General features: G+C 64.6%; 37 protein-coding genes and 1 pseudogene (1 of these 38 running past the window's edge). 14 read left to right on the top strand and 24 right to left on the bottom strand.

Features of this window, described 5'->3' with window-relative positions:
- Positions 1–206 precede the first annotated feature (206 nt).
- Positions 207–308, bottom strand: a pseudogene (locus ABIB42_RS10185) (type VI secretion system tube protein Hcp); the annotation flags it as partial.
- A gap of 136 nt (positions 309–444) precedes the next feature.
- Here ABIB42_RS10185 and ABIB42_RS10190 point away from each other — a divergent pair.
- Both ABIB42_RS10190 and ABIB42_RS10195 read left to right on the top strand, forming a co-directional pair.
- Positions 445–972 (top strand): lysozyme, encoded by a 528-nt coding sequence (locus tag ABIB42_RS10190; protein WP_229409853.1) that lies wholly within the window; start codon positions 445–447, stop codon positions 970–972.
- A 7-nt stretch (positions 973–979) separates the two neighbouring features.
- On the top strand, positions 980–1,459 hold the full coding sequence (locus ABIB42_RS10195) for a hypothetical protein (RefSeq protein WP_184235120.1): 480 nt from the start codon (positions 980–982) through the stop codon (positions 1,457–1,459).
- A 72-nt stretch (positions 1,460–1,531) separates the two neighbouring features.
- On the opposite strand, the gene tldD is transcribed toward ABIB42_RS10195, so the two are convergent.
- The 6 genes from tldD to ABIB42_RS10225 form a co-directional block, all read right to left on the bottom strand.
- Positions 1,532–2,992: a metalloprotease TldD gene (gene tldD / locus ABIB42_RS10200; protein WP_005668528.1), complete on the bottom strand. Its 1,461-nt coding sequence runs from the start codon at positions 2,990–2,992 to the stop codon at positions 1,532–1,534.
- Between the two features lie 131 nt (positions 2,993–3,123).
- A complete protein-coding gene (locus ABIB42_RS10205) occupies positions 3,124–3,684 on the bottom strand; it encodes a GNAT family N-acetyltransferase (RefSeq protein WP_005668527.1) in 561 nt (186 codons plus the stop codon).
- Positions 3,681–4,682 carry a hypothetical protein gene (locus tag ABIB42_RS10210; RefSeq protein WP_429248284.1) on the bottom strand — a complete coding sequence of 334 codons (1,002 nt, stop codon included), beginning with the start codon at positions 4,680–4,682 and terminating at the stop codon, positions 3,681–3,683. Before ABIB42_RS10210 ends, ABIB42_RS10205 begins: the two co-directional genes overlap by 4 nt.
- On the bottom strand, positions 4,679–5,377 hold the full coding sequence (locus ABIB42_RS10215) for a WbqC family protein (protein ID WP_040777003.1): 699 nt from the start codon (positions 5,375–5,377) through the stop codon (positions 4,679–4,681). Before ABIB42_RS10215 ends, ABIB42_RS10210 begins: the two co-directional genes overlap by 4 nt.
- A gap of 244 nt (positions 5,378–5,621) precedes the next feature.
- Positions 5,622–6,419: a carbon-nitrogen hydrolase family protein gene (locus tag ABIB42_RS10220; RefSeq protein WP_005668522.1), complete on the bottom strand. Its 798-nt coding sequence runs from the start codon at positions 6,417–6,419 to the stop codon at positions 5,622–5,624.
- 1 nt (position 6,420) lies between these two features.
- Positions 6,421–10,620 carry a YhdP family protein gene (locus ABIB42_RS10225; protein ID WP_429248285.1) on the bottom strand — a complete coding sequence of 1,400 codons (4,200 nt, stop codon included), beginning with the start codon at positions 10,618–10,620 and terminating at the stop codon, positions 6,421–6,423.
- Between the two features lie 212 nt (positions 10,621–10,832).
- On the opposite strand from ABIB42_RS10225, the gene glnE reads away from it, so the two are divergent.
- From glnE to map (ABIB42_RS10245), 4 genes are all read left to right on the top strand, one after another.
- Positions 10,833–13,550 (top strand): bifunctional [glutamate--ammonia ligase]-adenylyl-L-tyrosine phosphorylase/[glutamate--ammonia-ligase] adenylyltransferase, encoded by a 2,718-nt coding sequence (gene glnE, locus ABIB42_RS10230; protein ID WP_005668518.1) that lies wholly within the window; start codon positions 10,833–10,835, stop codon positions 13,548–13,550.
- 346 nt (positions 13,551–13,896) lie between these two features.
- Entirely contained in the window at positions 13,897–16,770 is a 2,874-nt protein-coding gene (locus ABIB42_RS10235; RefSeq protein ID WP_273035215.1) for a TonB-dependent receptor plug domain-containing protein, read from the top strand.
- 330 nt (positions 16,771–17,100) lie between these two features.
- Positions 17,101–20,004 (top strand): TonB-dependent receptor domain-containing protein, encoded by a 2,904-nt coding sequence (locus ABIB42_RS10240; protein ID WP_184235140.1) that lies wholly within the window; start codon positions 17,101–17,103, stop codon positions 20,002–20,004.
- 153 nt (positions 20,005–20,157) lie between these two features.
- Positions 20,158–20,925, top strand: coding sequence for a type I methionyl aminopeptidase (map, locus tag ABIB42_RS10245; protein WP_184235143.1), 768 nt, complete (start codon positions 20,158–20,160; stop codon positions 20,923–20,925).
- Positions 20,926–20,993: 68 nt separating this feature from the next.
- Here map (ABIB42_RS10245) and ABIB42_RS10250 read toward each other — a convergent pair whose 3' ends face one another.
- Positions 20,994–23,861 (bottom strand): TonB-dependent receptor domain-containing protein, encoded by a 2,868-nt coding sequence (locus ABIB42_RS10250; protein WP_429248286.1) that lies wholly within the window; start codon positions 23,859–23,861, stop codon positions 20,994–20,996.
- Between the two features lie 192 nt (positions 23,862–24,053).
- Here ABIB42_RS10250 and map (ABIB42_RS10255) point away from each other — a divergent pair, with 192 nt between their 5' ends.
- On the top strand, positions 24,054–24,929 hold the full coding sequence (gene map, locus ABIB42_RS10255) for a type I methionyl aminopeptidase (protein ID WP_429248287.1): 876 nt from the start codon (positions 24,054–24,056) through the stop codon (positions 24,927–24,929).
- 66 nt (positions 24,930–24,995) lie between these two features.
- On the opposite strand, the gene ABIB42_RS10260 is transcribed toward map (ABIB42_RS10255), so the two are convergent.
- The 4 genes from ABIB42_RS10260 to tkt form a co-directional block, all read right to left on the bottom strand.
- A complete protein-coding gene (locus ABIB42_RS10260) occupies positions 24,996–25,190 on the bottom strand; it encodes a hypothetical protein (protein ID WP_005668510.1) in 195 nt (64 codons plus the stop codon).
- A gap of 98 nt (positions 25,191–25,288) precedes the next feature.
- Positions 25,289–25,687: a glutaredoxin family protein gene (locus ABIB42_RS10265; RefSeq protein WP_273163850.1), complete on the bottom strand. Its 399-nt coding sequence runs from the start codon at positions 25,685–25,687 to the stop codon at positions 25,289–25,291.
- Positions 25,688–25,860: 173 nt separating this feature from the next.
- Entirely contained in the window at positions 25,861–26,874 is a 1,014-nt protein-coding gene (gap, locus tag ABIB42_RS10270) for a type I glyceraldehyde-3-phosphate dehydrogenase (protein ID WP_005668506.1), read from the bottom strand.
- Positions 26,875–26,962: 88 nt separating this feature from the next.
- Positions 26,963–28,960: a transketolase gene (tkt, locus tag ABIB42_RS10275; protein ID WP_005668504.1), complete on the bottom strand. Its 1,998-nt coding sequence runs from the start codon at positions 28,958–28,960 to the stop codon at positions 26,963–26,965.
- 122 nt (positions 28,961–29,082) lie between these two features.
- On the opposite strand from tkt, the gene ABIB42_RS10280 reads away from it, so the two are divergent.
- On the top strand, positions 29,083–29,808 hold the full coding sequence (locus ABIB42_RS10280; protein WP_429248288.1) for a 16S rRNA (uracil(1498)-N(3))-methyltransferase: 726 nt from the start codon (positions 29,083–29,085) through the stop codon (positions 29,806–29,808).
- A gap of 148 nt (positions 29,809–29,956) precedes the next feature.
- On the opposite strand, the gene ABIB42_RS10285 is transcribed toward ABIB42_RS10280, so the two are convergent.
- From ABIB42_RS10285 to ABIB42_RS10295, 3 genes are all read right to left on the bottom strand, one after another.
- Entirely contained in the window at positions 29,957–32,851 is a 2,895-nt protein-coding gene (locus ABIB42_RS10285) for a TonB-dependent receptor (RefSeq protein ID WP_005668502.1), read from the bottom strand.
- Positions 32,852–33,522: 671 nt separating this feature from the next.
- Entirely contained in the window at positions 33,523–36,561 is a 3,039-nt protein-coding gene (locus ABIB42_RS10290; RefSeq protein ID WP_005668501.1) for a TonB-dependent receptor, read from the bottom strand.
- Between the two features lie 737 nt (positions 36,562–37,298).
- Entirely contained in the window at positions 37,299–40,361 is a 3,063-nt protein-coding gene (locus ABIB42_RS10295; RefSeq protein WP_273163863.1) for a TonB-dependent receptor, read from the bottom strand.
- Positions 40,362–41,031: 670 nt separating this feature from the next.
- Here ABIB42_RS10295 and ABIB42_RS10300 point away from each other — a divergent pair.
- Together ABIB42_RS10300 and ABIB42_RS10305 are read left to right on the top strand one after the other, a co-directional pair.
- Positions 41,032–42,651, top strand: coding sequence for an NAD(P)/FAD-dependent oxidoreductase (locus ABIB42_RS10300; protein WP_429248289.1), 1,620 nt, complete (start codon positions 41,032–41,034; stop codon positions 42,649–42,651).
- Positions 42,648–43,526 (top strand): EamA family transporter, encoded by an 879-nt coding sequence (locus ABIB42_RS10305; protein WP_005668498.1) that lies wholly within the window; start codon positions 42,648–42,650, stop codon positions 43,524–43,526. Before ABIB42_RS10300 ends, ABIB42_RS10305 begins: the two co-directional genes overlap by 4 nt.
- On the opposite strand, the gene corA is transcribed toward ABIB42_RS10305, so the two are convergent.
- The 5 genes from corA to glnA all read right to left on the bottom strand — a co-directional run bounded on the left by corA (position 43,527) and on the right by glnA (position 49,367).
- Positions 43,527–44,495, bottom strand: a complete 969-nt coding sequence (gene corA / locus ABIB42_RS10310) for a magnesium/cobalt transporter CorA (protein ID WP_005668497.1) — start codon at positions 44,493–44,495, stop codon at positions 43,527–43,529. It abuts the gene before it with no gap.
- Between the two features lie 102 nt (positions 44,496–44,597).
- A complete protein-coding gene (gene ntrC / locus ABIB42_RS10315; protein ID WP_005668495.1) occupies positions 44,598–46,100 on the bottom strand; it encodes a nitrogen regulation protein NR(I) in 1,503 nt (500 codons plus the stop codon).
- 64 nt (positions 46,101–46,164) lie between these two features.
- Positions 46,165–47,268, bottom strand: a complete 1,104-nt coding sequence (gene glnL, locus ABIB42_RS10320; protein ID WP_273163870.1) for a nitrogen regulation protein NR(II) — start codon at positions 47,266–47,268, stop codon at positions 46,165–46,167.
- Positions 47,265–47,789: a DUF4124 domain-containing protein gene (locus tag ABIB42_RS10325; protein ID WP_184235156.1), complete on the bottom strand. Its 525-nt coding sequence runs from the start codon at positions 47,787–47,789 to the stop codon at positions 47,265–47,267. The genes glnL and ABIB42_RS10325 overlap by 4 nt, the downstream gene beginning before the upstream one ends.
- A 162-nt stretch (positions 47,790–47,951) precedes the next feature.
- Positions 47,952–49,367, bottom strand: coding sequence for a type I glutamate--ammonia ligase (gene glnA / locus ABIB42_RS10330; RefSeq protein ID WP_005668489.1), 1,416 nt, complete (start codon positions 49,365–49,367; stop codon positions 47,952–47,954).
- A gap of 317 nt (positions 49,368–49,684) precedes the next feature.
- Here glnA and ABIB42_RS10335 point away from each other — a divergent pair, with 317 nt between their 5' ends.
- Positions 49,685–50,140 (top strand): rhodanese-like domain-containing protein, encoded by a 456-nt coding sequence (locus tag ABIB42_RS10335; protein ID WP_273027856.1) that lies wholly within the window; start codon positions 49,685–49,687, stop codon positions 50,138–50,140.
- On the top strand, positions 50,137–50,877 hold the full coding sequence (locus ABIB42_RS10340) for a hypothetical protein (protein WP_273163875.1): 741 nt from the start codon (positions 50,137–50,139) through the stop codon (positions 50,875–50,877). Before ABIB42_RS10335 ends, ABIB42_RS10340 begins: the two co-directional genes overlap by 4 nt.
- Here ABIB42_RS10340 and ABIB42_RS10345 read toward each other — a convergent pair.
- Positions 50,870–52,819, bottom strand: a complete 1,950-nt coding sequence (locus ABIB42_RS10345) for a CocE/NonD family hydrolase (RefSeq protein ID WP_312486825.1) — start codon at positions 52,817–52,819, stop codon at positions 50,870–50,872. The two genes, ABIB42_RS10340 and ABIB42_RS10345, sit on opposite strands and share 8 nt — an antisense overlap.
- 307 nt (positions 52,820–53,126) lie before the next feature.
- Between ABIB42_RS10345 and ABIB42_RS10350 the strand changes: the two genes are divergently transcribed.
- The gene (locus ABIB42_RS10350; RefSeq protein ID WP_005668480.1) at positions 53,127–53,768 is read left to right on the top strand and encodes an IS607 family transposase; all 642 of its coding nucleotides are present in this window, start codon (positions 53,127–53,129) and stop codon (positions 53,766–53,768) included.
- A complete protein-coding gene (locus tag ABIB42_RS10355) occupies positions 53,740–55,074 on the top strand; it encodes an RNA-guided endonuclease InsQ/TnpB family protein (RefSeq protein WP_429248290.1) in 1,335 nt (444 codons plus the stop codon). Before ABIB42_RS10350 ends, ABIB42_RS10355 begins: the two co-directional genes overlap by 29 nt.
- On the opposite strand, the gene ABIB42_RS10360 is transcribed toward ABIB42_RS10355, so the two are convergent.
- The 3 genes in view from ABIB42_RS10360 to ABIB42_RS10370 are tightly spaced (at most 25 nt apart) and all read right to left on the bottom strand, a layout consistent with a single transcriptional unit that may run on beyond the window.
- The gene (locus ABIB42_RS10360; protein WP_005668476.1) at positions 55,071–55,340 is read right to left on the bottom strand and encodes a hypothetical protein; all 270 of its coding nucleotides are present in this window, start codon (positions 55,338–55,340) and stop codon (positions 55,071–55,073) included. The genes ABIB42_RS10355 and ABIB42_RS10360 overlap by 4 nt on opposite strands.
- A gap of 25 nt (positions 55,341–55,365) precedes the next feature.
- Positions 55,366–56,820, bottom strand: a complete 1,455-nt coding sequence (locus tag ABIB42_RS10365; RefSeq protein WP_005668473.1) for a TAXI family TRAP transporter solute-binding subunit — start codon at positions 56,818–56,820, stop codon at positions 55,366–55,368.
- Positions 56,817–57,671 carry the final stretch of a transglycosylase domain-containing protein gene (locus ABIB42_RS10370; RefSeq protein ID WP_005668471.1) on the bottom strand. 2,478 nt of this gene lie beyond the right edge of the window, so 855 of the gene's 3,333 nt are visible here — the last part of the coding sequence; its start codon lies off the right edge, out of view; the stop codon is at positions 56,817–56,819. Before ABIB42_RS10370 ends, ABIB42_RS10365 begins: the two co-directional genes overlap by 4 nt.

Here is a 57,671-nt window from a genome sequence, read left to right on the forward strand (position 1 = left end):
GCGCCATGACGGCAGGGACGCGGCGATCCTGAACCACCGCAAGCAGATCTACGAGGCTGCGAAGCAACGCCATCCGGAGCGCTGGAGTGGGGCTACTCGGGACTGGGAATTGAACGATGAAGTCTGGCTGAATCCGGAACGGAAACCGCCAGAGCAATTAAGAAAAGCCGCATGACTTGACGCGACATCTTTGTTGACAACTACCGTATGCCCCAATGCACGGTCTCGCACTCGATCCAGTCCTTGTGCCTCTCGTCCTGCGACTCTCCTTTGATACCGTCCATTTGCAGATATACGTCGATTGCCATGTGGTTCCCCTGATTACGACCTGATGGTCGGCCTGTGGATTATGTGCATTCGTCGGTGGACTGGCTTAGCCGAGCGCAAAGTCGCGCCGTGTCATCGCGACTAGAGTGCGTATTCAAAGCAAGCAAGAGGACATTTATGCCAGCAACAGTTGAGAAAACACTGCCTCAGCGACCGACTGTCAATATGCGGATAAGCCCCGAGGCGCGCAAGCGGCTGCGCGATACGGAAACCGTTCAATACCGGTATTACAACGACATGGGCAAGAACCGTGGGCACTGCACATGGGGGATTAGCGTGCTCGCTCACCGTGGCGTTTGTACCGAAGAAGAGCTTGGGAGGGCTGTCAGCCCTGCTCAGGTCGAGGCTGAGTTCTCTCGTAAAGTCGCAGAGGCCGAAGGAGGGGTGCATCGCAACGTCCATGCAGAGTTAAACCAGGCCCAATTCGATGCCCTGGTTTCGTTCACGTATAACACGGGGATCGGTGGTGCCGGGAATACCTATAAGCTCATCAACGCCGGTGATTTCAGCGGAGCTGCTGCCAATATGCAGCAGTTTGTACGGGTGCGAATAAGAACTAAAAACGGCGTGAAAAAAGTCGTTGCAGGTGGTCTGGTAAAGCGCCGCGCAGAGGAAGCCGCACCGTTTCTGGAAACAGAAAGATAGGAGAACCATGTCACATCCATTCGCCAGAACCGTCACTCAGCGATGGGACATTCAAGCCTATATCGCAGTCGCGGTAGTCGCACTAGCGATGTGGGCATCAACACCTGCGAATGCCCAGAGCCAGGACAAATCGGTGATCGGACAATGGAGATTGACCGCTGTGCTGGACTCATCGCAGATCAGCGCGCTTGACGACGCCCAGGCCAATGGAATGATCGGTCAAGTACTCAGTATTGGAGCGAACCGCGTGCGACTGGGCAAACGCATCTGCGATGCACCCACGTTCGAGGCGACGCGCGCAGAGACCGAGGAATATCTGTATCGGCACGCAAATGCCAGCGCAGAGAACCTGGGGCTACCGAATCCGGTGACGGTGGTGAATCTGGATTGCATGGATGTATACCAGAAACCGCCAGACAAGCTGGTTGTGCACTGGCAAGGTGTATTTTTTGACGCTGTGCGTGAAAGACCCCGACGCCAGAAATGACGCGGCCACAAACGCACCAAAAGCTACAATGCCCGGCAAAACCGGGCATTGAGAGTGAGGACAAGTGACGGATCAGGCCGTCCCGCCCACCGTCACCCCATCGATGCGCAGGGTCGGCTGGCCGACGCCCACCGGCACGCTCTGGCCTTCCTTGCCGCACACGCCGACGCCCGAATCCAGGCGCATGTCGTTGCCGATCATCGAGATGCGGTTCATCACGTCCGGGCCGTTGCCGATCAGGGTCGCGCCTTTCACCGGATAGGTGATCTTGCCGTCCTCGATCATATACGCCTCGCTGGCCGAGAACACGAACTTGCCGTTGGTGATGTCGACCTGGCCGCCGCCGAAATTCACTGCGTACAGGCCGTTCTTGACCGAGGCCAGGATCTCTTGCGGGTCCTTGTCGCCGGCGCGCATATAGGTGTTGGTCATGCGCGGCATCGGCAGGTGGGCGAACGATTCGCGGCGCGCATTGCCGGTGACCGGCATCTTCATCAGGCGCGCATTCATCGTGTCCTGGATATAGCCCTTCAGGATGCCGTCCTCGATCAGCGTGGTGCACTGGGTCGGGTTGCCTTCGTCGTCGATGTTCAGCGAACCGCGGCGGTCTTGCAGGGTGCCGTCGTCGACCACGGTCACGCCCTTGGCCGCCACCCGCTGTCCGATCATGCCGGCATACGAGGACGAGCCCTTGCGGTTGAAGTCGCCCTCCAGGCCGTGGCCGACCGCCTCATGCAAGAGCACGCCGGGCCAGCCCGGTCCCAGCACGATGGTCATCGGACCGGCCGGGGCCGGACGCGCCTCCAGGTTGACGCAGGCCGACTTGACGGCCTCGGTCGCATAGCGGTCGAGCACCTCGTCGTCGAAGTAGCCGTAGTCGAAACGGCCGCCGCCGCCGGAGGAGCCGACTTCACGCCGGCCGTTCTGCTCGGCGATCACGGTCACCGACACGCGCACCAGCGGACGGATGTCGGCCGCCAGCACGCCGTCGCTGCGCACCACCAGCACCACGTCGTATTCGCCGGCCAGGCCCGCCATCACCTGCACCACGCGCGGATCCTTGGCGCGCGCCATCTTTTCCACGCGCTCGAGCAGCTTCACTTTCGCGGTCGCATCGAGCGAAGCCAACGGATCGTTGGGCAAATACAGCGAACGGCCGCCGGTCGGCAGCGCGCTGCCGGCCACCTTGATGCGGCCGGCGCCGGCGCGCGCGATGGTGCGCGTGGCGGTGGCGGCGTCCAGCAGCGCGCGCTCGGAAATCTCGTCGGAATACGAAAACGCGGTCTTGTCGCCCGAGATGGCGCGCACGCCGACGCCCTGGTCGATCGAGAAGCTGCCGGTCTTGACGATGCCCTCTTCCAGGCTCCAGCCTTCGCTCTTGGTGAACTGGAAGTACAGGTCGGCGTAATCGACCTTGTGCGTGAACATCGTCCCCAGCGCGCGCAGCAGCTTGCCCTCGTCGAGGCCGAATGGCGTCAACAGCACGTCGCGCGCGACGGCGATGGAGGAAAGATTCGGTTCAAATGGAGTCATGTTGGCATCAAGCATTCGGTTGGAAAGGGCATTGTGCCATATCCATGCCGTTCGCACCGGAAGGTAGCCCAGGCAATGTGCTGTCGGTCATCGGGCATGCGTTTCGTGGCGCCAGGCGCCGCCTGACCCACTCAATCCCAGTAGCGGTTGGCGCGCACCAGTTCCAGGTAGTCGTCCCGCGTGACGCCGACAACGATTTTGTCGTGGTGTTGGCCGTCGCGAAAAAACCAGTTGCGGCGCACCCCTTCCTGCTTCCACCCACACTTGTCAAGATAAAAGCGGATCGAACGTTGATTGTAGGCAATCATGTCGCCGTCCAGGCGCTGTAAGCCCAGTTCCATGAAGGCATAGCGCATGATCGCCATCACCGTGTCGAGGGCGTAGCCGCGGCCGCGCAGGTTTTTTTCCCCGATCATCATGCCGTGGAAAGCGTTGCCGTTTTTCCAGTCGATGTCCACCAGGTTGGCGGTGCCGATCATGCCGTCGTCCGGCGTGTCGATGCAAAAGACATGGCTGGTCGGATTGCCGTCCTTGCGCGAACGGACCCAGTCTTCGGTCGAGCGGCTCGAGAACGGAAAATGCCAGCCGCCAAGCATATTCCATACTTCCGGATCGTTGCTCCAGCGATGCAGGCGCGGCACGTCATCGAGTTCCGGAGCCCTGAGGGTGACGGTCTTCCCTTGGATATTCATGGTGTATCTCCAGTATGGTGTATGTGTGCCGACAAGTAGGCCGCGCAGGCATCCGCCACCCTCGCCATATCGTCTTCGTCATAGCGCTGGTCGCAAGGCAAGGGCACGAGCTCGCGGACCAGGGCGGCTGCAGCGCTGGCGCCCGGCGCTCGCTGCAGGACGTCGGACCAGTAGGTTGCGACGTAGATTCGCTGTGCGATAAGCGCCTCGCGCAGGCCTTGCGCGCCCGTCAGCAAGGGATAGCACAGGGGACCATCGATGCTTCCGGGATCGAGGTCGCAGCCGTTGAAGCGCGCCAGCCGCCGGTGCAGATAGTCGAAGTTGCGCTTGCGCCGTTCCCGAGCCGCCTCGAGGTCGACGCTGCCCAGGATGCGCTCGGATAGCGCCGACATGTGGCGCGGCGCCAGTGCCGCCAGCGCCTGTTCGCTGCGCTGGTAGGCGGCGTACCCGATCTCCGGCGCGCCCGCCAACCGCATCAGGAGGTGGCCGGCATGTTCCAGCACCGGCGTATCGTCCTGTTGCGGGGCAGGCACCGGCAAGTCCGTGACCAGGAAGCCGCCATCGGCAACACCAAAGAACTTGCGCGGCGAATAGATGGACGCCAGGCAGGCCGGAGCCGGCACGTAGAACGCCTGGCAATGGTCGAGCACGACACGCGCGGGATCCATCCGCGCCAGCAAGGCATCGATTTCACGGGTACGGACACCGAAATAGTTGACGGCATAGAACCAGTCATCCGCCTGCAGATCGACCTGCCCCGACACCTCGAAACGGGCATCGACCTCGTATGGCATGACGGTCACGCCAGCCGCGTGCAGAGGCGCCAGCATGGAATCGCACAGGTAATCGGGCATCCATACCCGGCCCGGCCGACCAGCTTGCAACAACGCGAAAAACGCCGCGCGCGCCGACTGGAAACGCAATGCGCCGGGAAACGCTGACGACCGCTGCGGCGGCAGCTCGAGTTCGAAATAGCCACCGATCGCTGGCGCGCTCATGCGACCTCCCCCGCCGCGATCAGCTCACGCGTGGCGCGGGCGTCGTTGAACATCAGCACATCCAGGATCGACAGTCCGGGCTGGAACGGCTGCGCCAGCTGGGGATAGGGTTCCAGGCGCGGTGCGATGAACTCCAGGGCGATGCCATGCCAGGCGAAGGTCGACTTGTCGTACAGGTCGGTGCCACCGGGCGCGTTGAGGTAGCGGCTGGCGCGCTCGCGCAGGCAAATGTCGATGATGCGCGTCTCCCCCGCCAGGTGCCCATTGTCGTACGTGCGGGATGAATCGACGAGCCCCGTGTCCAGCCCGACGTGTTCGCACACCATGCGTACACTGGCGCGCGACAAGGCGCCGATCGACGCATGATTTCCGTGAATGACACTGGCGAGCATCTCGTACGCCAGCGCGAAGTATGGCGCCCTGGCGTAGGCGTGGCGGACACTCTCCAGCAGCTTCTTTTTCCAGTGCTCGCCCGGCTCCGGCCTCACCGTATCAATCTTCATGAAGGAACTCGCGCCGGCCAGCGGCACCGTCATGTAGCGTACCGCCCCCGCCAGGAACAGGCGGTTGCGGTTGACCCATCCATTCTTGATGTAATTGACGTCGTCATAGAACACGAATCGATCGACCGACGCAAGCAGCTGGAAGTACCCGATGTACGGAAACAGATAAGGCTGCATGATGGCAAGCTTCACCGTTGCGCCCCCGGCGCGACGACCGCGCAAGCCACGCTCGCCGACGACGCCTCGCGCAGCGCGCGTGCCTGTCGAGAGACCTGGATCGAGTGGTGTTTGCTCATGATTGCAGTGCCATTCACTATGCGCGGTATGGGCCGCCCTGCTGCCGGCTGAGGGAAAACCGCATGATGACAAAAATCTTTCCCCAAAACAAGCTTCGTGATACGCATGCACGGCGGGCCCCGAAACCCTCGAGGAACGCCTACATTTTGCGATGGCGCAATACCGGCAGGCTTTCGCGCACCCCGGCCAGGTAGGCCGCATCCAGTTCGCCCGCGACCACGCCCTCGCCTTCCGGCAGCACCGCCTTGACCTCGCCCCAGGGATCGACCAGCATGCTGTGTCCGTAGGTGCGGCGGCCGTTGACGTGCATCCCGCCCTGGGCCGCGGCCAGCACATAGCACTGGTTCTCGATGGCGCGGGCGCGCAGCAGCACTTCCCAGTGCGCGCGGCCGGTGGTGTGGGTGAAGGCGGCCGGCACGATGATGAGAGCGCATTCGCCCATCGCGCGGTACAGCTCGGGGAAACGCAGGTCGTAGCACACCGACAGGCCGACCCGGCCGAACGACGCGTCGAACACGCCCACCGTCTCGCCCGGCACGATGGTGCGCGCCTCGTCATACGATTCGGCGCCCTTGTTGAAGCCGAACAGGTGGATCTTGTCGTAGCGGCTCATCATTTGCCCCTGCGGGTCGTACACCAGGGTGGTGTTGAGCACCTTGCCCGCCTCGGGCGAGACCATCGGCAAGGTGCCGCCGACCAGCCAGATCCCGTGCTCGCGCGCCAGCGCGGCCATGCAATTCTGGATCGGGCCGCTGCCGGGCTGCTCCGCGTGCGCCACCTTGTCGGCGTCGCTCATGCCCATGATCGGCCAGTATTCCGGCAGGGCCACCAGGGTGGCGCCCCGGCCGGCGGCCTCGGCCACCAGGCGGCGCACGGTGGCCAGGTTCTCGCCGACCTCGGGGGTGGAAACCATCTGGATCGCGGCTACGGTCGTCATATCACTCCTTCTTGGCTGGCTCAGTGGCTGGTGCAGTGGCGGCGGCCGCCGCCGGGTTGTCGATTTTCGTGATGACCGGCGCCTTCCACGGCCCCGTCACCTGCATTTCATAGGTCAGCGCCTTCATCACCGGCGCGCGCAGGAACAGCTGGGCCAGGAAGCCCCCCAGGCCGATCACCGGGTTCACCGCCAGGCCATACACCAGCGGCCCGGTGCCCAGGTTGAATTCGGGGATCACCACCACGCGCAGGTTCGTCGATTCGTTGGCGATGTCGGCGCTGCCGTTCATCAGGACGGTGGCCGCCACCCCATGCATTCTAAGGTTGTCGGTGCGCAGCACCCCGCGCTGGATCATGGCGTTGGCGCTGATGCCGTCGAACGCCAGGCCTTCCGAGAACACGTCGTGGAAGTCGAGCTTGAGCAGGCGCGGCAGCGCTTGCAGGCTGAGCACGCCCAGCAGCTTGGCGGCGCCCGGATCCTGCTTCAGGAACTGGCCCGATTCGACGTTCATCTCGATCTGGCCCGACAGGCTCGGGATATCCATCGCATACGGCAGGCCGGCCCAGGAAATGTCGCCGCTCAGGGTGCCGTTGCCGCGCCCGATCGTGCCTGGGAAGCCCAGGCGGTCCAGCAGCTTGCCGGCGTCGTCCATGTGGAGCGCGAAATTCAGGCTGGTATTGCTCTTGCCATCCTTGGTCAGCCAGCGGCCGTTGGCCTTCAGCTGGCCGTCCGGATTGGCGAGCAGCACGCGGTCGATGCGCCATTCGCGGCCCGCCAGCGCGCGCACATTGCTGGCGCGCAGTTCCAGCCGGCCGAGGCGCTTGTCGAACAGTTCGAACTGCTCGGCCACGATGTCGAGCGAAGGGATGGTGGCGCTGGCGCCCCGGCTCGACTCCAGCAAGTCCTTGACCTCGGCCTCGGCCGATTCGGGAATCGTGAGCGAAGCCAGGCGCGCCGTGACCTTGCCCAGGCCGCTGGGGGTCTCGCTCCAGGTGAGATAGCCGCTGGCCTGGCGCGAATGCAGGTTCGCCTGCCAGGTGTCGCGGGTGTGGGTGGCGCCGAGCACCACGTCGGCCACGCGCCGTTCGCCGATGGTCAGTTCGCTGATGCGTCCGGCCAGCACGGTCGGCAGGATGTACTGCGTGAAGTCGGCGCCGCTGGCGGAGCTGGCCGCCGGTCCGGCCATCGCGCCCGGCGCCGGCAAGGCGGCGCCGGTATCCGCATCCGCGCCGGCGATGGCGCGCCCGGCCGCCAGCCAGTGATCGATATTGAGCACCTTCGAATCGACGTGGACCATCATGCCTTCGTCGGGCAGCGGCGCCGGCACGTTCACGCCGATGCCGCCCTGGGTCACCCGCCACGGGCCCTTGCCCTGCTTCTCGCGCAGGTAGCGCGCCGCCAGGTTGGGGCCGACGCCGACGCGGATCTCGTCGCGGCCCAGGCCGGCCATGGTCGGCGCGCCTTCCAGCACGAAGCTGAGCGGCAGGCTGGCGTCCGCCGCCTTGTTCAGCGGGTGCGGCAATTCGACGCCCAGGCCCGACAGGCTGGAGTCGATGGCGATCGTGCGCCGGCCTTCGCGCACCACGATCGAGCCGGTGTAGTGGGTGCTCCCCGACAGGCGTTCGGCCAGGCGTTGCATTGCCGGCGCCGGCGCCGTGCGGCGCATGCCCTCGGCCGACAGCACGCCGTCGAGCAGCACCCGGGTGCTGCCGTCGCGCTGGGTGCCGCCGGCCACCGTGACCGGCTCGCCCAGGAAGTCCGCGCGAATCGCCTCCAGGCCGAAGCCATGGTCATGGAAATCGATCCGGCCCTGGGCGCTTTGCAAGGTCGGCAGTTCGGGGAACAGGCTGACGTCGTTGTTCTGCAATTGCAGGCTGCCCTGCACCTTGGTGTCATGCATGTGCGACAGCGGCATGCGCAATTTCAGGCCCAGCTTCGCGTTGCCGCTGCCGCGCGTGTCCTCGGTGAAGTGGCCGATCCAGTCCAGCACCGGCGTCACCGACACATAGCGCAGGAATTCCTGCAGCGGCCCGGCGCCCTGGCCGTCGATTTCCAGCATCATGTTCTCGTGGGCGCCAAGGTCGGGGATCACCGCCTTGACGTTCGACAGCGCCACGCCCAGGGTGCGCAGGGTCTTGCCGTGGATTTCCATGCGCGCCCGGTCGAACTCGATGCTGCCGTCGATCGCCTCGGCCAGCGGCCACAGCGGCGTGCCGTCCGGATGCCGGTGGCCGGGCGCGTATTCGAGGCGCGCCCCTGCCAGCCGTCCGCTCACGTTGAATTCGCCGCGCGCGCGTTCGGCCGCGTTATTGGCGTGGAACGGGAAGTGGGCCAGGTCGCCGCGCAGGCGCAGGCTGGCGTCGTTCAGGCGTCCGCCCTGCAAGGCCCCGACCAGCCAGTCGTGCAGGCCGTGCGGGGTGGCGAGCGGCAGGTAGCGGCCGATCTGGTCGATCGGGAAGCCGTCCAGGCTGCCGCTGAAGTCGGCGCTGCCGGGCCCGTGGCCGGGCCCGAGCGGCAACACGTGGCGGCCCGACACCTCGCCCGTGAAATCGCCCTGGCGGAACGTCAGGTCGTCGACCTCCACCTGCAATTGCTGCCCCGGCTCGAGCTTCCAGTTCGCTTTCAGCGCCAGCTGGTCGAACGGCATGCGCGGCTCGGCGAACCAGGCCGGCATGAACAGCGCCAGGCCCTTCGAGTCCAGCGCCACGCTGCCGCCGCGCTCGTTCGCATCGATGCGGCCGCTCAGGCGCTCGAAACCGGGCGTGGCGGGCCGCGCCGGCAGCGCCGGAACGCCGCCCTGGGCGTTTCTCGCCGGACGGGCGGCGACGGCATTCAGGGCCAGGTCGGCGACCTCGCCGCGGATGCGCCAGCCGCTCACGTTCGGGTAGCGCCCATCCCATTCGGCGCTGACGTCCTGCAGCATGCCGCGCGGCGCATAGTCGGCCAGCAGCTGGCGCTGCACCGGCGTGACCGGCAGGTACTGGGCCAGCGCCGCCAGCGCGCCGATGTCGAGCCGGCGCGCGCGCAGGGCGCCGCGCTCTGGCTGGCCATCCTTCGCGGGACGCCAGGTTTGTTCCAGCGTGGCCGGCGGCAGCGCGCGGCCATCGCGCGCCACCACGGCAAAGTGTTCGAGGCGGATCGTGTGGCCGTGGGCGCCGAAGGTCGGCTTGCCGTCGGCCCCGTTCGGCAGCAATTCCTCGCGCGCCGACAGGCGGCCGCTGACGCGCGCCAGCTGCAGGGGCGCGATGTCCTTGCCGAGGCGCGCATTGACGCCGGCCAGGGCCAGGTCGGCGGTGAAGCCGGCCAGGCGCGCCTGGTCGAAGCCGAGCCAGGCGCGCAGCGAACCGCGGCCGCGCTCGAGCTGGATCGGATAGTCGACGAAGCGTTTCCAGGCGCCGAGGTCGACGTCGCGCAGGTCGGCGTACAGCTCGCCCTTCCAGCGCAGCACGTCCGACGGCCGTTCGCCGAAGCGGTGGCGGAACTGGGCGCGCACGTCGATCGGGCTGCCCAGCGCGCGCGGCGGCGTGGCCTGCAGCGCGAAGTGGTGGGCGCCCCAGCGATTGAGCAGCGCCAGGGTCACGCCTTCCAGCGCCAGCGGCGGCGTGCCGCGCAATTCGTCGGTCCAGTCGACCCGGCCGTCGCGGATCACGATCTCGCGCTGGCGCAGCAGCCAGTCGCCGCCGCCGCCGCCGGCCTTGTTGGGGTCGAGCCGCACACCGGCGACCTCGATCACGCCGTCCAGCCCGCGCCGCACCGCCAGGCGCGGCCCCTTGATCTCGAGCGAGGCGAAGCGCGGCTCGAAGGCGGCCACGCTCCACCAGCCCAGGGTCGCCTCGACCTGCGGCAGCGCCAGCACCTGGCGCCCGTCGCGGTCGTGCAGGCGCACTTCGCTAAGCGACAGGGCCGGCCGCAAGCCGTGCCAGGACGCGGCCAGGCGCGCGATCGTGACCCGGCTGCCGAGGGCATTGCCGGCCATGCGCTCGATGTCGCTTTTATACAGGTCGATGTTGGGGAGGATGGCGTAGCGCAGCACCAGGAACAGCACGGCAAGCGCGAAATACACCAGCAGCACGAGCTTGATGGTAAAGCCAAGCACGTGGTGCGAGGCCAGGTTGGCCATGCGGTAGGCCGAACGCAGCCGCCGCCAGCGCACGGCGAGCGGCGATGCCGCAGTGGGCGCCTGCGGATCCGGGTTGTGCATCAAGGTGCTAATAACAAAGGCTCGCCGTAAATTTAACTCTTTAATAAAACAGGTCGCTTGCAACAGTTGCGGCGTCTACCTTACCATCGGTGCTGACCCAGGCAGCGTATCGTGTCCGATGAGCAGGCCATTCTACCGCATCGCCTCTGAGCCAGACCTTAAAAACCCTCCCCGCCGGGCGGCACCGACCCGCGCATCTAACAGGATCGACGATGACCACAGCTTCCCCCGCCTGCGCCTCACGCTTCGTCCAGCGCTGGCTCGATGCCGCTCCCGAGCGCGCCGCCCAACTGGCCGCATTGTCATCATTATCGCTGGGCGGCGCCGATTTCCGCGCGCTGTTGGAACGCGAACTGGCCCAGGGCCTGCCGCTGGAACGGGCCATGCGCCGCGTGCGCAACCTGCTGGTCTCGACCATCGTGGCGCGCGACCTGGGCGGTCAGGCCGACCTCGACGAGGTGGTCACGGCCATGACGGCCTTCGCCGACTTCGCGATCCAGACCCACGTCTTCGCCCTCACCGACGAGCTGGTGGCCAGCCACGGCATGCCGATGGGCGAGGAATCCGGCCGCCCCCAGCACCTGATGGTGCTGGCCATGGGCAAGCAGGGCGGCGGCGAGCTCAATGTCTCGTCGGACATCGACCTGATCTTCGTCTATCCGGAAGACGGCGAGACCGCGGCCGGCCCCGGCCAGCGCCAGTTGTCGAACCACGAGTTCTTCGTGCGCCTCGGACGGCGCCTGAACGCGGCCCTGTCCGAGGTGATCGAGGACGGCTTCACGTTCCGGGTCGACATGGCGCTGCGCCCCAACGGCAAGTCCGGCCCGCTGGCGGCCAGCCTGGGCATGGTCGAGGAATACCTGATCGTCCAGGGCCGCGAATGGGAGCGCTATGCCTGGGTCAAGGCGCGCGCCGTCACCGGCGCGCCCGACGACATCGCGGCGCTCGACGCCATCGTGCGGCCCTTCGTGTTCCGGCGCTACCTCGACTTCGGCGTGATCGACGCGATCCGCAATATGCACGCCCAGATCCGCGCCGAGGTGAAGCGCCAGGAGCGCCTGCATCCCGAGCGCAGCCACAACGTCAAGCTGGGGCGCGGCGGCATCCGCGAGATCGAGTTCCTGGCCCAGGTGTTCCAGCTGATCCGCGGCGGACGCGATCCGGCCTTGCGCGAGCGCTCCACCCGCAAGACCCTGCTGCTGCTGGCCGAGCGCGAGCTGCTGCCGCAAGAGACGGTGGAGCGCCTGCTGCAGGCCTATACGTTCCTGCGCAACCTCGAACACCGGGTGCAATACCTGGAAGACGCCCAGACCCATACCCTGCCGGCCAATCCGGACGACCGGCTGGCGGTGGCGCACATGATGGGCGTCAAGGACGAAGCCACCCTGCTGGACGCGCTCGACGCGCAGCGCAGCTATGTGGCCCAGCAGTTCGACGCCATTTTCGCCGACAAGGAAAAACCCGACGACAAGCCGGATGCCCCGGCCCTGGCCGACGAACTGGATAATATGGACGCACTCGCCGCCCGCCTGGCCGCGCTCGGCTTCGACGACGCCCGCACCGCCGCCAGCCGCCTGGCCGCCACCCTGCAGGGTCCGCGCCTGTCGAACCTTCCCGACGCCAGCCGGGAGCGGCTGCTGGCGCTGGTGGACGCTTCCCTGCCGCTGGTGGCCACAGTGGTCGGTGAGGCCGGCATCGGCAGCCACGCCGCCACCCTGGGCCGCCTGCTCGACCTGTTCGAGGCGATCGCACGCCGCTCGGCCTACCTGTCGCTGCTGACCGAATACCCGCACACGCTCGAGCGGGTGATCCGGATGATCAATGCCAGCGGCTGGGCCGCCACCTTCCTCACCCAGCACCCGATCCTGCTCGACGAACTGCTGGACGACCGCAATGCCGGCGCCGGCGACCTCGGGCAGCTGGCCGCGCTGCTCGACGAACATTTGAGCGAGGCGGCCGGCGACACCGAGCGCCAGCTCGACATCCTGCGCGAAGCCCACCATGCGCAGCTGTTCCGCCTGCTCGCCCTGGACCTGGCCGGCGAGCTGTCGGTCGAACGCCTGGCCGACCACCTGTCGGCGCTGGCGGATATGATCGTCGGCGCCGTGGTCAGGCATGCCTGGCGCACGGTCAATGGCCGCCACCGCGAGGAACCACGCTTCGCCGTCATCGCCTACGGCAAGCTGGGCGGCAAGGAGCTCGGCTATGTGTCGGACCTCGACGTGATCTTCCTGTACGACGACGAAGACCAGGACGCCCCGCCCCTGTATGCGCGCCTGGCCCAGCGCTTCATCACCTGGATGACGGCCCATACCGCGGCCGGCATCCTGTTCGACGTCGACATCGCCCTGCGGCCGGACGGCGCCAGCGGCATGCTGGTTTCGTCCGTCGCCGCCTTCGAGCGCTACCAGAACGATGCCGCCTGGCTATGGGAACACCAGGCATTGACGCGCGCCCGCTTCTGCGCGGGCGAGCCGGCCATCGGCGCGCGCTTCGAGGCGATCCGCGAGCAGGTATTGCGCAAGGACCGCTCCGGCCAGGAAGCGCAACTGAAAGAGGAGGTGGTGCGCATGCGCCAGCGCATGCGCGACGCCAACGTCAACCGCAGCGAGCTGTTCGACCTCAAGCACGACGCGGGCGGCATGATCGACATCGAGTTCATCGTGCAATACCTGGTGCTGCGCCATGCCGCGGCTTACCCGCAGCTGACCGCGAACGCCGGCAATATCGCCCTGCTGCGCGTCTGCGGCGAGCTGGGCCTGATCGACGCCGGCCTGGCGGGCCAGGTCGCCGACGCCTACCGCATCATGCGCAAGCTGCAGCACAGCGTGCGGCTGCAGGGCCAGGACAAGACCCGGGTCGAGCCCGGCCTGGTGGGCGCCCACCCCGATAGCGTACGAGCGCTGTGGCAAGCCTGCTTCGGCAACTGAACAGCAGCTTTTCCTTCCTCTCCCCATCCCATTTCGTGCACGCACCACTCCGGTGCGTGTGCGCTCTCCTCGCACTGAATTTACTCGTAAGTACACCTTTTTTGCACAATCGATAAGCCGTTGAATTTCCTGACTTTTTGGTCATTTAATTTCTTTCTGATAACTGTTGTTTTTGCCACAAATTCCAGCCTGCAACGCGTTGACACTGGTCAACACGGAATGGTTTTATATAGATGTGTATGCACGACGGAACCCCCGTTATCCACGGGCGTCCGCATGCGCACGGGTTGCACCTATTAATCATAAAAAGTCGTTCCACACCCGTGGGACGCAGGATGGAGAGCACATGCAACAACGAACGAAGATCGCATTGGCCGTGGCGCTCGCGCTGCCGGCAATGAGCGCCATCGCGCAGGAAGCACTGCAGCGCGTCGAAGTGACCGGTTCCCGCATTCGCCAAGTCGACCTCGAGACCGCACAGCCGGTCCAGGTGATGAGCCAGGAACAGATCCAGAAGAGCGGCCTGGTCACCGTCGGCGACATCATCAACAGCATGTCCTCGGCAGGCGTTCCAGCGTTCAGCAAGGGCACCGCGCTGGGCGCGGGCCGCGAACAGGGCGGCCAGTTCCTCGACATGCGCAACCTCGGCTCGCAGCGCCTGCTGGTGCTGGTCGACGGCAAGCGCTGGAGCCAGTCGGTCAACGGCTATACCGACATGTCGACCATCCCGTCGGCACTGATCGAACGCGTCGAGATCCTGAAGGACGGCGCCTCGTCGATCTACGGCTCGGACGCGATCTCGGGCGTGGTCAACATCATCCTGAAGAAAAACATGCAGGGCGGCCAGGCCAGCATCTATCACGGCCAGAACGAAAAGAACGACGGCAAGACCAAGGATTACTCGATCTCCTACGGTGCCGGCGACGACAAGGCTTCGCTGCTGTTCGGTCTGACCCACACCGACCAGGGTCCGGTCTGGGCCAAGACCCGCGATATCACCGCGACCACCAACGGTCCGGACCGCCCACTCGCCGGCCTTGGCACTGGCCCATGGGGACGTATCCGCCAGGTTAGCCCGACCGGCGGTCCGACCGGTTTCGACCGGGTACTGAACCACACCGGCAGCCAGTTGGGCGATGGCGTCGGCGCCGATTCGCGCGACCCGGCCAACTACCATACGTTCGCCAATGCACCTGCCGACCTGTTCAATTCGACGAGCCAGATGCACTTCCTGACGCCGAGCAAGCTGACCTCGATCTTCGTCAAGGGCGAAGTGGCGCTGCCGTGGAATATGAACTTCAAGACCACCGCGATGTATGCCGAACGCAAGTCGTCGCGCTCCGTTGCTGGTTATCCGCTGAGCTCGACGTCGCAGTCCGCCTACCCGGTCTATGTCGACAAGGACAGTTACTACAACCCATACGGCAACTCGGTGGCCGGCGCGGGCAACGGCCAGGACCTGTTCTTCTACCGCCGCACGATCGACGTGCCGCGCGTGACCGACAACAGCAACCGCACCCTGCACATCGACGCCACCCTGGAAGGCGAATTCGCGATCGCCAACAATCCATGGAACTGGAGCGTCGGCTACAACCACAGCAAGGTCGATGGCGGCGTGCGCGGCTACGGCGACCTGAACCTGCTGAACCTGAAGAAGGCCCTCGGTCCATCGTTCATGAACGCCTCGGGCGTGGTGCAGTGCGGCACCCCGGCCGCGCCGATCGGCCTGGCCGCCTGCGTCCCGTTCAACATCCTCGGCGGCCCATCGGCCTCGACCCAGGAAGCGCTGGACTACGTGATGTCGACCGCCCAGGCGACCTACGGCTCGACCGTCAACAGCGCCACCGCCGACCTCACCGGCGAACTGTTCCAGCTGCCGGCCGGCGGCGTGGGCGTTGCCGGCGGTGTCGAATACCGTGAAGTGCGCGGCCAGGACGTGCCGGGCCAGTTCGAGCAGTCGGGCTATTCGTCGAGCCTGGCCGGCAATGCGACCTACGGCCGCTACACCGTGCGCGAAGCCTACCTGGAAGCCAACGTGCCGCTGCTGAAAGGCGTGCCGTTCGCCGACCTGCTGAGCCTGAATGCGGCAACCCGCTATTCGGACTACTCGAACTTCGGCTCGACCACCAACAGCAAGTTCAGCTTCATGTGGAAACCGGTGCGCGACGTGCTGACCCGCGGTACCTACGCCGAAGGCTTCCGCTCGCCGACCCTGGGCGACACCTTCGGCGGCGGCTCGCAAACCTTCGCCAGCTACCTGGACGTGTGCGACAGCCTGCACGGCGAAGCTGCGCGTAACCCGACCGTGGCGGCACGCTGCGCGGCCGCCGGCGTTCCGGCCGGCTTCCGCCAGAAGAACCAGACTGGCGCCGACGTCGGCGCGACCGGCGCCCAGACGCCGTTCCCATTCACCACCGGGGCCGGCAACGCCTTCCTGCAGCCGGAATCGGCCAAGACCCGTACCCTGGGCATGGTCATCAGCCCATCGAGCGTGCCTGGCTTCTCGGTGTCGGTGGACTGGTTCAACATCCGGATCGAGAACCTGATCACCGGTGTCTCGGCGACCAACACCCTGGAAGAGTGCTACGTCAACAACGTGCAGAATTTCTGCTCGCTGATCAAGCGTGACGCAACCGGCCAGGTGGTCGACCTGCAGATCGGCAACACGAACCGCGGCAAGGTCGAGACCGAAGGTGTCGACGTGGCGGTCAACTACCGCCTGCCACGCACCCGCTTCGGCCAGTTCAGCATCCGCAGCGAAACCACGTACACCGATTCGTACAAGCAGCAGTCGACCCTGGATAGCGAATGGGTCGAATACGCCGGCGAGTACGACATCTTCCGCGTGAAGTCGAATACCTCGCTGGACTGGAGCATGGGCAACTGGAGCGCCACCTTCACGGCCCGCTTCTACAGCAGCCAGAAGAACCGCTGCTACTCGGCGACCCAGGCCATCTACTGCTCGGATCCGACCAAGGAAGCCAGCTGGGGCACCGGCTACAACCGTCATGGCGAGATGTGGTACGGCGACATGTCGGTCGGCTATGCCCTGCCATGGAATGCGAAGATCCTGTTCGGCGCGAACAATGTCTTCGACAAGAAGCCTGAGATCAACTACAGCGCAAGCTCGAACACTGGCGGCAACTCGTCGTCGTCGTCGGTGTCGCCGGAACTGCCGATCGACCGCTTCTTCTACGTGCGCTACAACCAGTCATTCTAAGCTTCAAGTTTCAAGCAATTTAATTGCGCAAAAAACCCGCCCGGCGCAAGCCGAGCGGGTTTTTTTTCGCATTGCCAAATTTAGATCAATTATTGACTGCGCAGTCAATTACTTGCAACATTGCCAACACGTAATTACACATTTCTGCAACAGAATGGTCATACATGCGTATATGAATTGACAGTGATGCACCGCGAATGTTTTTATTGCTGACTTGAAAACTCGTTAAACCAACAAGTTGGCGTTTTTCAGGTAGTCGCTTCGCGACATTTTCGGTGGCAGTGCCCTTCCCATGGTGCCGCCGCGTTTTCACCCCTAGGAGTTTGCAACATGATGGAAACACTCTTGTCCCGGTCGGTCCGCGCGATCTGCCTCGGCGGTATGACCCTCGGCATGACCGCAGCGGTCGCACAGGAAACTTCGCAGCAGCAAAACCTGCAGCGCGTCGAAGTGACCGGTTCCCGTATCCGCCAAGTCGACCTGGAAACCGCACAGCCAATTCAGATCATGAACCAGGAGCAGATCCAGCGCACCGGTCTGGTCACCGTTGGCGACATCCTGAACAACCTGTCGTCGGCAGGCGCACCTGACTTCTCCCGCTCGGGCTCGCTGACTTCGAACAGCGAAATCGGCGGCCAGTACGTCAGCCTGCGTAACCTGGGCTCGAACCGCCTGCTGGTCCTGGTGGACGGCAAGCGCTGGACCCAGTCGGTGGACGGCTTCACCGACCTGTCGACCATCCCGTCGGCAATGATCGAACGCATGGAAATCCTGAAGGATGGCGCTTCGTCGATCTACGGCTCGGACGCGATCGCAGGCGTGGTCAACATCATCCTGAAGAAGAACATGCAGGGTGGCCAGCTGTCCGTGTACACCGGCCAGAACGAAAAGAACGACGGCAAGAACAAGGACTTCTCGCTGAGCTACGGCGCCGGCGATGAAAAAGCTTCGCTGATGTTCGGTCTGTCGCACACCGAATCGGGCCGTGTGGACACCCAGACCCGCGAGATCACCCGCTTCGGCCGTGGTCCGCTGCATGCATTCGACGGCTTGGGCGCTGGCCCATGGGGCCGTATCACCGCGGTCAACCCGGCCAATGGCGGCCCGCTGACCACCGGTCCGAACGGCTTCAACCGCGTCCTGAACCATACCGGCACCTATGACGGCGTGGGCGTCGGCGCGGATTCGCGCAACCCGGCGAACTACCACAACTTCTCGAACAATATTCAAGAAGACAAGTACAATTCGTCGCAAGACATGGACCTGCTCATCCCGAGCAAGCTGGACACCCTGTTCGTCAAGGGCGAAGTCGCGCTGCCGAAAGACATGCGCTTCAAGACCACCGCGATGTACTCGCAGCGCAAGTCGAACCAGCAGATCGCCGGCTACCCGCTGACCTCGACCTCGCAGGCAACCTACCCGGTCTACGTCGACAAGGACAGCTACTACAACCCATACGGCAATCAGGTTGCCGGCGCCGGCCTGGGCCAGGACCTGTACTTCGCCCGCCGCACCATCGAGCTGACCCGTAACACCGAAACCGAAAACCGCACCCTGCACATCGATGCCACCCTGGAAGGTGAATTCACCATCAAGGATCTGGCATGGAACTGGAGCGCTGGCTACAACCACAGCAAGGTTTCCGGTTCGCAGTTCGGCGTCGGCAACATCAACCTGCTGAACCTGAAGCGCGCCCTGGGCCCATCGTTCATGAACGCCAGCGGCGTCGTCCAGTGCGGCACCCCTGACGCACCGATCGGCCTGTCGAGCTGCACTCCGTTTGACATCCTGGGCGGCCCATCGGCTTCGACCCCGGAAGCTCTGGCCTACATCAACTCGACCTCGCAGAAGAGCTACGGTTCGACCGTCAACAGCGCCACCGCCGACCTGGCTGGTGAACTGTTCCAGCTGCCAGCCGGCGCCGTGGGCCTGGCAGTCGGTATCGAACACCGCGAAGTCAAGGGTCAGGAAGTGCCGGGCCAGTTCGAGCAATCGGGCTACTCGACCGAACTGGCAGGCGCGCCGACCTACGGCCGCTACACCGTGCGCGAAGCGTACGCCGAGCTGAACGTGCCAGTGCTGAAGGACATGCCGTTCGCAGACCTGCTGAGCTTCAACCTGGCGCACCGCTACTCGGACTACAGCAACTTCGGCGTGGCCAACAACAGTAAGTTCAGCTTCATGTACAAGCCGGTCAACGACCTGCTGGTGCGCGGTACCTGGGCTGAAGGCTTCCGTGCTCCGACCCTGGGTGACACCTTCGGCGGCGGCACCCAGACCTTCGACAACTTCCTGGATCCATGCGACACCGTGTTCGGTGAAGCTGCACGCGATCCGGCAGTCCAGGCGCGCTGCGCGGCGTCGGGCACCTTCGCCGGCTACCGCCAGGTGAACCAGGCTGGCGCGGTCATCGGCGGCGCCGCTGGCACCCAGTCGACCGTGGCGTTCAACGCAGGCGCCGGCAACCAGTTCCTGCAGCCTGAAACCGCCAAGACCCGCACCGTCGGCTTCGTGTACAGCCCATCGTTCGTGCCTGGCCTGAGCTTCGGCCTGGACTGGTACAACATCCAGATCGAGAACCGCATCACCGCGATCAGCGCGACCTACGTCGCCAACGAGTGCTTCATCAACAACAGCGCGAACTTCTGCTCGGTGATCCGTCGTGACCCAGTCACCGGCCAGATCATCAACCTGCAGCGCGGCAACGCCAACCTCGGCAACATGGAAACCGAGGGCCTGGACATGTCGATCTCGTATCGCCTGCCACGTACCGCGTACGGCCAGTTCGGCGTGCGTAACGAAACCTCGTATGTCGACAAGTTCCGTACCCGCAGCGGTGCCGATTCGGAGTGGAACAACTACGCCGGCGAGTACTTCTACAACCGCGTGAAGTCGAACACCAACTTCGACTGGTCGCTGGGCAACTGGAGCGCCACCTGGGGCTTCCGTTACTACAGCCCGGTCAAGGACATCTGCTACGACGAGTTCGAGTGCAACATGCCTGACTACGAAGCATCGTTCGGTACCGGCGCCAACAAGCTGGGTTCGGTCACGATCCACGACGTGAGCGTTGGCTACAAGACCAACTGGGATGCTCGCATCCTGTTCGGTATCAACAACGTCTTCGACAAGTCGCCACGCATCGTGTACAGCACCCAGGCTTCGGCTTCGATGGTCGATGCAGACATGTCGCTGGACCGCTTCTTCTACGTCCGCTACACCCAGAACTTCTAATGGAACGGGGCCTGCGGCCCCCCACCTGACGAGTTTCCAGATGCCCGCCCGGCCTTGCCGGGTGGGCATTTTTACTTGCTCCCCTCCCCTTGCCTGCCCGACGCGGTATCATGCTGGTTTGCCCGCGCTGCGCGCACGCCGAATCGACACCGTATGACCATCAAACTCAAGAACGACAAAGACATCGCCAAGATGCGCATTGCCGGCCGCCTGGCCGCCGAAGTCCTGGAAATGATCAAGGAATACGTCGTGCCCGGCGTCTCCACCGAAGAACTCGACCGCCGCTGCCACGACTACATCCGCAAGGTGCAGAAGGCCACGCCGGCCAACGTCGGCTACCATGGCTTCCCCAAGACCCTGTGCACCTCGATCAACGGCGTGGTCTGCCACGGCATCCCGAGCGAAAAGGACGTCCTGAAGGATGGCGATATCGTGAACATCGACGTCACCGTGATCAAGGATGGCTGGCACGGCGACACCAGCCGCATGTATTTCGCTGGCACGCCGCGCCCCGAAGCAAAGAAACTGGTCGACACGACCTATGAAGCGATGATGGCCGGGATCCGCGCCGTTCGTCCGGGCGCGCGCCTGGGCGACGTCGGCCACGCGATCCAGAAGCTGGCCGAAGGCGCCGGCTACTCGGTGGTGCGCGACTACTGCGGCCACGGCATCGGCCGCGTCTACCACGAAGAGCCGCAGGTGCTGCACTACGGCCGCCCGAACACCGGCCTGCTGCTCAAGGAAGGCATGACCTTCACGGTCGAGCCGATGATCAATATTGGCGAGGAAGACGTGATCCAGCTCGATGACGGCTGGACCGTGATGACGCGCGACGGTTCGCTGTCGGCGCAGTGGGAACACATGATCGTGGTGACGAAGAACGGCTTCGAGATCCTGACGCCCTGGCCGGACGCGAAATAAGGCGCGTCGATAAAGGAAACCCGGCCTTGGCCGGGTTCCTTTTTCAGGCGGCGGCCGTCATCCGGCCATCAGAAGCTGTAGCGCGCCGATGCCGAGAAGTAGCGGCCGTAAGGATTGTGCAATCCTTCGTTGTAGCCGGCCAGCGGGGCGCCGTTGTTGGCGCCATAGCGCGGGTCGAACGGCGCGGCCTTGTCGAACAGGTTCTGGATGTTGAAGGTCAGCGCCAGGTTCTTGACACCGGTATAGGTATAGCCGACGCCAAAACGCACCCATTCCTTGACCTTGCAGTCCGGGAACTCGCCGAGATAGCCCGGCACCGCGATGCTGGCGCTCGGCATGCTCGGGCTGGTTGCCGGCTGGTAGTGGCAGAACGCCTGGTCATACACGGTGTCATTGTCGTACTTGCGTAGCAGCGAGACCGGGCCGGTGTAGTTGACGTTGGCGCTGAAGGCGTGATTGCCCTTGGTCAGCGAGGCCGACACCTGCGTCTTCCAGCGCGGCAGGTCGATGCCGCTCGACAGGTTCCAATCCAGCAGGCCGGCGCTGTAGCCCACCAGGTTGTGCTCGGCGTCGCCAGCTTCCTGCTGCAGGGTGTACGAGTGCATATAGGCCGAGGTCAGCTTGGCGGTGAAATTGCCCCACTCGCCCAGGTTCTTGCGGAAGGCCATGTCGATGTCGACGCCGCGCACTTCGACCGAGCCCTTGTTCAGCCACGGCTCGCGCACCATCAGCAACGGCCCGGTGCCCGGGATCGGCACGCCGTTGGCGTCGGTGACGAAGTTGGCCTCATTCTGGTCGCGCACGACCAGGCCTGGGTTGCTGTCCTCGTTACGCAGCGCGTCGAAGGCCGAGCCCAGAGCGACCTCGCCCTCCTTGCGGATCTTGTAGAAGTCCAGGCCGATGTCGAAGTTCGGGGTCGGCGAGAACAGGATGCCGAAGGTGTAGCTCTTCGACTCTTCCGGCTGCAGGTCCGGGTTGGCGCCGCCCGTGCCCGAGGCCGACTTGTTGCAGTCCGCCTCGGTGGCGTTCGGTTTCGGCGTTTCCTCGTCGGTCTCGCAGCGTTTCGGATCGAACAGCCCGGTCAGGAAGAACTGCGCGCCGCCCGGCGTCACTTGCGACAGGGCCGGTGCGCGGAAGCCTTCCGAATAGGTGCCGCGGAAGGCCAGGCTGCTGGTGGCGGTCCATTTGGCGCCGACCTTCGGCACGAAGTTGGTCTTGATGCCCGGGTATTTGTCCCAGCGGCCGGCGAAGTCCATCTCGAAATTGGTGAAGAACGGCGTGCGTACCTCGACAAAGGCCGACTTGACGTCGCGCTCGCCGTCGATGATGGTGTTGGCCAGGCCGTAGATCTGGCCCGACGACAGCAGCTCGTTGGGCACCATGACCAGTTTTTCGCGGCGCGCCTCGGCGCCGACCGCGACGCCGACCGCGCCGCCCTGCAACTGGCCGAACGTGGTGTTGGCCTTGACGTCGAAGTGGGTGATCGACGATTTGTCGTCGCTGCTGGTGCTGCGGAACAGGTCCGGATTGTTCGACAGCTGGGCCAGGGTGGCGCCCTCGTTCAGCGTGCGCAGCGCCGGCAGGTACAGCCGGCCGTGGTAGGTGTCCTCGCGCCGCGCCTCGTTGTACAGCAGGCCGACTTCCCAGTCCCAGTTGAAGTGGGTGCCCTGCAGGCCGGCCAGGAAGCGTCCCTGTTCGTTGATAGTCTCGGTGCCGGTCGGCGCGTTCTCGAAGCGGTAAGCGACCGAGGCGCGCGCATTCGGGAACGGGTTGTCCGGGTGGCCGGCGGGCAGGATGGTCTGGTAGCTCGGGGCCACGCCGGTCGCGGTGAAGTTGGTCACCGGCGTGGTGTTGATCGTGATCGGGCTGGCCGTGTACTGGCGCTCGGTGCGGGCATAGGCCGCTTCGGCGAAGGCGCGCACGTTCGGCCCGAGCTTGATCACGCCGCGGGTCAGGAGGTTGGCGTCCTTGCCCTCGCCCGTGCCCTCCAGGTTCTGGTTGGTGTTGTAGTTGCAGAAGGTGCGGCCGATGAAGACGCTGGTGGCAGCCAGGCCCATGGCGGTCGAGCCGACCAGCTGGCGCGACGGATCGCAGTTGGTGGTCACGCGCAGGCGGTCGGCGGCGTTGGCCTGGGTGGCGGTGAACTGGCCCGAACCCGGCGCGGTCTCGCGGTAGAAGATCGGCGAGCCCGAGATCGTGCTGCCGTAGGGCGTGGCGTAGCGGTTCGACAGGCGGCGGTACTGGTCGAACTCGATGTCCTTGACGTCTTCGCGCAGCACGCGGTCGCGTTCGGACAGGTCGGCCGTGAAGAACACATTGTAGCCGTCGGTCTCCAGGTCGCCAGTGCCGGCGACCACGTTCACGCCCTTGCGCTTGAACTCGCCATCGTCGTTGGCGCTGGCGCGCGCCGAGATCTCGGCGCCGTTGTAGTTGGAGCGGGTGATGAAGTTGATGACGCCGCCGATCGCGTCCGAGCCATACACGGCCGAGGCGCCGTCGCGCAGGATCTCGACCCGCTCGAGGGCCGCGAGCGGGATCGAGTTCAGGTCGTACAGGGTCGAGTTGCCGTCGTTCGGATCGGCATAGGCGGCCGGCGCGATGCGGCGGCCGTTGAGCAGCACCAGGGTCGAGGTCGACGACAGGCCGCGCAGCGAAGCGCTGGAGACGCCGCGCGAGAAGCCGCCGTCGTTGGTGTCGAGATTGACGTCGCTGCCCATCGAGGGCACCAAGCGGATCAGTTCGGTTACCGTCGCGGCACCGGTCTCGCGGATATCCTTTGCCGTGATGACCTGGATCGGCTGCGTGCCTTCCTTGTCGGTGCGCTTCAGGTTGGAACCGGTAACGTACACGGTCTGCGCGCCCTCGGTTCCGGTGTTTTGCGCCGCAGCGAAGGGGGCGGCTGAAAGCGCCGTGGCGACGGCGTCCAGGCCTCGCATTTTCCTACGCATGTCATTTTGACCCTAAGCACACCAGTTATAGGTACATTTGTGAAATATCAAAGACATGTGAGATTTTTGCCCAAATGGCGGTGGACGAAAAAGGCGCTGTCATCGTTAGATATGGATGAGCGTTGAACTGCTGAGCTGATCCGCGGTCCAATCCCGGTCGTCATCGATCGGAAGCGCACGATGAAAGCGCCGAAGTTTGAGAAGCTATTCGCCCAGCCGCCTCAACTGAACCAGCCGCAGCGTCAGCAGGTGCTCGCCGCCCTGCATCCGGCTGCCGGGCTCGACCGGGTGGTCGCCCTCATCGGCAAGATCCGGTCGACGGGGCGCTGCTGCCCGAATTGCGGCTGCGAGCGCTGCCACCGGCATGGCCAGGCCAACGACTTACAACGCTTTCGCTGTTGCGCGTGCGGCCGCACCTTCAACGACCTGACCGGCATGCCGCTGGCGCGGCTCAGGCAAAAGGGCAAGTGGCTCGACTATCTGGACACAGTGCTCGATTCCCGCACGGTCAGCGCTGCAGCCAAGCGCGTCAGCGTGCACCCAACACGACGTTTCGCTGGCGCCACCGCTTTCTCGGCTGGGTCAAGGACGCAAGACGGCTGGCACGGCGACACCAGCCGCATGTATTTCGCCGGCACGCCGAGTCGTGAAGCGAAAAAGCTGGTCGACACGACCCATGAAGCGATGATGGCCGGGATCCGCGCCGTGCGCCCGGGCGCGCGCCTGGGCGACGTCGCCCACGCGATCCAGAAGCTGGCCGAAGGCGCCGGCTACTCGGTGGTGCGCGACTACTGCGGCCACGGCATCGGCCGCGTCTACCACGAAGAGCCGCAAGTGCTGCACTACGGCCGCCCGAACACCGGCCTGCTGCTCAAGGAAGGCATGACCTTCACGGTCGAGCCGATGATTAATATTGGCGAGGAAGACGTGATCCAGCTCGATGACGGCTGGACCGTGATGACGCGCGACGGTTCGCTGTCGGCGCAGTGGGAACACATGATCGTGGTGACGAAGAACGGCTTCGAGATCCTGACGCCGTGGCCGGACGCGAAATAATCACCCGAAAACGCCGGGTTGGCACATGCCGCGCCGATCACGGTGCGGCATGCTGCTCGATTCAGCCTAGATGCCGCAACGGGCGTAGCAATCGGTACGGTCCATATTACACTGGCTTTCATCGTAGCCATTGGCTACGCATGCCTGATACCCCCTGAGGCATTGCCATGCGCACTGACCCATGTCTTGCTGGAAGGCCGATACCGAGGCTGCGCTACCGAGCCCGATTGCGAACAACAGCACTGCAAGCTTCTTGCTCATACATTTCTCCTAGATGATGAAGGCGGCGACATAGCTCAGGAGCCGCGCCGCAGGTCGCGCCGATCCCGACACGGGAAATCGGCAAAATGGGCCAGCGGTCAGGGCCGTGCGATGCGGCCTGCCGCGGCAAGAGCGGCTTCCAGGTGGTCCTGGTTGAATCCGGTGAGCATCCGTTCGCCGACCAGTATCACCGGGACACCCTTCCCGCCAAGCTGCGCGAGCTCACGGTAACTTTGATCCGAATCGGAAATATTACGATCGATGAATGCGATATTGCGTTCCCGTAGATAAGCCCGCGCCTGAATGCAATAAGTGCATGAGCTCGTTCCATAGAGAACGACATTGCTTTGCTTGTCGGGATAGTAGGCGCTGTAGTCGCCCGTGGCATAGGCGGGCTTCAGCAGGTTGACGACGTAGGGAACGCTGGATCCTATGCCGAGACCAGCAGCAAGGATGAGCACATACGACAGGATGGTCTTGACGCGTTTTGCAGGCATGGATCGTTCCGGTCAAAGAGACGAATCCACGATACATATCTGTATATTATGCTGTCAATGAACTATGATTGTTGCATGGATTTATCCATAATTTAATGCTTTCGGGGTAGTGTACAGACGCAAAAAAGCCCCGGATGCGCGCGCGCATCCGGGGCGATTGGATGCCCGAAGGCTTACTTCGCGTTCATCAGCGCGACGGTGGTGTCGAGCATGCGGTTCGAGAAGCCCCACTCGTTGTCGTACCACGAGGTCACCTTCACCAGGCGGCCCGAGACCTTGGTCAGCGTGGCGTCGAAGTTCGACGATGCCGGGTTGTGGTTGAAGTCGACCGAGACCAGCGGATCGGTGTTGTAGGTCAGGATGTCCTTCAGCGGGCCTTCGGCTGCGGCCTTCTTCATGATCTCGTTGATCTCTTCGACCGTGGTGTCGCGCTTGGCGATGAACGACAGGTCGACGATCGACACGTTGATGGTCGGCACGCGAATCGCGAAGCCGTCCAGCTTGCCGTTCAGTTCCGGCAGCACCAGGCCGACCGCGGCGGCGGCGCCGGTCTTGGTCGGGATCATCGACTGGGTGGCCGAACGGGCGCGGCGCAGGTCTTCGTGCATCACGTCGGTCAGCACCTGGTCGTTGGTGTAGGCGTGCACGGTGGTCATCAGGCCGGTTTCCAGGCCGATGGCGTCATGCAGCGGCTTGACCAGCGGGGCCAGGCAGTTGGTGGTGCACGAGGCGTTCGAAATCACCGTGTCGCTGGCTTTCAGCACGTCCTGGTTCACGCCGAACACGACGGTCGCGTCGACGTCCTTGCCGCCCGGGGCCGAGATGATGACCTTCTTGGCGCCGCCCTTCAGGTGGGCCGATGCCTTCTCCTTGGTGGTGAAGAAGCCGGTGCACTCGAGAACGACGTCCACGCCCAGCTCGCCCCAAGGGATCTCGGCCGGATTGCGCTGCGCGAACACGCGGATCTTGTCGCCGTTGACGATCATATTGTCGCCCTCGACCGTGACGGTGCCCGGGAACTTGCCGTGGGCGGTGTCGTAACGGGTCAGGTGGGCGTTCGACTCGGCATTGCCGAGGTCGTTGATCGCCACGATCTGGATATCTTGCTTCTTGCCGCCTTCATAGAAGGCGCGCAGGACGTTGCGGCCGATGCGGCCATAACCATTGATTGCAACTTTGATCGTCATGCTGTGCTCCTGATTAGAAAAAAACTTTTTTCGTAACGAACATAGTAGAACGGGCTGCTCCTGGGAGCAGCCCGCGTCCGGCAAATGCTTATGCTGCGATAACTTCTTTCGCTTTCGCGACGACGTTCTCGACGGTGAAGCCGAAGTGCTTGAACAGCACCGGCGCCGGCGCCGATTCGCCGAAGGTGTCGATGCCGACCACGGCGCCTTCCAGGCCCACGTACTTGTACCAGAAGGCGGTCACGCCGGCTTCGATGGCGACACGAGGAATGCCCTTGGTGAGGACACTTGCTTTGTAGCTCGCCTCCTGGCGGTCGAACACGTCGGTCGACGGCATCGAGACCACGCGTGCGGCGATACCTTCGGCGGCCAGCGCGTCGAATGCCTTCACTGCCAGCTCGACTTCGGAACCGGTCGCGATCAGGATCACTTTAGCGTCGGCGCTGTCGCGCAGCACGTAGCCGCCCTTGGCGATGTCGGCGACCTGGTTCGCTTCACGCGCCATGAACGGCAGGTTCTGGCGCGAGAAGATCAGGGTCGATGGACCGTCCTTGCGCTGCACCGCCGCGCCCCATGCCACCGCCGACTCGACGGTGTCGCACGGACGCCAGTTGTCCAGGCCCGGGATCAGGCGCAGCGACGAGACGTGCTCGATCGACTGGTGGGTCGGGCCGTCTTCGCCCAGGCCGATCGAATCGTGGGTGAACACCGAGATCGAACGGATCTTCATCAGGGAAGCCATGCGCAGGGCATTGCGGCTGTAATCCGAGAAGGTCAGGAAGGTCGCGCCGAACGGGATGAAGCCGCCGTGCAGGGCCACGCCGTTCTGGATCGCCGACATGCCGAATTCGCGCACGCCGTAGTTGATGTGGTTGCCGGCGATGCCCGAACGCACAGGCACCGATTCCTTCCAGTTGGTCAGGTTCGAGCCGGTCAGGTCGGCCGAGCCGCCCAGGAATTCAGGCAGCACCGGGGCCAGCGCCTGGATCGCGTTCTGCGAGGCCTTGCGGGTGGCGATGGTCTCGGCCTTGTCGACGCAGGCGGCGATCGCCGCGTCCAGGGTCTTGCTGAAATCGGCAGGCAGGTCGCCCTTCATGCGGCGCTCGAATTCGGCGGCCAGCTCGGGGTGGGCGCCGCGGTAGGCCGCGAACAGCGTATTCCATTCACCTTCGGCCTGCGCGCCGCGCTCTTTCGCGTCCCAGGCTTCGTACAGGTCGGCCGGGATGTCGAACGGGATCGGATCCCAGATCAGGTGCTTGCGCACGGCAGCGATCTCGGCGTCGCCCAGCGGCGCGCCGTGGACCTTGTCGCCGCCCTCCAGGTTCGGGGCGCCCTTGCCGATGATGGTCTTGCAGCAGATCAGGGTCGGACGATCCGATTGTTTCGCCTTTTCGATGGCCGCATCGATGTCGGCGACGCTGTGGCCGTCGACCTTCGGGATCACGTTCCAGCCGTAGGCCTCGAAACGCTTCTGGGTGTCGTCGGTGAACCAGCCTTCCACACGGCCGTCGATCGAAATGCCGTTGTCGTCGTACAGCCAGATCAGCTTGTTCAGGCGCAGGGTGCCGGCCAGCGACGCCACTTCGTGCGAGATGCCTTCCATCAGGCAGCCGTCGCCCAGGAAGGCGTAGGTGTAGTGATCCACCACGTCGTAGCCTGGACGGTTGAATTCGTTACCCAGCAGCCACTCGGCCAGCGCCATGCCGACCGAGTTGGCGATGCCCTGGCCCAGCGGACCGGTGGTGGTCTCCACGCCCGGGGTGATGCCGACTTCCGGGTGGCCCGGGGTCTTCGAGTGCATCTGGCGGAAGTCGCGCAGATCGTCCATCGTCAGGTCGTAGCCGGCCAGGTGCAGCAGCGCATAGTGCAGCATCGAGCCGTGGCCGTTCGAGAGCAGGAAGCGGTCGCGGTTCGTCCAGCCCGGATTGGCCGGATTGTGGCGGTAGTGCTTGTCCCACAGCGCGACGGCAATCTCGGCCATGCCCATCGGCATGCCCGGGTGGCCCGAGTTGGCTTTCTGGACGGCGTCCATCGCCAGCGCGCGGATCGCGTTGGCCATCAGGGTGGTGGTTTGCGTAGATTTCATGGAGATCGTGGATCAGGGATTGGAAAGCGATGGCCCGCGAGGCCGTAGCCCGTTATTCTACCAGACCGGGGTGCTGCCGATTTAAAATGCAGGTTTATTCCTTCAACGCAAGCCCTCACCGAATGCCCCGTTTTTATTGCCCCCAGCCACTCGCCGCCGGCCTGACCGTCGACCTGCCGGAAGCCGTCGCCCACCACCTGCACGTGGTGCGCCTGCAGCCGGGCGCGACGCTCACCCTGTTCAATGGCGAAGGCGGCCAGTACCGCGCCACCCTGAGCGAGAGCGGCAAGCGCCGCGCCACGGCGACGGTCGACGCCTTCGAGGATGTCGAGGCCGAGACGCCCTACTCCGTCACCCTGGCCCAGGGCTTGCCTGAAGGCTCGAAGATGGACTGGATCGTGGAAAAGGCGGTGGAACTGGGCGTGACGGCGATCCAGCCATTGGCGGCCCAGCGCAGCGTCGTGCGCCTGGCCGGCGAGCGGCTCGATAAGCGGCAAGCGCACTGGCAGGGCGTGATCGTCGCCGCCTCCGAGCAGTGCGGCCGCAACCGGCTGGCGCGGCTGCATCCGCTGCTCGAGGTGCAGCCATGGCTGGCGGCGCCGGCCGACGGCGTGCGCATCCTGCTCAGCCCGCGCGCGACCGAATCGCTGGCCGGCTGGGCGCGCGCCAGTACGCCGCAAGCGGTCACCTTCCTGATCGGCCCCGAAGGCGGCCTCACGCCGCAGGAAGAAGCCGCGGCCGTCGCCGCCGGCGCCCTGTCGCTGTCGATGGGTCCGCGCGTGCTGCGCACCGAAACCGCGGGGCTGGCGGCGCTGGCGGTGCTGGCCGGCGCCTGGGGCGGTATCTGAACGTTCTGCAAAGTACATTCTTTAGTTAACATAAAAACGTCGTTCCCGCGCAGGCGGGAACCCAAGGTAGCAAGCGTCTCGACAACGCAAGCAGTACTTGGGTTCCCGCCTGCGCGGGAACGACGTGCTGAGGCAGCTGGCCTAGGACTTAGAACGTGTAGTTCGCGCCCAGGCTGAAGAAGCGGCCCACCGCGCCAGGCTGGTGCAGCGAGGCGTTGTACGAGGTCTGGTTGCCCGCGTTGCCGTAGGTGGCGACGTCATACGGGGCTTCCTTGTCGAACAGGTTCAGGATCGCGCCCCGGATGGTCAGGTTCTCGGAGACCTTGTACGCCACGTTCAGGTTGGTCGAGGTGAACGACGACACGTCGCAATACCACGCCGGCTGGACCAGGCCCTGGAAGTAAGGACGGCCGCCGACGTTGGTGCCGGTCGACGCGCAATCGGTCTCGCCCAGCGCCGGGTCGAAGGTCGAGAAGCCGCTCGTGTAGTTCACGGTGGCGGTCACGTCCAGCGGGCCGCGGGCATAGCCGAGGGTGAACTGGGCGCGGTCCTTCGGGTTGCCGGTGGCGCCGCCGACCGACGATGGCCCCTGGGTGCCGGCCAGCTGGTAGCTCTCGCCAGCCACTTCGGTCTCGTAGCCGAACACGTGCGCCGCGCTCAGGTTGGCCGTGATGGTGCCCATGTCACCCAGGCGCCAGCGGTAGCGCACATCCGCTTCGATGCCGTGGGTCTCGGTGCTGCCGGCATTGATATACGGCGACAGGCCGTACAGGATCGGACCGGCGACAGGCATGCCCGGGACCGTATTGTTGCCGGCGCCGGTGGCGATGTCGATCGTCGCCGCCGGGCCGCGCACCCAGGTCGGGACGAAGCTCGGATCGTTGCCGGCCTGGGTCACGATCAGGTTCTTGATCTGAATCTTGTAGTAATCCAGGGTCATGTTCAGGCCACGCATCGGCTCGAGGATGATGCCGAAGGTATACGACTTCGATTTCTCCGGCTGCAGGTCGGGATTGGTGGTCTGGACGTATGGCGGGCTGAACGAGCAGGCCGACGGCACGTTGCCAGCGGTGGTCTGGCTGCCGTTGGCGCACAGGATCGGATCGCTGATCGCGTTGAAGGTGAAGAAGGAACCGGCGTTGCCCACCTCGGCCGGGGCCGGCGCTCGGAAACCGCGTGCGAAGGTGCCGCGCAGGCCGATCTGCTGGCTCGGCGTCCACTTGAAGTTGGCCGACGGCGTGAACGAACGGCCGTAGGTATCGTAGTGGTCGTAGCGGCCGGCGACGCCGATTTCGACGTTCTTGATCGGGGTCGCCTGCAGCTCGGCGAACGCCGCCTTGTTGGTCTCTTCGCCGATCGCGAAGGCCGCGGTGTTGGCCACCGCGCCATTGAGCGTCAGGCTCGATGGCGGCGCATCCTGCTCGCGCTTGTGCCAGTGCAGGCCGGCCGCGAAGTTCAGCGGACCGGCGCCGAAGTTCGACAGCAGTTCGCGCGATCCGATCAGGTCGGCGTAGTTCAGGGTCGACTCGATCTTGTTGCTGAAGTGCGGCGACACCTGGTTCATGACGGCCGGCGAGTTACCGCCCAGCACATTGAAGGTGCCGTTGCGCAATGCGGCGTAGAGCGCGCTGCGGTTGACGTAGCCACTATAGTCGAGGTCGTTCTTGACCTTGGTGGCGCCGACCGAGGCAGTCACGTCCCAGCCGTAGGCGCTGCCGATCAGGTCGGCCGAGAAGCGGGTGGCGGTCGACTCGTTCCTGGTGGTCAGGGCGGCGCCGACATCCGGAATGTAGCCATACAGGCGTGCGTTCTGGCCAAACGGGTTGGTGACGTTGGCGCCAACCTGGGCGCCCGGCGCGAAGGTCGTGTCCGGCACTGCGCCGACGCGCGGGGTCAGCACGCCGTTGACCAGGGTGGTGGTGCCGTTGAAGGCCGTCGGATTGAAGGCCAGCGGCGACGTGCCTGCGCCGTTGCGGTTGTTGGTGCTTTCGCGGCGGAACATCGAGCCCTTGAACTGCACCTCCCAGTCCTCGCTCAGCTTCTTGGTCATGCCGACGAGGACGTTGACGTTCTCGGTCGGCGGCTGGATGAACGATTCGGTATCGCGCACCGAGCAACCGCCGGCGCGGTACTTGGCGAAGTTGCAGTTCGGATCCAGGAACAGGTAGTTGGCCGGGTTGTTGGCGTTGGTGACGCCGGCCGGATTGTTCGGATTGGCCGGGTTGTACAGGAAGGGGCTGCTGGACGCGGTCAGGAAATTGTTGATATTGGTTGGCACGCCCAGGGTCAGGTCGTTGCCGCCGCGTGCGCGCCAGTCGCGGTTGGCGTAGCCGAACTGCTCGCGGTCGACCACATAGATCGGGTCCTGCTTGCGGTATTCGGCGGTGATGAAGGCGTTGTAGCCGTCGGCGCCGAGGTCGCCGATGCCGGTGCTGACCGAGGCGCGCTTGGTCTTGCCGCCGCCGTGCTGGGTGTCGCCGATCTCGGCCGACAGGCGGGTGCCGTTCAGGTTCTTCTTGAGCTTGATGTTGATCACGCCCGCGATCGCGTCGGAACCGTACAGCGACGAGGCGCCGCTTTTCAGGACCTCGATGCTCTCGATGGCGTCGAACGGAATCGCCGACACGTCGACGAAGGAGCGCTGGGCGTCGTCCGACAGTGGATACGGGGCCATGCGGTGGCCGTCGATCAGCACCAGGGTGGCGCCGACGGTCAGGCCGCGCAGCGAGATGCCCGAGGCGCCGTTGGCGAAGGCGCCGGCGAAGCCGGTGCCCAGGGTGCCGGCGCCGTTGGCGGCCAGGTCGGTCAGGAGCTCGGCGACCGAGGTCTTGCCGCTCTTCTGGATGTCGGCCGCGGTGAGCACCTGGATCGGGGTCGGGGTTTCGGTATTGGTGCGGCTGATCAGCGAACCGGTCACGACGACGCGCTGCGCCGCGGGAGCAGGCGCGGCCTGGTCCTGGGCGAGTGCCGGTACGGCGCCGGCCAGGGCGCCGCTGGCGATCACGCAGGCGATCGCGCACGGCATCGACTTCAGTTTCAACATTGTGTTTCTCCTTGCTGTTCTTTGAATAGTTTTATGCGGGCGCACGTACCGGTCCGTGCTCAAGTGTTTTGCCTAAAACAAATTATCTGCATCGTGGCTGTGCAGCGTGTCATATGCAGACATGTATCAGGGACGAACACCCTCAATCGACGTTGATTGTTGAATCCCACGCCATATGAGTCATTCCATAAAACCATATCAAAACAAAAAGCGTCAACAAGCAGATGGGATATGCATATTGTTAAATCCCGGAATGGGCAGCAGACGATTGGTCGGTGACGCACTGCTGCCACGGCCTGTCGGCTGACTCCCTCATCCCTATGGAACCTGGGTCGCGGCAACGCTTACCAAGCTAAGCCATTGTATTTACGACAGTTTCAAGTGAGTATGGACGAACTAAATCATATGCATGCGGAGTCTTCGTTCAAAAAATTTCTATGTACATAGTATGCATTAGCAATAGATGTATAAAATTTGTAGTTGACTCACGAGATAGTTGCGTAGAAACGACGCTCAGTTCGATTATGTTCATTTATGACGTCGAAATGCGATGTGATAAACCATATGAGCGCCTTATTGTTACCTTCCAAAAATAAAAAATGCCCTGAAACAGCCAGGGCATTTTCTTGGAAAGCACACCAGGCGCGCGGCTGGCGAGCTTCCTGAAGCGCTTAGAACTTGTGATCGTAAGACACCGAGATCCGCGCATAACGCGGCGGCGTCAGCGACAGCGGCGTTCCATACAGGGGCGAAACCGCGTCGCCGCTGTTGTAGGCCTCGGTCACGTTCTGCGTGACCTGCTCGTTGGTCACATTGAACACGTCGAGGCGCAGCTGCAGGCCCTTCAGCAAACCCGGACGGTAAGCGACATTCAGGTCAAGGCGCTTGTCCCACGGCAGGTTGCCGACGGTGCCGCGCTGTACGATCTGGTTTTGCGGGACTTCGGCGCCGCCGCACCAGAAACTCTGGTTGGCGTAGTTGGGCGAGTCGCCAGGGTTGGCCGAGGTGCCGATGCAGCTGCGCGGGCGGCCGGCAGCCAGCAGCACGTTGCCGCCGACCGAGACTTCGGGCGTGACTTCATAGAAACCGAAGGCCTTGATCTGGTGCTTGCGGTCGTTCGGCAACAGGCCGTAGGCGCCTTCCATCAGCTCGGGATAATCCCAGGTCGAGGTCACGGCGACGTCGGCCTGGCCGTTATCGGAACGCACCTGGCCTTCGGTATTGCCCTTGTTGCGCGACCAGGTGTAGTTCACCTTGCCGTAGAAGCCGTTGCGATATGGGTGTTCCAGGAACAGGTCGACCGCGGCATAGGTGCGCTTCGGTTTCACGAAGCCCTGGTCGGCGGCGGTCAGCGAAACCTTGGTCAGGTTCGCCGGGTCGCCCGAGTAGTCGACCATGAAGGTGTTGTTACGGCCCGGGTTGAAGGTCTGGCAGGTATTACCCCAGTAGGGATTGGTGATCTCGATGCCGTTCGCTTCGGCATAGCGCTCGAACGGACGCACGTCGCAGAAGTCGTCGATGGTCTCTTTCAGCTCGCGGTAGGTCGCCTTGGCGCCGAAGGTCAGGCGCGGCGTGATGGCGCGCTCGAGCCCGATGGTGACCTCGTCCTGGTAGGCCGGCTTCATGTCGAGGGCCGCGAGGGTCGCGATGACTTTATCCTGGCCGAACTCGTTATTGCCCGACAGCGGCTCCGTCAGCTGCACCAGTCCGGTCGGGGCGCCGTTGGCGTCGACGCCGGTATAGGTGAAATACTGGTCGGTGTAGGTCGAGCGGCCGGCGCCGCGCACCGAGATATGGGTCGGGATCGGCACCGAGTAGCGGCCGAGCGTGGCGAACAGCTTGGTCTGACCATCGCCGTTGACGTCCCAGGCCGCCGCCAGGCGCGGCTGGATCTGGTTGTCCATATCGAGGAAGGTGACCTTCGATTCGTTCTGGTTCTTGAACGATTCGCTGCGCACGCCGATGGTCAGCAGCAGGTTCTTGGTGGCTTGCCAGCGGTCCTCGACATAGAAGGCGCTCTGTTCGGCGTACGAGTCGGTCACCGTCGAGAACAGGCGCTTGGACACGTAGTAACCCTGGGTGCCCAGTCCGCCGCCGCTGGCGGTCGCCGGGACCGTGCCGCCGCTCACGCCGATCGGCCGGTTCGGGTTGGCCGTCCTGAAGTAAGCCCAGGTGCCGCCGCCGGCCTTGAACACGCCGGCATTGAGCGATTCGACGTCGGTGCGGTCGTAACCCGCGCGCAGGTTATGGTCGCCGATACGGTACTCGAGGTCCAGGCGCCCCGAATCGACCTTGTCCTTCGCGTCCGGCGCCAGGATATTGCCGGTAATCGCCTGCGGGTTGGCGTAGGTGAAGCCCGGGGCGCGGTTTTCCGGCGACGAGGTGGTCGAGAAGATGTCAGCCTGGTAGTTGCTGAAGGCGTTCTCGTGCTTCAGCTCGCTGCGGCCGTAGAGCGCGGTCAGGGTCAGGTCATCGGTCAGGTTGCCGATGTAGCGCAGCATGGCTGTGCGGCCGCCGTTGTCGTCCACGTTGCGGCGGGTGGCGGTCGAGGTGACGACGCCGTTGCGGGTGCGGGTGGCGTAGTCGTAGCCGCTGTCCTCGTAGGTGCGCTTCGGGTTGTCGCCCAGCGCCGTCAGTTCGAGACGGTGGTTATCGGTGATGTTCCAGTCGATCTTGCCCATGTAGCGAGCGATTTCGCGCTCGTCGTCGCGCCAGCCGTTCTGGGCGTTCGAGGTGCCGGTGCGAAAACCGTTGACGTAGCCGCGGTCGTTTTCGATCATCTCACCGGCCAGGTACACGAACAGCTTGTCCTTGATGATCGGTCCGCCGACATAGGCTCCGTAGGTCTTCTGTTCGCGCGTGTTCTCGCGCTGGGCCAGGCGCAGCGTGTTGTCGGTGAGCGGGTTGTAGCCGGTGTTGGCGTAATAGATGTCGTTCTCGCTGGCGCGCCAGCTCTTCGGCTCGAACGTGACCTGGGCGCCCGCCTCCCAGGTATTGGTGCCGCTCTTGGTGATGACGTTGACGACGCCACCGATCGACCGGCCGAACTCGGCGCCGAAGCCGCCGACCAGCACCTGCGCTTCGGCGATCGCGCCGAACGGCAGCTGCGACGCGCCCAGGCCGGTCAGCGGGTTGGTGACCGGGAAACCGTTGATGTAGTACGAGTTTTCGGACGCCGCCCCGCCGCCGAACGAGGCGCCGCCGGCGAAGCGCGAGTCCACGCGGGTAGTGTTCGGCGCCAGCTGGATGATGCCCTGGATGTCGCGCGTCACCGGCAGCGCGGCCAGCTGGCGTGCGCTGAAGGTCGCGCCCGACGACGTCGAGGTGACATCGATGTTGCGGCGCTGGCCTGTCACTTCGACCGTCTGCACGCCCGCCTCGGCGAAGACTGCCTCGGCGTTCTGGCCGATGCTGGTTTCGACCCTGGTCGTGCCTACCACGGCATCACCCCGGTACTGGGTCACGGTATAGGAACCGGTGGGCAGCGCGGTGGCCTGGAAGCGGCCCTGCGCATCGGGCGTCACGGTGCGGCGCAGGCCGGTGGCCGGGTTTTCCAGCACGACGCGCACGTCGGCGCCAGGGGCGACGGTGCCGTACACGACCGACGTGGCGTTCGATTGCGCCATGGCCGGCGCCATCGTGCCGATGGCCAGCACGGCGCCGCCGAATGCCAGCGTCAGGGCGTGGACTAGAACGGTTTTCTTGAACATGTGTGATTTCCTGTTTTATTCCTCGCTGTTCTGGCGGAACGGGCTCGGATGGTTGTGTATGAATCACGATCTCAGCAGCGTTGGCTGCTTTCCTCTCTTGGGCCCACTGACGAAATATTCATTTAACTGATAATTCGACCAAAAGGCGCTTTTGGATAGAACCATGAGGAAACTTCTTGTGTCAATGACACAGTTTCCTTTGGTATGCATATAAACAACACTGTTTATGACAAACCATGACCGATTACGCAAACCGAATAAAAGTCGCCAAAACCGGGCATGGATGCACATATTTGGCTGGTTGTCGCACCAAATTGCACATCAAACGAAATCTTGTATCGCAATCGGCAAAATCGATACGTACACCATACAGACACGAGAAAATCGGGATGTCTGCCGCAGAACGTTCGGACGGATGTCACGCAAGGATAATTTTGTAAACTTTCAGTTACCAGAAAACAAGAAAGGATATTCGCTCTACTTATAGCGCCGTACGAAGAAGAGGACGACTCCTCGGCAGTACCGGAATCCGGTACGGTCGGCCATGGAATTTGCAAGAATGGTCGCTGGGTTTGTTGATCCAGCGCAAAGTGAGGTGCAACGATCCCGCATGCCAATGCGTGCGCGCTGATGGCCGTGCGGCGCAATACAGTGGGGACGGTGGCAGCGCCGAAAAAAAGGCCGCTCCGAAGAGCGGCCTGTCCGGCTGGCGACGGCCTTGCGGCCACCGCTCAGGATCAGAACTTGCGGTCGTACATCAGCGAGAAGCGTGCATAACGCGGCGAGGTCAGCGACAGCGGAGTCTGGTACAGGCCACTGACGTTGGCGCCGTTGTTGTAGGCCTCGGTCACGTTGCGCACGACCTGGCTGTTGAACACGTTGAACACGTCGACGCGGAACTGCAGGCCCTTGATGAAGTTGGGCTTGTACGCCACGTTCAGGTCGTAGCGGTGTTCCCACGGCAGGTTGCCCACCGTGCCGCGCGGGGTCAGCACGTTCTCCGAACGGGTCAGGCCGCCGCAGTAGAAGGTCTGGTTCGCGTAGTTCGGCGAATCGCCCGGATTGGCGGCGCTGCCAATGCAGCTGCGTGGACGGCCCGAGGCGATCAGCACGTTGGCGCCGACGACGACTTCCGGCGTCACTTCATAGAAGCCGAAGGCCTTGAGCTGGTGCTTGCGGTGGTTCGGCAGGTAGCCATAGGCGCCTTCCATCAGCTCCGGATAATCCCACGACGAGGTGACCGCAACGTCGGCCTGGCCGTTATCCGAACGCACCTGGCCTTCGGTATTGCCCTTGTTGCTCGACCAGGTATAGCTGGCCTTGGCGTACCAGCCGTTGCGGAACGGGTGCTCCAGGAAGGTCTCGATCGACTTGTAGGTACGCTTCGGCTTGTCGAAGCCCTGGTCGGCCGCGGTCAGGTTCACCTGGGTCAGGCGCGACGTATCGCCCGAGAAGTCGACCAGGAACTCGTTGTCTTCACCCGGGTTGAAGGTCTGGCAGGTGTTGCCCCACAGCGGATTGGTGATTTCGATGCCATTGGCTTCGGCGAAGCGCTCGAACGGACGCACGTCGCAGAAATCGTCGATGGTCGAGCGCATCTTGCGGTAGATCGCCTTGGCGCCGAAGTTCAGCGACGGCGAGAACGCCTTCTCGAAGCCGAAGGTCAGCTCGTCCTGGTATTGCGGATCCATGTCGCGCGCCGCCAGGGTCTCGACGACCTTGTCCTGGCCGTATTCGTTGTTGCTCGACAGCGGCTCGCTCAGCTGCACTAGGCCGGTCGGCGCGCCGTTGGCGTCGGTGCCGGTATAAGCGTAGTACTGGTTGGTGTAGGTCGAACGGCCGGCGCCGCGCACCGAAATATGGGTCGGGATCGGGACCGAGTAGCGGCCCAGGGTGCCGTACACCTTCAGGCTGGCGTCGCCGTTGACGTCCCACACCGCGGCCAGGCGCGGCTGGATCTGGTTCTTCATCTCCAGGAAGGTGGTCTTGCTGTCGTTCTGGTTCTTGAACGACTCGTTGCGCACACCCAGAGTCAGCAGCAGGTTCGGGGTCGCCTGGAAGCGGTCCTCGAGGTACCAGGCGCTCTGTTCGCCAAACGAATTGGTGACGGTCGAGAACTGGTCGCGGGTCACGTAGTAACCCTGGGTGGCCAGCGCGCCGCCGGTGCTCGCCGGCGACGGGATCATCACGCCGCTCGGGCCTTCGATCTGCGCGGTCGGATCGGTGGCACGGTAATAGGTCCAGCGGCCGCCGCCGGCGAGGTATTCGCCCGCCGCGACCGATTCGACCTTGGTCTGGTCGAAGCCGCCGCGCAGGGTGTGGCGGCCCAGGCGCCATTCGACGTCGAAGCGGCCCGAGTCGACGATGTCTTCCGAGCCCGGGGCCAGGATGTTGCCGCTGATGTTTTGCGGGTTGGCGTAGGAGAGGCCCGGCGCGCGCGCGTCGACCGTCGACGAGATCTGGAACAGGTCCGGGTTATAGCCGGTAAAGTAGTTCTCGTGGGTCGACTTGGCGCGGCCGTACAGTGCGGTGACGGTCAGGTCGTCGGTCAGGTTGCCGACGTAGCGCAGCGTGTTGAGCTTGGCGCCGTTGTTGTCGACGTTGACCAGTTGCTGGGTCGAGGAGACGACGCCGGTGCGGGTGCGGGTCGCGTAGTCGAAGCCGCTGTCCGCCCGGGTCACCTCGGGCGTATCGCCCATCGTGGTGAATTCGATACGGTGGTTGTCGGTGATGTTCCAGTCGAGCTTGGCCATGTAGCGCTCGACCTTGGTGTCGCGGTCGCGCCAGCCTACCGAGGCGTTGTTGGTGGCGACGCGGAAGCCGTTGACCAGGCCCTCTTCGGTATCGTGCTTTTCGGCTGCGGCGAAGAAGAACAGCTTGTCCTTGATGATCGGGCCGCCGACGTAGGCGCCGTACACCTTGCGGTCGACCGTGTTCTCGGCGCGCGCCAGGCGCAGCGTGCCGTCGGTGGCGGCGTTGTTCGGGGTGCCGGTGTTGCCATAGTAGATGTCGTACGGCGTCGCGCGCAGCGACTTCGGCTCCCAGGTCACCAGGCCGCCCGCTTCCCAGGTATTGGTGCCGCTCTTGGTGACGATGTTGACCACGCCGCCGATCGAACGGCCGAATTCGGCGCCGAAGCCGCCGGTCAGCACCTGCGCCTCGGCGATCGCGCCGAAAGGCAGCTGGGCCGCGCCCAGGCCGGTCAGCGGATTGGTGACGGGGAAACCGTTGATGTAGTACGAGTTCTCGGAAGCCGCGCCGCCGCCGAACGAAGCGCCGCCGGCGAAGCGGGTATCGGCCGTGGTGGTGTTCGGGGCCAGCTGGATGATCGATTCGATGTTGCGGCCGATCGGCAGCGAGGCCAGTTCGCGGGCGTTGAAGGTGGCGCTGCTGCCGGCGCTGCTGGTGTCGATGGTGGCGCGGCGGGCGCTCACCTGCACGACCTGGGTGCCATCGGCGGCCGGGGCGCCGACAAAGATCGCCTCGCCGTTGCGGCCGATGCCGGTTTCGACTTCGACCGTCGCCACGTTGGCGCCGTCGCGCAGCTGCGTCACGCGGTACACGCCGCTCGGCAGCGAGCTGGCCACGAAACGGCCCTGCGCGTCAGGGGTCAGGGTGCGGCGGATGCCGATGTCCGGGTTCTCGATCAGGATCTGGACATTGCTGCCCGGGGCGACGGTACCGAACACGCTACCGGAAGCATTCGACTGCGCCATTGCCGGCGACATCACGGCCAGGCCCAGTGCGGCGCCGCCGAAGGCGATGCTCAGTGCGTGGACCAATACGGTTTTTTTCAACATGCGATTTCCTGTCCTCTTGTCGGCCACCCTCGTGAAGCGGCCGGTGTTGGTTTTTAGTTGTAATCCTAAAGTCACTGCGTTTGTAACTTTTCCTCTCTTGTGGCAACTGACGGCATATTCATTTACTTGATAACGCTGTAGAGTTGCTTGGATTCATAAGACCATGGCATAAGTTATTGTGTCAATGACACACTCTTGCGGTATGCATATATACAACACTCTCCTATGAGAAATCCAAACCTGCAAATTAAATTCAGCCAGATTGGTGCGGCGCCGCACAATTTTGGCAATGCGAAGCACCAAACTGGCGCTACCTCGCAATATTCTGTCAAAAGTGAGTCTAACCATACAAATAGCCGTATTTACGTTGCAAGGCGCCAATCCGGTGCAAATATCATTCGGCACCATGTCATATTTAACTAATTTTCGTTGTCTATAGACTATCGTTTGTCGCATAAGGATATTTGTTCTACTAATAAAGCGTCTAAAAGAAAACCCGTATTTACACTCATCTATTACCAAATGTCGCATGCAGGGTGGCGCCGGGAACCAGGTCCCGCGCGACGTCCATGCATGGCCGCCGCTTTCGCCACACGGGCTGCATGACGCCAAGTAAAATGACGCTTTTGTTCGCCTTCTATTTGTTGCCTCACCAGCAACCACCCTTCCCATGCTGCGTATTAACGAACTCAAACTCCCCCTGAACCACCCCGAGCCGGCCCTGCGCGAGGCCATCCTGGCCCGCCTCGGCATCCAGGATGCCGACCTGGTCGACTTCAGCGTCTACAAGCGCAGCTACGATGCGCGCAAGAAGGCTGCCATCGTGCTGATCTATTCGATCGACGCCGAGGTGCGCGGCGAAGCGGCGGTGCTGGCGCGCCTCAAGCACGACCAGCACGTGATGCCCTCGCCCGACGTGGAATACAAGTTCGTGCAGGTGGGCAAGCCGGCCCCTGGCACCCCGCGTCCGGTCGTAGTCGGCACCGGCCCCTGCGGCCTGTTCGTGGCGCTGGTGCTGGCCCAGATGGGCCTGAATCCGATCATCCTCGAGCGCGGCAAGATCGTGCGCGAGCGCACCGTGGACACCTTCGGTTTCTGGCGCAAGCGCAAGCTCAATACCGAGTCGAACGTGCAGTTCGGCGAAGGCGGCGCCGGCACCTTCTCGGACGGCAAGCTGTACAGCCAGATCAAGGACACCAACCACCACGGCCGCAAGGTGCTCACCGAGTTCGTGCGCTTCGGCGCGCCGGAAGAGATCATGTACGTCAGCAAGCCGCACATCGGCACCTTCCGCCTGGTCAAGATGGTCGAACAGATGCGGGCCGAGATCATCCGGCTCGGCGGCGAGATCCGTTTCGAAACGCGCGTGGACGACGTGCTGGTCGAAGAGAGCGGCGGCGTGCGCCAGGTGGTCGGCGTGCGCCTGGCCAGCGGCGAAGAGATCGCGACCCGCCACCTGACGATGGCGATCGGCCACAGCGCGCGCGACACCTTCCAGATGCTGTACGACCGCGGCGTCTACATCGAAGCCAAGCCGTTCTCGATCGGCTTCCGGGTCGAGCACCCGCAGTCGCTGATCGACGTCTGCCGCTTCGGCCCGAACGCCGGCAACAAGCTGCTCGGCGCGGCCGACTACAAGATCGTGCACCACGCCTCCAACGGCCGCTCGGTCTACAGCTTCTGCATGTGCCCGGGCGGCACCGTGGTCGCCGCGTCGAGCGAGGAAGGCCGCGTCGTCACCAACGGCATGAGCCAGTACTCGCGCGCCGAGCGCAACGCCAACAGCGCGATCGTGGTCGGCATCACGCCCGACGACTATCCCGGCCACCCGCTGGCCGGGATCGATTTCCAGCGCGAGCTCGAATCGCGCGCCTTCGTGCTGGGCGGCGGCACCTACGACGCGCCGGGCCAGCTGATGGGCGACTTCGTCAAAGGCAGGCCCTCGACCGAATTCGGATCGGTGACGCCGTCGTTCCGCCCGGCCGTGCACCTGACCGACCTGGCGACCTCGCTGCCGGACTACGCGATCACGGCGCTGCGCGAAGCCTTCGTCGCCTTCGACAAGCAGATCAAGGGCTACTACAAGGAAGACGCGGTGCTCACCGGCGTCGAGACCCGCACCTCGTCGCCGATCCGCATCAAGCGCAATAACGACGACCTGCAAAGCCTGAACACGCGCGGCCTGTTCCCGGCCGGCGAAGGCGCCGGCTACGCGGGCGGCATCATGTCGGCCGCGGTGGACGGCATCCGCGTGGCCGAGGCGGTGGCCAGGGCGATGGCGGCCAAGTGAATGATCAGGTGAACGCGCACGCCGCCACCAGAGCCCAGGGCGTGGCCGCGCCCGCGCTGGCGATCCTGGGTTCGCTGGTGTCGATCAATGCCGGCGCCGCCTGGGCCAAGGGCCTGTTTCCGGCGGTCGGCAGCGCCGGCGTGGTGGCGCTGCGGGTCGGCCTGTCGGCCCTGATCCTGCTCGCCATCGTGCGGCCGTGGCGTTTCAAGCTGCGCCGCGCCGACGTGCCCAATCTCGTCATCTACGGCGTGATGCTGGGGGCAATGAACCTGTTCATCTACCGCTCGTTCGAACGCATCCCGCTCGGCATCGCGGTCGCGATCGAAGTCACCGGGCCGCTGGCGGTGGTGATCCTGTCCTCGCGCCATGCGCGCGACTTCCTGTGGGTGATCCTCGCCGGCGCGGGATTATGGCTGTTGCTGCCGACGGCGGCCGGCAGCGCCCCGCTGGACCCGATCGGCATCGCTTACGCGCTGGCCGCGGCGTTCTGCTGGGCGATGTACATCGTGTTCGGCAAGCGGGTATCAATGCTGGACGGCGGCCAGGCCGTGTCCTGGGGGCTGCTGGCGGCCTGCGTGTTCGTGGTGCCGTTCGGCGTCACCCACGCCGGCGGCGACCTGCTGGCGCCCGCGGTGCTGGGCGGCGGCCTGGCGGTGGCGCTGCTGTCGTCCGCCCTGCCCTATACGCTCGAGATGAAGGCGCTCAAGCGCCTGCCGCGGCGCGTGTTCGGGATCCTGGTCAGCGCCGGTCCCGCAGTGGCGGCGCTGGCGGGCTTCCTGCTGCTGGGCGAGCGGCTCACGACGCTGCAATGGCTGGCGATCGCGCTGGTGACGCTGGCCTGCGCCGGGGCGGCGGCGACCGCCGACCGGCGCTGATCACAACCAGCCGGCCTTCTTGAACCGCCGGTACAGGTAGGCGCACACGCCCACCATGGTGAGAAGCGCCAGCGGATAGCCCCACTTCCACTTCAGCTCCGGCATGAACTCGAAGTTCATCCCCCACACCCCGGCGAAGGCCGTGAACACGGCGAAGATCGCGGCGTACGAGGCCAGCTTCTTGCTGACTTCGTTCTCCTCGATCGCCACCATCGACAGGGTCACCTGGATCGCGGTGTTGATGGTGTCGCGCACCGCGTCCAGGCGGCCGGCGATGCGGTACAGGTGGTCGTGCACGTCGCGGAAGTAATCCTGGGTCTCGAGCACCACGCCCGGCACCCGGCCGCCGTACAGGCGGCCGACGGCGTCCATCAGCGGCACCACGGCGTGACGCAGGGTCTGCGCCTTGCGCTTGAGCTCATACAGGCGCTCGACGTTGGCGCGCTGCTTGCCCTGCATGCCGAAGATGTGGTCCTCGATCGATTCGAGCTCGGATTCGAGCATGTCGACCACCGGGAAGTAGCGGTCGACCACGGCGTCGACCAGCGCATACAGCACGAAGCCGGCGCCCTTCCTGAGTTGATGCGGCTCGCGCTCGGCGCGCGCGCGCACGCCCAGGAAGCCCTGGCTGGCGTCGCGCCGCACTGACAGCACGTAGTTCTCGCCCGCGAACACGGCCAGCTGGCCGACGTTCAGTTCATCGTCCGCCAGCTCCACGATCTGGACCACGACGAACAACGAGTCGCCGTATTCCTCGAGCTTGGGACGCTGGTGGCCGCGCAGGGCGTCTTCGACCGCCAGTTCGTGCAGCCCGAATTCTTCCTGCATCAGGGTGATGTCGGCGGGCGCCGGGTCGCGCAGGGCGACCCAGACGAAGGTGTCGTCCTGTTTCAGGTATTCGCTGATATCCTCGACCGGGATATCGCACAGTTTCTTGCCTTCCTGGTAGGCGACGCAGTTGATCAGCATGAGGTGAAAATGAGGTGAAAAGGTAGAGCGGGCGATGCAGGAGCTTACACCACCCGCCACACTTTTCACCATCAGGCTTTACTACGAGGCTTTACTACGAGCCTATTCCTCGCGCGCGCCGTCGATCCCCAGTTCCACGATCTTGCGCGTGATGGTGTTGCGCCCGATCCCGAGCCGCATTGCGGCGTCGTTCTTGCGTCCGTGCGTATGCTTGAGGGCTGTCCTGATCAGGGCCGATTCGAACTGGCGCCCCAGGATGTCCATCACGTCCATCTGCCCCGCGCTGAGCATGCCGGCGGCCTGCAGTTCGAGCAGGTCGATCCAGCCGTCGGGCGAGGCCGGCGCCTGCGCCGCGACCTGCATGACGATGCCGCCGGCGCCGGCCACGGGCAGCGCGCCCGCCCCCACCACGCCGTCGGCCAGCGGCACCGGATTGGCGCCGGCGCCGGCCTGGCCCTGGGTCAGGTCGCGCGGCAAGTCCTTGATCTCGACGGTCTGGCCGGGCGCCATCACGGTGATCCAGTTGCACAGGTTTTCCAGCTGGCGCACATTGCCCGGCAATTCGAGCCCGGTCAGGAAGCGCATCGCCTGCTCGCTCATGCGCTTCGGTTCGACGCCCAATTGGTGTGCGCTCTGCACCAGGAAGTGGCGCGTGAGGATCGGGATGTCGTCGCTGCGCTCGCGCAGGGACGGCAGGCGCAGGCGGATCACGTTCAGGCGGTGGTACAGGTCTTCGCGGAACAACCCGTCGCGCACGCGCTGCTCGAGGTTCTGGTGGGTGGCGGCGATCACGCGCACATTGGCCTTCACCGGCTGGTGGCCGCCGACGCGGTAGAAGTGGCCGTCGGACAGCACACGCAAAAGGCGCGTCTGCAGGTCGAACGGCATGTCGCCGATCTCGTCCAGGAACAAGGTGCCATCCTCGGCCTGCTCGAAACGGCCACGCCGCATGGCCTGGGCGCCGGTGAAGGCGCCGCGCTCGTGGCCGAACAGTTCCGATTCCAGCAAGTCCTTCGGGATCGCCGCGGTGTTCAGGGCGATGAAGGGCTGTTGCGCGCGCGGGCTGTGCTTGTGCAGCGCGCGCGCCACGAGCTCCTTGCCGGTGCCCGATTCGCCCGTGATCAGCACCGTCACGTTCGATTGCGACAGGCGGCCGATGGCGCGGAACACCTCCTGCATCGCCGGAGCATGGCCCAGGATCTCGGGCGTCTCGGCGGGCAGCGCCTCGACGCTGGCTTCGCGCAGGCTTTCTTCCAGCGCGCGCCGAATCAGCGCCACCGCCTTGTCGATGTCGAACGGCTTGGCCAGGTAGTCGAAGGCGCCGCCCTGGAACGAGGACACCGCCGAATCGAGGTCCGAAAAGGCGGTGATGATGATGACCGGCAGGCCGGGATGGCGGGCCTTGACGGCCTGCAGCAGGTCGATGCCGGATTCCCCCGGCATGCGGATGTCCGATACCAGCACCTGCGGGGTATCGGTTTCAAAGGCGGTCAGGGCCTCGCGCGCGTTGGCGAAGCTGCGGGTCTCCAGGCTTTCGCGCGCCAGGGCTTTTTCGAGCACCCAGCGAATCGATGCGTCGTCGTCGACAATCCAGATTGGTTTCATGTATTCGTGCTTCCCGCAACATGGATTCAATAAAGGACTGGTCGGCGCTTCTCGCTGCCCGCGCTTATGGCAGGGGCAGCAGGATACGGAAATCCGTCAGTCCAGGCCGGCTTTCGCACTCGATCACCCCCAGGTGCTGCTGCACGAAGGTTTGCGCCAGCGTCAGCCCGAGGCCGCTCCCGCCGTCGCGCCCGGATACGAGCGGATAGAAAATGCGGTCGCGGATATCGGGCGCGATGCCCGGTCCATTGTCGATGATATGCAAGTCTAATGCCAGCCCGTAACGAACCTTGGCCAGGGTGACCTGGCGCGCCACGCGGGTGCGCAAAACGATCTCGGCATCGCCCCCGGCGATGCGGCCGGCGAGCGCCTGGGCGGCGTTGTGGGCGATGTTCAGCACCACCTGGATCAGCTGCTCGAAATCGCCGCGAAACTCCGGAATCGAGGCATCGTAGTCGCGCTTGATGCTCAAGCCTTGCGGGAATTCGGCCAGGATCAGGCTGCGCACCCGCTCGCACACCTCATGGATATTGACGTCCCCGACGATGTGAGGTTTCCTGTGCGGCGCCAGCAGGCGGTCGACCAGGGTCTGCAGGCGGTCGGCTTCCTTGATGATCACCTGCGTGTATTCCTGCAGCTCGAGCAGGTGGTGCGGCGGCAGCTCGAGCTCCAGCAGCTGGGCCGCGCCGCGGATGCCGCCCAGCGGGTTCTTGATCTCGTGCGCCAGGTTGCGGATGAGTTCCTTGTTGGCCTGGCTCTGGTCGAGGATGCGCTCCTCGCGGTCGAGCTTCAGCTGCTGCACGTTCTCGCGCAGCTCGATCAGGAGGGTGCCGTCGCCCAGCGCGCTGACGATGCTGTTCACGTGCAGCGGCTCGCGGTTATTGCGCTGCAGGGTCAGGTCCTGGCGCAGGTCGGCGTACTGGTGGGCCAGCGCCTGGCCGATCAGGGCCGCCAGCTCGGCGCCGTTCTGGAACAGCTCGGGCAGGCGATGGCGCTGCAGCGACTTGAGCGACAGCTCCATCAGGTTCTCGGCGGCGGCGTTCGCATACAGCACTTCGCCCTCGGCGCCGGTCAGCAGCACGGCCGAGGCCAGCAGGTCGAGGCCGGCGTAGCGCGCCGGATCGCCCGCGTCAAAAGCGGGCGTGTCGTTCAAAGGTGGCAGGGTCATCTGATATTGCCGATCTCGCGCCGCAGCGCCTCGATATTGCGTTCGGTCCGGTTGATCTCGTCGCGCATCGACGCCACCCGCTCCTGGTACTTGGCGTAATTACGCTCGTTACCCTGGCGCTCGGGCTCGCCGTTATTGAATTCCTTCTTGAGGTCCGCCAGCTTGCGTTCCTCGATGCGCAGCTCGTCGCCCAGGATCTCGCGCCGCTCGTCGTCGCGCGCGCGCTGCACCACGTTGTCCACGCGCGGGAAGCCCGGCGGGGTGCTGGTGGCGGCCGGGCTCGGCGCACTTGCCGAACCCGATCCGCCCGATGCGCTCGATGAGCGCGGGGCCGGAATCGGCTTCGACGCGGCCGGCGGCGAACTGTAGCCGGTGTCGATCAGCTGGCACTTGCCGACCTTGGTGTCGGTGTACAGCGGGCGGCCGTTGGCATCGAGACAGCGGTAGATCTGGGCTTGGGCCGAGGCGCAGAACAGCAGGGCGAACATGGCCACGGCGCCATGAAAAACGATGTTTGTCATTCCTATCACTCGGTAGCTTGCATCGGCGGGAAGATGCATTGTAGTCGCGCCCGACTATACCCGAAGCAACAAAAAACGCGGGGAAAGCCATCGCTTTCCCCGCGTTTCATGGCATCGCCGTGGAGCATGGCGATGCGCAGGCACAACAGTATTGCTAACCGATTACGACGAGTAGTACATGTCGAATTCGGCCGGGTGCGGGGTCATGCGCAGACGCTGCACTTCGTTCATCTTCAGCTCGATGTAGGCATCGATCATGCTGTCGCTGAACACGCCGCCGCGGGTCAGGAACTCGCGGTCCTTGTCCAGGGCTTCCAGCGCTTCTTCCAGCGAGGCGCACACGGTCGGGATCAGCTTGTCTTCTTCCGGCGGCAGGTGGTACAGGTCCTTGGTCGCGGCTTCGCCCGGGTGGATCTTGTTCTGGATGCCGTCCAGGCCCGCCATCAGCAGCGCGGCGAAGCACAGGTAGACGTTGGCCAGCGGATCCGGGAAGCGGGTCTCGATGCGGCGGCCTTTCGGGTTCGCCACGTGCGGGATGCGGATCGATGCCGAACGGTTGCGGGCCGAGTAGGCCAGCTTGACCGGGGCTTCGTAGCCAGGCACCAGGCGCTTGTACGAGTTGGTGCCCGGGTTGGTGATCGCGTTCAGCGCGCGTGCGTGCTTGATGATGCCGCCGATGTAGAACAGCGCGGTTTCCGACAGGCCGGCATAGCCGTCGCCTGCGAACAGGTTCTTGCCGTCTTTCCAGATCGACTGGTGCACGTGCATGCCCGAGCCGTTGTCGCCGTTGATCGGCTTCGGCATGAAGGTCGCGGTCTTGCCGTAGCTGTGGGCGACGTTCCAGATGACGTATTTCAGGTTCTGGGTCCAGTCGGCGCGCTCGACCAGGGTCGAGAACTTGGTGCCCAGCTCATTCTGGCCGGCGCCGGCCACTTCGTGGTGGTGCACTTCGACCGGGATGCCCATCGATTCGAGGATCAGCGACATTTCCGAACGCATGTCCTGGAACGAATCGACCGGTGGGACTGGGAAGTAGCCGCCCTTGACGGTCGGACGGTGGCCGCTGTTGCCGCCTTCGAACTCCTTGTCGGTCGACCACGAGGCTTCTTCCGAGTCGATCTTGACGAAGCAGCCCGACATGTCGATCTTCCAGCGGACCGAGTCGAAGATGAAGAATTCAGGTTCCGGGCCGAAGTAGGCGGTGTCGCCGATGCCCGACGATTTCAGGTAGGCCTCGGCGCGCTTGGCGATCGAGCGCGGATCGCGGTCGTAGCCCTTGCCGTCCGACGGTTCGATGACGTCGCACTGCATGAACAGCGTGGTCTCTTCCATGAACGGGTCGAGGTTGGCGGTGTTCGGGTCCGGCAGCAGGAGCATGTCCGAGGCTTCAATACCTTTCCAGCCGGCGATCGACGAGCCATCGAAGGCGTGGCCGGATTCGAATTTGTCCAGGTCGAAGTGCGACACCGGGACCGTGACGTGTTGTTCCTTGCCGCGGGTATCGGCGAAGCGTAAATCAACGAATTTGACTTCGTTGTCCTTGACCAGTTGCATTACATCTGCGGCGGACTTTGCCATTCGGAATCTCCTAATTGAAAAAAGGAAGTCGAGTCATGAGAACCGACAACTTGCATCATGTTGAAGCACGAAGCATGCCAACTTGGTGACACCCCACGCGCCATCTCATTTGCATGAGGGCATGCACAAATCGTTCTTGGGGGGCGGGCCAGTTTACCCATAAAATCGCGTCGATCGGCAAGCTTGTCGAAAGATTTACAGTGCAGGCCGAATGCACCAACGGAGTGCGATCTCAGCCAGATGCACCATTTCAGAGCAGGATACACTGATCCATGGTGGTGCAGCGCGAGCGAATGCCCAAAAACGGAACGAACATTATGACTAAAGAAAACATTCTCGAGGCAGCGCGCCAGCGCGGCGCAGGCCAGCCCTATGCCGGTGCGGTGACGCCCCAGGAGGCGTTCGAGCTGCTCAAGAGCAGCCCGAAAGTCAAGCTGGTGGATGTGCGCACCAATGCCGAACGCGACTGGGTGGGCCGGGTCGCCATCCCCGATGCCCAGCACGCGGCGGTGCAGTGGGCCACCTACCCGGGCGGCGTGCCCAACCCGGACTTCGGCGCCCAGCTCGAAAAAATCGCGAGCAAGGACGATACCCTGCTGTTCCTGTGCCGCTCGGGCGTGCGCTCGCGCCACAGCGCCCGCGTGGCGACCGAACTCGGTTACGCCAACTCCTTCGACATCCTCGAAGGCTTCGAAGGCGACAAGGATGGCGAAGGCCATCGCAAGACCGTCGGCGGCTGGTGCAAGGCGGGATTGCCGTGGGTGGGCGCATGAGCGACGCCATGGAACGCCTGGTCAGGGCGCGCGAGCTGGCCGACCAGGGGCAGTATGACGCGGCGCTGCAAGAGCTGGTCTGGTTCCACGAGCACGCCCTGGAACAGGATCCCTCGTTGTATGGCGTGCGGCGCTCCTACGCGCTGGCCGACTGGGCGGTGCTGGCCGAGGCCCATCCGCCCGCGGCCGCAGCGCTCGAAGCGGTGCGCGAGCGCAATACCACTGCCCTGCTGAACGGCCAGGGCGCCCGCGACCAGCTGCTCGACGTCCTCTCGATCGACCATGCGCGCGACCAGCCGGTGCGCACGCGCGACTTGTTCCTGCAATTGGAAAAGGTGGCGCCGGCGCTGGCCGCTTCCTGCATCCGGGTCGTGCTGCCGCAGGTGATCGCCGCCGGCGACGCCGAGCTGGCCGAACGCCTGATGCCGAATCCCGAAGAGAACATCCGCCAGCATGCCGACTACCTGATGGACGCCTTCCGCGAGCGCCGCAAGCGTTTCACCGCCGCGCCCAGCATCCCGGCCGAGGTCCACAACTATGTGCAGGACGTGAACGCCATCCTGGACGTGCTGGCGGCGCGCGGCCGGCAGGCCGACGTGCGACGCCTGCGCCAGCTGGCGGCCGACGCGATTCCCGCCACCACCCTGCGCCGCGAAGTGCGCGCATCGCTCGTTCCCGGCGCGCCGGCGTGGTACGAGCGCGGCGTGCCGCGCCGTCGCAACGAACGGTTCAGTTAGGCATCACCATCAGCTGGAGGCCAGAGGCGCTGCCCGGCGTGCGATACACACGCTGGGTCGCCTTCCTGAAATCCTCCGGCTTGGCGTCGGGAATGCGCATGAAGCTCTGCGGATTCAGGTCGATCAGCGGAAACCACGAACTCTGCACCTGCACCATGATGCGATGGCCGCGGCGGAAGGTGTGGTTCACCTGCCCCAGCTCGTAGTCGATCGCTGTCACCTCGCCGGGCACGAAGGGCTGCGGCTTCTCATAGCTGTTGCGGAACTTGCCGCGCAGCGGATTGCCGCGCACTAGCTGCTGGTAGCCGCCCAGCTTCATGGCCGGCGGTGCGACGTCGTTGCCCGCGCGCGGCGAAGGGGGCGTCGGATAGTCGCTCGGGTAGACGTCGATCAGCTTGACCACCCAGTCGGCGTCCGTGCCGGTGGTCGAGACGAACAGCTTCGGGACGACGGAGCCGGCCACCGTGACGTCTTGTTCCAGCACCTCGCTCTGGTACACCAGCACGTCGGGACGGGTCGCGGCGAAGCGCTGGTCGGACACCATGTATTCACGCGGCACGCCCTGCGCCGGATAGCCGATGTAGGGCACCGGGCGCTTCGGATCGGCCACGTATTCATCGTAGCCGGCGCCGCCGGCGACCGGCTGCTGCCAGGTCAGGCTGCCGTTGGCGTTGAAATACAGGGTGCGCGCCCGGGCCGGCTTCGGCGGCCAGGCGTCGTAATTGCGCCAGACATTGGTGCCGGTCTCGAACATGGTGAACGGCGCCAGCTCCGTGGCCGGCTTGACGCCTTTCAGGTGCTGCTCGAAGAACGGGAACTGGATATGGCGCCGGAAGTAGTCGCTCGTATTGGCGTCGAAGCGCACGTGCCCGAGGCGCGCACCAATGCCGCGCATCCAGCCGCCATGCACCCATGGGCCCACCACCAGCTTGTTCGCCGCGGCCGGACTGTGGCGCTTGACCGCGTCGTGGATCGTGAACGGACCCTGGAAATCCTCCGCATCGAACCAGCCGCCCACGGTCAGCATCGCCGCCTTCACGTTCTTCATGTGCGGGCCGATGGCGCGCGACTGCCAGAATTCGTCATAGGTGTCGTGCTCGATGTTCGGCATGAACAGCGCGCGCTGGCGCTCGCTCATCGTGCCCGCGATCGCCCCCAGGGTCAGGTGCTTGAGGAAGAAATCGTAGCCGTCGGCCTCGTCGTAGTCGAAGCCGCCGCCCGACGCCGGCTTGGGCGATGGATTCGGCGCCGCGACGAACGACGAATAGAAGTCGAAGTTGGCGGCCAGCTTGAACGCGCCGCCATGATAGGAATCGTCGCCCATGTACAGGTCGGCGATCGGCGCCTGCGGCGAGGCGGCCTTGATCGCCGGATGCGAATCGATCACGCTGGCGGCGGCGTAGAAGCCGGGATAGCTGATGCCCCAGATGCCGACCTTGCCGTTGTTGTTCGGGACGTTCTTCAACAGCCAGGCGACGGTGTCGTGCATGTCCTCGGCTTCGACGCCCTCGCCTTTCGCGCGCTGCGTCTTGCCGTGCGGCGTCATCTCCTGCCACACGCCCTCGGACATGTGGCGGCCGCGCACGTCCTGGACCACGAAGATGTAGCCGGCCTCTTCGAACTCGCGCGAGGGGCCGAGCGTTTCCGGCATCCAGTCCACGCCGTAGCGCAACGCTCCTTCGGCGCGCACGCCGGCGCTGTAGGGCGTGCGCTGCATCAGGAAGGGATAGGAGCGCGAAGCGTCCTTCGGCACGTACACGGCCGTGAACAGGCGCACGCCGTCGCGCATCGGTATCCGGTACTCATACTTGGTATAGGCTTCGCGCGCCGGTCGCTCCCTCGCGGACGGCGCGGCATCCATGCCGGCCGCAAGGACGGGCGAGGCGGCCGGCCAGGCCAGCAGGCAACCCAGGACGAGGGCGGAGAACGAACGGCGGATCATGGCTTCCTTCGGGACGGTACACGGGGCCGCCAGTGTAATCCGTTTGCCCCGGGCGTGGCTATGCCGACAGGTTCCTGGCCGGCTGCCGCAACTCGCACGCGACCACGCGGTCGCGGCCTTGCGCCTTGGCCTGGTACAGCAGCGCGTCGGCCGCTTGGACCCATGCCAGGGCGGGCCCGTCGTCGACGGCGCATCAGACACCGGTGATGGAGCTGGAGTTCCACTCCTGGATCTGCGGCGTGACGGAGCGGAACTCTAGTCACAATGATGGTGTCTGAATCTACGTAAGCGTACATGCGAGAACACCATGGAAATGATGCTGAAGACCGGCGCGGCAGCGCGCCGGCTTGGCGTGACACCCAAGACGTTGCAACGCTGGGATCGCTGTGGCACGTTCTCTCCATTAGCGCGCAGCCCAACCGGCCTGCGCCTCTATAGCGAAACGCAGATTGCTGAGCGGATCGGCTTGCAGTCACGCCCGGTGCCATACCGGATCATCGCTTACTGTAGGGTGTCTAGCGCTGCGCAAAAGCCTGATTTACGCAATCAGCGCCGGGTTCTGGAAGAATTTTGCACAGCCCGTGGACTGGCAAATGTCGAGTTCATCAAAGAGATCGGCGGCGGGCTCAATTTCAAGCGCCCGCGCTTGCTGGAGCTGACCGACGCGATCGGGCGAGGCGAGGTCCGCACCCTGGTGCTGGCGCATCGGGATCGCCTGGCGCGCTTCGGGTACGAATGGTTCGAACACATAGCGCACGTGCATGGCTGCGAGCTTCTCGTACTGAATCAGGAGCGCCTGTCCCCCGAGCAGGAAATGGTGCAAGACATGATGACCATCGTGCATTGCTTTTCAAGTCGTTTAGATGGGCTGCGCAACTATCGCCGCCAGTTGGATGTTGCATTGAACAAGGATGTGCGCAATGTTGCTGTCACATCGCATCCGGCTTGAAGCCACATCCGAGCAGCGCGACTATTTCGTACGTGCGGCAGGGACGGCGCGCAAGGTCTGGAACTGGGCGCTGGCCGAGTGGCAGCGGCAAACCGCGCTGGGCCAGCGGCCGGATGCCATGAAACTGAAAAAGCAGTTCAATGGGATCAAGTATGCCCACCCGGACTGGCTCGATGCCGAAAGCAGACCGTGGTTGCGAACAATCCACCGCGATGCGCATGCACAGCCTTTCGCGCATCTTCAGCGAGCTTGGCGTCGCTACGTCGAGCAACGGCAAGCCGGCAAGAAAGCCTATCCACCGACGTTTAAACGGAAAGGTCGCTGCCGGGACGCGTTTTATATTGCCAACGACAAGATTCGTTTTGAGGGCAAGTGCGCCGTGCTGCCAAAGATCGGCGAGGTTTTGCTGACCGAGGTTCTACGGCTCCCCGGCAAGATCATGGGCGCCTGCGTGTCGCGCGAAGCCGACCACTGGTATCTGGCCGTGCAGGTCAAGCTACCGGAGCAACTGGCCCGCCTGCAGCGCCAGGGCGATGGCGTGGTTGGGGTCGATCTTGGCGTGAGCGCCGCGGCCGTTCTGTCCAGCGGCGAGAAGATCGCGGCCCCACGGCCGCTACGTGCAAGCCAGCGGCGCCTGCGCATCCGCTCGCGGCGCCATGCACGCAAGCTGAAAGCAGCGAAGGCCGGTGCCGGGATCACGGGCGCGATCCCGAAAGGGGTACGTTTGCCGGTGTCGCGCAACCGACAAAAGGATGCGCATGCGCTGGCGCGCCTGCATGCGCACATCACGCACGTACGCACCGATTTCATCCATAAGCTCACGACTCGACTGTGCCGCGAAAACCAAGCGATAGCGATCGAGGACCTGAACGTGAGCGGCATGCTGGCCAACCATCGGCTGGCGCGTGCGATCGCCGACGTTGGATTTTACGAGATCCGGCGTCAGCTCCAGTACAAGGCGCAACGTTACGACACGTTATTGGTGCTGGCGGATCGCTGGTATCCGTCCAGCAAACTGTGTTCGACATGCGGCGCGCATTACACCGGGTTGAAACTCGGTGAGCGCAATTGGATTTGCGCCTGCGGCGCGCGTCACGACCGTGATGTGAACGCCGCGGTCAATCTGCAACGGCTCGCCACCGGCGCCCTCGTGGCGAGAACGGCGCTACCCGAGGCGAGTCATGCGGCAACGTATGGCACTGCCGCTGGAGCGGTTCCAGCGGCAGGCGGGAAAGTCACGCCTGTCAGGTACGAGCACGGTCAACAGGACGGCTCGGGGCAGGAAGAGAACGGTGCGCACGTTTAGGCACCTTTTCGATAGCAGGCGATATGGGCCAGCCGCGCATGCAGCCCGGCATCCTCGGCGGCCACCGTCGCGCCGGCCCCGGCGCGCGCCGTCATCTCGTCCAGGATCGCGTCGCCCAGGTCGATCGTGCGCTCCGCGTGCGAGGCCAGCGCGCGCGCCATGTTGGTGGTGCTGGTGCCCGTATTGTCGATCTCGGCCTGGCGCGCCACCAGCGGCTTGCGCAGGCGGTCCAGGCGGTCGATCGCGGGTTGGGCGGAGTCGCACATGGGATCGCAATCGAAAAAGGAAAAATCAGGCGCTGCCGCGCACCGGATGGCCCGGCGTCGCATCGTGGCTCGCGTCGCTGGCCGTGCCCTCCTGCTGCCAGCCGCGCACGCGCTCGCGCACCAGGTGGATATGGCTGCGCAGCCGGTACAGCTCGTCCGCATAGGCCAGCGGCACCGAGATGTGGTTGACGCGGTCCTCGAGGCTGTCCAGGCGCCGTTGCAAGTCGTTGCGCACCTTGTCGTCCGGCGCCGCGCCGCTGTCCTCGAACGCCTGCTCGATCGCGCGCAGTTCGCCGTACCAGCGATAGACGCGCGAGCGCACGCGCCACACGTAGATCGGCGGCACGATCTTCGACAGCGGGATCAGGAGCGCGGTCAGCGCCACCACCACCACCCACAGGCGTTCGGCCAGGTTGGCCAGCCAGAAGCTCAGGTAGCGCTGCATGAAGGGCGGACCGTCGCGGTAGTAGCGCGCGGCTTCCGCCGCCACCGGGATCTCGGTGTACTTCGGCGACGGGAACTGGCCCTGCTGCTGGAACCAGCCGGCCCCGCCGTGGATCTCGGTGGCGGCCTTGACCAGCAGGCCCACCAGGGCCGGATGGATTTCCTCGCGCGCCACCAGGGTCGCGGTCGGCGCGATCAGGTGGTAATCCTGGGCCGGGATGTTGCGGCCCAGGTCGACGATCCCGCGCGGCAGCACCACATGGGTCAGGAACGGCAGGCGCCGCGTATACGCCTCGGCCTGGGCGAAGTCGAACAGCTTGATGCCGGGCGTCTGCAGCAGCATCTGGATCAGCGGCGCTTCCGGCGCCGAGGAAAACACCAGGCCGTCGATGCGGCCGGCCAGCAGCTCCACCGTGGCTGGCGTATCGGCCAGGTCGCCGATGCGCAGGTCTTGCGGCGCGATGCCGTTGGCGTCGAGCACCTGGCGCAGCAGGCGCGGCACGCCGGTGCCCTCCGGCCCCAGGTTGATGCGCTTGCCGCGCAGGTCGGTCAGCTTCGTGATATTGGCTTCCGCGCGCAGGAACAGCCACACCGGCTCGGTGAACAGGCTGCCCAGCGACACCAGGTCGCGGCGCTCGGCGCTGCCCTCGGCATCGGCGTTCATCGTGTCGCCGTCGGTCGAGCCGCTCTGCACGAAGGCGACGTCGGCCTCGCCCGCCAGCAGGCGCTGCAGGTTGTCGCGCGAGCCGAGCGTCGGCGCCAGCGTCACCTTGATCTCGTCGCGCGCGAGCACCGCGGCATACTGCTTGCCGAAGGTTTCGTAGGCGGAGTTTTCCTGGCCGGTGGCCAGGCGCAGGCTGCGCGGCGGCGCCGGGTCGACCCACCAGTAGGCCAGCAGCAGCGCCGCGCCGACCAGCAGGATGGTCGGGCCGGACGCCACGACCAGATCGCGCAGCGAGACGATGCTGAAATTCTGCAGGCGCGCGCGCAGGCCTTTCACCTGCGCGCCGCCGGTTGCGCCCTGGCCTGGCTTCAACGCACGCACTGGCGCTGGGCCGCCGCCGCAGGGGTCGCGCCAGGAGCCGCGGGCGCGGCCGAAGGCTCGATCATCGGCATCAGGCTCGGCGCCAGCGTCACCAGCAGCTGCACCGGCAGCGCGCTGGTGAAGTCGTAGTGTTCCGACTGCGGGCCGTGCACATAGGCCGTCATGCTGCCGTAGAAACGTTCGCCGATGTTGAAGACGAAGGTCGCCGAACGGTTCACGTAGCGCGATTCGATCAGGCGGCCGCCGCGCGCATACACGTCGAAGCGCTGGTCGCCGGTGCCGGTCTTGCCACCCAGCGCGATGATGCTGCCGTCGGCCTGCACGAAGGCGGTCTTGACGCGCTTGGCGGTGCCGTCCGAGACCACGCCCTGGATGGCGTCGGCCACGGTGCGCGCGACTTCCGGCGCCAGCACCTGTTCCTTGCCGCCCCCCTTGTTGCGCTTGACCAGGGTCTCGTACGGCGTGTCCTTGGCGAAGTGCAGCGAATCGATGCGCTCGGTGGGTTTGCGCACGCCGCCGTTGACGATGATGCCCATCAGCTCGGCCAGCGAGGCCGGACGGTCGGCCGAGGCGCCCAGCGTGGTCGCGTACGACGGCACCAGCGAATCGAAGGGATAGCCCATCTTCTTCCACTGGGCGTGGATCTTGAGGAAGGCCTCGACCTCGAGCAGGCCGGCGATGCGCTTGTCCTGGGCGTTCTTGCGGCTGGTCTTGAACAGCCACTGGTAGACTTCCTGGCGCTCCTTGACGCTGGCCGCCGTGACCTCGGACCAGGTGGCCTTGGGATGGGTGCGCAGATAGCTCACCAGCCACAGTTCGAGCGGGTGCACCGAGGCCACGTA

Source organism: Massilia sp. UYP32, from assembly GCF_050434365.1.
Classification (GTDB): Bacteria; Pseudomonadota; Gammaproteobacteria; order Burkholderiales; family Burkholderiaceae_D; genus Telluria; species Telluria timonae.

Coding starts and splice junctions, on each gene's coding strand:
- ABIB42_RS10280 (WP_429248288.1), top strand. CDS start 29,083: ATGCCCCGTTTTTATTGCCCCCAGCCACTCGCCGCCGGCCTGACCGTC.
- ABIB42_RS10350 (WP_005668480.1), top strand. CDS start 53,127: ATGGAAATGATGCTGAAGACCGGCGCGGCAGCGCGCCGGCTTGGCGTG.
- ABIB42_RS10335 (WP_273027856.1), top strand. CDS start 49,685: ATGACTAAAGAAAACATTCTCGAGGCAGCGCGCCAGCGCGGCGCAGGC.
- ntrC (WP_005668495.1), bottom strand. CDS start 46,100: ATGAAACCAATCTGGATTGTCGACGACGACGCATCGATTCGCTGGGTG.
- ABIB42_RS10325 (WP_184235156.1), bottom strand. CDS start 47,789: ATGACAAACATCGTTTTTCATGGCGCCGTGGCCATGTTCGCCCTGCTG.
- ABIB42_RS10345 (WP_312486825.1), bottom strand. CDS start 52,819: ATGATCCGCCGTTCGTTCTCCGCCCTCGTCCTGGGTTGCCTGCTGGCC.
- ABIB42_RS10225 (WP_429248285.1), bottom strand. CDS start 10,620: ATGCACAACCCGGATCCGCAGGCGCCCACTGCGGCATCGCCGCTCGCC.
- glnA (WP_005668489.1), bottom strand. CDS start 49,367: ATGGCAAAGTCCGCCGCAGATGTAATGCAACTGGTCAAGGACAACGAA.
- ABIB42_RS10355 (WP_429248290.1), top strand. CDS start 53,740: ATGTTGCTGTCACATCGCATCCGGCTTGAAGCCACATCCGAGCAGCGC.
- ABIB42_RS10260 (WP_005668510.1), bottom strand. CDS start 25,190: ATGAGCAAGAAGCTTGCAGTGCTGTTGTTCGCAATCGGGCTCGGTAGC.
- map (WP_429248287.1), top strand. CDS start 24,054: ATGAAAGCGCCGAAGTTTGAGAAGCTATTCGCCCAGCCGCCTCAACTG.
- map (WP_184235143.1), top strand. CDS start 20,158: ATGACCATCAAACTCAAGAACGACAAAGACATCGCCAAGATGCGCATT.
- ABIB42_RS10265 (WP_273163850.1), bottom strand. CDS start 25,687: ATGCCTGCAAAACGCGTCAAGACCATCCTGTCGTATGTGCTCATCCTT.
- gap (WP_005668506.1), bottom strand. CDS start 26,874: ATGACGATCAAAGTTGCAATCAATGGTTATGGCCGCATCGGCCGCAAC.
- tkt (WP_005668504.1), bottom strand. CDS start 28,960: ATGAAATCTACGCAAACCACCACCCTGATGGCCAACGCGATCCGCGCG.
- ABIB42_RS10195 (WP_184235120.1), top strand. CDS start 980: ATGTCACATCCATTCGCCAGAACCGTCACTCAGCGATGGGACATTCAA.
- tldD (WP_005668528.1), bottom strand. CDS start 2,992: ATGACTCCATTTGAACCGAATCTTTCCTCCATCGCCGTCGCGCGCGAC.
- ABIB42_RS10360 (WP_005668476.1), bottom strand. CDS start 55,340: ATGTGCGACTCCGCCCAACCCGCGATCGACCGCCTGGACCGCCTGCGC.
- ABIB42_RS10210 (WP_429248284.1), bottom strand. CDS start 4,682: ATGAGCGCGCCAGCGATCGGTGGCTATTTCGAACTCGAGCTGCCGCCG.
- corA (WP_005668497.1), bottom strand. CDS start 44,495: ATGCTGATCAACTGCGTCGCCTACCAGGAAGGCAAGAAACTGTGCGAT.
- ABIB42_RS10295 (WP_273163863.1), bottom strand. CDS start 40,361: ATGTTGAAAAAAACCGTATTGGTCCACGCACTGAGCATCGCCTTCGGC.
- ABIB42_RS10240 (WP_184235140.1), top strand. CDS start 17,101: ATGATGGAAACACTCTTGTCCCGGTCGGTCCGCGCGATCTGCCTCGGC.
- ABIB42_RS10285 (WP_005668502.1), bottom strand. CDS start 32,851: ATGTTGAAACTGAAGTCGATGCCGTGCGCGATCGCCTGCGTGATCGCC.
- glnL (WP_273163870.1), bottom strand. CDS start 47,268: ATGACCCTGCCACCTTTGAACGACACGCCCGCTTTTGACGCGGGCGAT.
- ABIB42_RS10300 (WP_429248289.1), top strand. CDS start 41,032: ATGCTGCGTATTAACGAACTCAAACTCCCCCTGAACCACCCCGAGCCG.
- ABIB42_RS10220 (WP_005668522.1), bottom strand. CDS start 6,419: ATGACGACCGTAGCCGCGATCCAGATGGTTTCCACCCCCGAGGTCGGC.
- ABIB42_RS10250 (WP_429248286.1), bottom strand. CDS start 23,861: ATGCGAGGCCTGGACGCCGTCGCCACGGCGCTTTCAGCCGCCCCCTTC.
- ABIB42_RS10340 (WP_273163875.1), top strand. CDS start 50,137: ATGAGCGACGCCATGGAACGCCTGGTCAGGGCGCGCGAGCTGGCCGAC.
- ABIB42_RS10190 (WP_229409853.1), top strand. CDS start 445: ATGCCAGCAACAGTTGAGAAAACACTGCCTCAGCGACCGACTGTCAAT.
- glnE (WP_005668518.1), top strand. CDS start 10,833: ATGACCACAGCTTCCCCCGCCTGCGCCTCACGCTTCGTCCAGCGCTGG.
- ABIB42_RS10235 (WP_273035215.1), top strand. CDS start 13,897: ATGCAACAACGAACGAAGATCGCATTGGCCGTGGCGCTCGCGCTGCCG.
- ABIB42_RS10205 (WP_005668527.1), bottom strand. CDS start 3,684: ATGAATATCCAAGGGAAGACCGTCACCCTCAGGGCTCCGGAACTCGAT.
- ABIB42_RS10290 (WP_005668501.1), bottom strand. CDS start 36,561: ATGTTCAAGAAAACCGTTCTAGTCCACGCCCTGACGCTGGCATTCGGC.